The 56,118-nt window shown below is 71.8% G+C and carries 51 protein-coding genes and 1 pseudogene; 30 read left to right on the forward strand and 22 right to left on the reverse strand.

Translation table 11 applies throughout. From position 1 onward, the window contains the following. From ABZS51_RS07535 to ABZS51_RS07545, 3 genes and pseudogenes are all read right to left on the reverse strand, one after another. A pseudogene (locus tag ABZS51_RS07535) lies at positions 1 to 797 on the reverse strand (hypothetical protein); the annotation flags it as partial. Positions 798 to 917: 120 nt separating this feature from the next. Further along, positions 918 to 4,202, reverse strand: coding sequence for a discoidin domain-containing protein (locus tag ABZS51_RS07540; protein ID WP_355437449.1), 3,285 nt, complete (start codon positions 4,200 to 4,202; stop codon positions 918 to 920). A 14-nt stretch (positions 4,203 to 4,216) separates the two neighbouring features. Then, positions 4,217 to 5,626 carry a glycoside hydrolase family 43 protein gene (locus tag ABZS51_RS07545; protein WP_355437451.1) on the reverse strand — a complete coding sequence of 470 codons (1,410 nt, stop codon included), beginning with the start codon at positions 5,624 to 5,626 and terminating at the stop codon, positions 4,217 to 4,219. 452 nt (positions 5,627 to 6,078) lie between these two features. Between ABZS51_RS07545 and ABZS51_RS07550 the strand changes: the two genes are divergently transcribed. Both ABZS51_RS07550 and ABZS51_RS07555 read left to right on the forward strand, forming a co-directional pair. Beyond that, complete coding sequence (locus ABZS51_RS07550) at positions 6,079 to 6,627, forward strand: N-acetyltransferase (protein WP_355437453.1); 549 nt, start codon at positions 6,079 to 6,081, stop codon at positions 6,625 to 6,627. A 139-nt stretch (positions 6,628 to 6,766) separates the two neighbouring features. Further along, entirely contained in the window at positions 6,767 to 7,411 is a 645-nt protein-coding gene (locus ABZS51_RS07555; protein WP_355437455.1) for a helix-turn-helix domain-containing protein, read from the forward strand. A 142-nt stretch (positions 7,412 to 7,553) separates the two neighbouring features. Here the strand turns inward: ABZS51_RS07555 and ABZS51_RS07560 are convergent, their stop codons facing one another. Both ABZS51_RS07560 and ABZS51_RS07565 read right to left on the reverse strand, forming a co-directional pair. Next, a complete protein-coding gene (locus ABZS51_RS07560) occupies positions 7,554 to 8,426 on the reverse strand; it encodes an NmrA/HSCARG family protein (protein WP_355437457.1) in 873 nt (290 codons plus the stop codon). 130 nt (positions 8,427 to 8,556) lie between these two features. Further along, positions 8,557 to 9,159 (reverse strand): TetR/AcrR family transcriptional regulator, encoded by a 603-nt coding sequence (locus ABZS51_RS07565; protein WP_355437458.1) that lies wholly within the window; start codon positions 9,157 to 9,159, stop codon positions 8,557 to 8,559. Positions 9,160 to 9,246: 87 nt separating this feature from the next. Here ABZS51_RS07565 and ABZS51_RS07570 point away from each other — a divergent pair, with 87 nt between their 5' ends. Beyond that, positions 9,247 to 10,068 carry a class I SAM-dependent methyltransferase gene (locus ABZS51_RS07570; RefSeq protein WP_355437460.1) on the forward strand — a complete coding sequence of 274 codons (822 nt, stop codon included), beginning with the start codon at positions 9,247 to 9,249 and terminating at the stop codon, positions 10,066 to 10,068. Between the two features lie 250 nt (positions 10,069 to 10,318). After that, a complete protein-coding gene (locus ABZS51_RS07575) occupies positions 10,319 to 10,966 on the forward strand; it encodes a hypothetical protein (protein WP_355437462.1) in 648 nt (215 codons plus the stop codon). Positions 10,967 to 11,044: 78 nt separating this feature from the next. Here ABZS51_RS07575 and ABZS51_RS07580 read toward each other — a convergent pair whose 3' ends face one another. Then, positions 11,045 to 13,138 (reverse strand): AAA family ATPase, encoded by a 2,094-nt coding sequence (locus ABZS51_RS07580; protein ID WP_355437464.1) that lies wholly within the window; start codon positions 13,136 to 13,138, stop codon positions 11,045 to 11,047. Further along, positions 13,135 to 15,480 (reverse strand): LuxR C-terminal-related transcriptional regulator, encoded by a 2,346-nt coding sequence (locus tag ABZS51_RS07585; protein ID WP_355437466.1) that lies wholly within the window; start codon positions 15,478 to 15,480, stop codon positions 13,135 to 13,137. Before ABZS51_RS07585 ends, ABZS51_RS07580 begins: the two co-directional genes overlap by 4 nt. A gap of 221 nt (positions 15,481 to 15,701) precedes the next feature. On the opposite strand from ABZS51_RS07585, the gene ABZS51_RS07590 reads away from it, so the two are divergent. Next, on the forward strand, positions 15,702 to 16,898 hold the full coding sequence (locus ABZS51_RS07590; RefSeq protein ID WP_355437468.1) for a cytochrome P450: 1,197 nt from the start codon (positions 15,702 to 15,704) through the stop codon (positions 16,896 to 16,898). An 18-nt stretch (positions 16,899 to 16,916) separates the two neighbouring features. On the opposite strand, the gene ABZS51_RS07595 is transcribed toward ABZS51_RS07590, so the two are convergent. Continuing rightward, the gene (locus ABZS51_RS07595; protein WP_310708142.1) at positions 16,917 to 17,663 is read right to left on the reverse strand and encodes a DeoR/GlpR family DNA-binding transcription regulator; all 747 of its coding nucleotides are present in this window, start codon (positions 17,661 to 17,663) and stop codon (positions 16,917 to 16,919) included. Between the two features lie 295 nt (positions 17,664 to 17,958). On the opposite strand from ABZS51_RS07595, the gene ABZS51_RS07600 reads away from it, so the two are divergent. From ABZS51_RS07600 to ABZS51_RS07615, 4 genes are all read left to right on the forward strand, one after another. Further along, positions 17,959 to 19,260, forward strand: a complete 1,302-nt coding sequence (locus ABZS51_RS07600) for an extracellular solute-binding protein (RefSeq protein ID WP_355437470.1) — start codon at positions 17,959 to 17,961, stop codon at positions 19,258 to 19,260. Next, complete coding sequence (locus ABZS51_RS07605; RefSeq protein ID WP_355437472.1) at positions 19,257 to 20,171, forward strand: sugar ABC transporter permease; 915 nt, start codon at positions 19,257 to 19,259, stop codon at positions 20,169 to 20,171. The genes ABZS51_RS07600 and ABZS51_RS07605 overlap by 4 nt, the downstream gene beginning before the upstream one ends. Continuing rightward, a complete protein-coding gene (locus tag ABZS51_RS07610) occupies positions 20,168 to 20,980 on the forward strand; it encodes a carbohydrate ABC transporter permease (protein WP_310708139.1) in 813 nt (270 codons plus the stop codon). The genes ABZS51_RS07605 and ABZS51_RS07610 overlap by 4 nt, the downstream gene beginning before the upstream one ends. Before the next feature lie 120 nt (positions 20,981 to 21,100). Beyond that, a complete protein-coding gene (locus ABZS51_RS07615; RefSeq protein WP_355437474.1) occupies positions 21,101 to 23,452 on the forward strand; it encodes a LuxR C-terminal-related transcriptional regulator in 2,352 nt (783 codons plus the stop codon). Positions 23,453 to 23,647: 195 nt separating this feature from the next. On the opposite strand, the gene ABZS51_RS07620 is transcribed toward ABZS51_RS07615, so the two are convergent. After that, a complete protein-coding gene (locus ABZS51_RS07620; RefSeq protein ID WP_310708137.1) occupies positions 23,648 to 23,842 on the reverse strand; it encodes a DUF5999 family protein in 195 nt (64 codons plus the stop codon). A gap of 157 nt (positions 23,843 to 23,999) precedes the next feature. Next, positions 24,000 to 25,952, reverse strand: coding sequence for a beta-galactosidase (locus tag ABZS51_RS07625; protein WP_355437476.1), 1,953 nt, complete (start codon positions 25,950 to 25,952; stop codon positions 24,000 to 24,002). A 148-nt stretch (positions 25,953 to 26,100) separates the two neighbouring features. On the opposite strand from ABZS51_RS07625, the gene ABZS51_RS07630 reads away from it, so the two are divergent. From ABZS51_RS07630 to ABZS51_RS07700, 15 genes are all read left to right on the forward strand, one after another. Then, the gene (locus ABZS51_RS07630) at positions 26,101 to 26,679 is read left to right on the forward strand and encodes a TetR family transcriptional regulator (protein WP_355437478.1); all 579 of its coding nucleotides are present in this window, start codon (positions 26,101 to 26,103) and stop codon (positions 26,677 to 26,679) included. An 85-nt stretch (positions 26,680 to 26,764) separates the two neighbouring features. Further along, positions 26,765 to 28,126 carry an MFS transporter gene (locus ABZS51_RS07635; protein ID WP_355437480.1) on the forward strand — a complete coding sequence of 454 codons (1,362 nt, stop codon included), beginning with the start codon at positions 26,765 to 26,767 and terminating at the stop codon, positions 28,124 to 28,126. Continuing rightward, positions 28,110 to 28,862 carry a glucose 1-dehydrogenase gene (locus ABZS51_RS07640; RefSeq protein ID WP_355437482.1) on the forward strand — a complete coding sequence of 251 codons (753 nt, stop codon included), beginning with the start codon at positions 28,110 to 28,112 and terminating at the stop codon, positions 28,860 to 28,862. Before ABZS51_RS07635 ends, ABZS51_RS07640 begins: the two co-directional genes overlap by 17 nt. A gap of 51 nt (positions 28,863 to 28,913) precedes the next feature. Beyond that, on the forward strand, positions 28,914 to 29,777 hold the full coding sequence (locus ABZS51_RS07645) for an alpha/beta hydrolase (RefSeq protein WP_355437484.1): 864 nt from the start codon (positions 28,914 to 28,916) through the stop codon (positions 29,775 to 29,777). A gap of 279 nt (positions 29,778 to 30,056) precedes the next feature. Then, positions 30,057 to 30,689: a GPP34 family phosphoprotein gene (locus ABZS51_RS07650; protein ID WP_355437486.1), complete on the forward strand. Its 633-nt coding sequence runs from the start codon at positions 30,057 to 30,059 to the stop codon at positions 30,687 to 30,689. 31 nt (positions 30,690 to 30,720) lie between these two features. Next, the gene (locus ABZS51_RS07655) at positions 30,721 to 32,202 is read left to right on the forward strand and encodes an APC family permease (protein ID WP_355437488.1); all 1,482 of its coding nucleotides are present in this window, start codon (positions 30,721 to 30,723) and stop codon (positions 32,200 to 32,202) included. A 20-nt stretch (positions 32,203 to 32,222) separates the two neighbouring features. Continuing rightward, positions 32,223 to 32,828, forward strand: a complete 606-nt coding sequence (locus ABZS51_RS07660) for a GNAT family N-acetyltransferase (RefSeq protein ID WP_355437490.1) — start codon at positions 32,223 to 32,225, stop codon at positions 32,826 to 32,828. 115 nt (positions 32,829 to 32,943) lie between these two features. Further along, positions 32,944 to 33,837, forward strand: a complete 894-nt coding sequence (locus ABZS51_RS07665) for an ACT domain-containing protein (RefSeq protein WP_355437492.1) — start codon at positions 32,944 to 32,946, stop codon at positions 33,835 to 33,837. Between the two features lie 135 nt (positions 33,838 to 33,972). Next, positions 33,973 to 35,064, forward strand: coding sequence for a lytic polysaccharide monooxygenase (locus tag ABZS51_RS07670; RefSeq protein WP_355437494.1), 1,092 nt, complete (start codon positions 33,973 to 33,975; stop codon positions 35,062 to 35,064). Beyond that, the gene (locus ABZS51_RS07675) at positions 35,049 to 35,624 is read left to right on the forward strand and encodes a hypothetical protein (protein ID WP_355437496.1); all 576 of its coding nucleotides are present in this window, start codon (positions 35,049 to 35,051) and stop codon (positions 35,622 to 35,624) included. Before ABZS51_RS07670 ends, ABZS51_RS07675 begins: the two co-directional genes overlap by 16 nt. A 412-nt stretch (positions 35,625 to 36,036) precedes the next feature. Then, positions 36,037 to 36,612 (forward strand): hemerythrin domain-containing protein, encoded by a 576-nt coding sequence (locus ABZS51_RS07680; protein WP_355437498.1) that lies wholly within the window; start codon positions 36,037 to 36,039, stop codon positions 36,610 to 36,612. Then, the gene (locus ABZS51_RS07685; RefSeq protein WP_355437500.1) at positions 36,609 to 37,091 is read left to right on the forward strand and encodes a hypothetical protein; all 483 of its coding nucleotides are present in this window, start codon (positions 36,609 to 36,611) and stop codon (positions 37,089 to 37,091) included. The genes ABZS51_RS07680 and ABZS51_RS07685 overlap by 4 nt, the downstream gene beginning before the upstream one ends. A 102-nt stretch (positions 37,092 to 37,193) precedes the next feature. Beyond that, positions 37,194 to 37,877, forward strand: coding sequence for a sensor domain-containing protein (locus ABZS51_RS07690; RefSeq protein WP_355437502.1), 684 nt, complete (start codon positions 37,194 to 37,196; stop codon positions 37,875 to 37,877). Positions 37,878 to 38,075: 198 nt separating this feature from the next. After that, positions 38,076 to 38,966, forward strand: a complete 891-nt coding sequence (locus ABZS51_RS07695; RefSeq protein ID WP_355437504.1) for a helix-turn-helix transcriptional regulator — start codon at positions 38,076 to 38,078, stop codon at positions 38,964 to 38,966. Between the two features lie 115 nt (positions 38,967 to 39,081). Beyond that, positions 39,082 to 40,191 carry a class I SAM-dependent methyltransferase gene (locus tag ABZS51_RS07700; protein WP_355437506.1) on the forward strand — a complete coding sequence of 370 codons (1,110 nt, stop codon included), beginning with the start codon at positions 39,082 to 39,084 and terminating at the stop codon, positions 40,189 to 40,191. A gap of 75 nt (positions 40,192 to 40,266) precedes the next feature. Here ABZS51_RS07700 and ABZS51_RS07705 read toward each other — a convergent pair whose 3' ends face one another. The 4 genes from ABZS51_RS07705 to ABZS51_RS07720 all read right to left on the reverse strand — a co-directional run bounded on the left by ABZS51_RS07705 (position 40,267) and on the right by ABZS51_RS07720 (position 44,559). Then, positions 40,267 to 41,085 carry a DUF1206 domain-containing protein gene (locus ABZS51_RS07705; protein WP_355437508.1) on the reverse strand — a complete coding sequence of 273 codons (819 nt, stop codon included), beginning with the start codon at positions 41,083 to 41,085 and terminating at the stop codon, positions 40,267 to 40,269. Between the two features lie 84 nt (positions 41,086 to 41,169). Beyond that, the gene (locus tag ABZS51_RS07710) at positions 41,170 to 42,399 is read right to left on the reverse strand and encodes a hypothetical protein (RefSeq protein ID WP_355437510.1); all 1,230 of its coding nucleotides are present in this window, start codon (positions 42,397 to 42,399) and stop codon (positions 41,170 to 41,172) included. Further along, positions 42,396 to 42,905, reverse strand: a complete 510-nt coding sequence (locus ABZS51_RS07715; protein ID WP_310708116.1) for a SigE family RNA polymerase sigma factor — start codon at positions 42,903 to 42,905, stop codon at positions 42,396 to 42,398. Before ABZS51_RS07715 ends, ABZS51_RS07710 begins: the two co-directional genes overlap by 4 nt. 136 nt (positions 42,906 to 43,041) lie before the next feature. Further along, the gene (locus ABZS51_RS07720; RefSeq protein WP_355437512.1) at positions 43,042 to 44,559 is read right to left on the reverse strand and encodes a M28 family metallopeptidase; all 1,518 of its coding nucleotides are present in this window, start codon (positions 44,557 to 44,559) and stop codon (positions 43,042 to 43,044) included. Between the two features lie 181 nt (positions 44,560 to 44,740). Between ABZS51_RS07720 and ABZS51_RS07725 the strand changes: the two genes are divergently transcribed. Next, positions 44,741 to 44,923, forward strand: a complete 183-nt coding sequence (locus ABZS51_RS07725) for a hypothetical protein (protein WP_355437514.1) — start codon at positions 44,741 to 44,743, stop codon at positions 44,921 to 44,923. A 243-nt stretch (positions 44,924 to 45,166) separates the two neighbouring features. Here ABZS51_RS07725 and ABZS51_RS07730 read toward each other — a convergent pair whose 3' ends face one another. From ABZS51_RS07730 to ABZS51_RS07745, 4 genes are all read right to left on the reverse strand, one after another. Continuing rightward, positions 45,167 to 45,394 carry a hypothetical protein gene (locus ABZS51_RS07730; RefSeq protein ID WP_310708113.1) on the reverse strand — a complete coding sequence of 76 codons (228 nt, stop codon included), beginning with the start codon at positions 45,392 to 45,394 and terminating at the stop codon, positions 45,167 to 45,169. A 94-nt stretch (positions 45,395 to 45,488) separates the two neighbouring features. Then, on the reverse strand, positions 45,489 to 46,238 hold the full coding sequence (locus ABZS51_RS07735; RefSeq protein WP_355437516.1) for a metallophosphoesterase: 750 nt from the start codon (positions 46,236 to 46,238) through the stop codon (positions 45,489 to 45,491). A 99-nt stretch (positions 46,239 to 46,337) separates the two neighbouring features. Continuing rightward, positions 46,338 to 47,351 carry a CU044_5270 family protein gene (locus ABZS51_RS07740; RefSeq protein ID WP_355437518.1) on the reverse strand — a complete coding sequence of 338 codons (1,014 nt, stop codon included), beginning with the start codon at positions 47,349 to 47,351 and terminating at the stop codon, positions 46,338 to 46,340. Then, a complete protein-coding gene (locus tag ABZS51_RS07745) occupies positions 47,344 to 47,925 on the reverse strand; it encodes an RNA polymerase sigma factor (RefSeq protein WP_355437642.1) in 582 nt (193 codons plus the stop codon). The genes ABZS51_RS07740 and ABZS51_RS07745 overlap by 8 nt, the downstream gene beginning before the upstream one ends. A gap of 212 nt (positions 47,926 to 48,137) precedes the next feature. Between ABZS51_RS07745 and ABZS51_RS07750 the strand changes: the two genes are divergently transcribed. Continuing rightward, the gene (locus ABZS51_RS07750) at positions 48,138 to 49,016 is read left to right on the forward strand and encodes a sulfotransferase (protein ID WP_355437520.1); all 879 of its coding nucleotides are present in this window, start codon (positions 48,138 to 48,140) and stop codon (positions 49,014 to 49,016) included. Continuing rightward, complete coding sequence (locus ABZS51_RS07755) at positions 49,013 to 50,185, forward strand: glycosyltransferase family 4 protein (RefSeq protein WP_355437522.1); 1,173 nt, start codon at positions 49,013 to 49,015, stop codon at positions 50,183 to 50,185. Before ABZS51_RS07750 ends, ABZS51_RS07755 begins: the two co-directional genes overlap by 4 nt. A 16-nt stretch (positions 50,186 to 50,201) precedes the next feature. Here the strand turns inward: ABZS51_RS07755 and ABZS51_RS07760 are convergent, their stop codons facing one another. The 3 genes from ABZS51_RS07760 to ABZS51_RS07770 are packed head-to-tail and all read right to left on the reverse strand — an operon-like array spanning position 50,202 to position 52,636. Continuing rightward, positions 50,202 to 51,527 (reverse strand): cytochrome P450, encoded by a 1,326-nt coding sequence (locus ABZS51_RS07760; RefSeq protein WP_355437524.1) that lies wholly within the window; start codon positions 51,525 to 51,527, stop codon positions 50,202 to 50,204. Positions 51,528 to 51,570: 43 nt separating this feature from the next. Further along, positions 51,571 to 52,308: a hypothetical protein gene (locus tag ABZS51_RS07765; RefSeq protein ID WP_355437526.1), complete on the reverse strand. Its 738-nt coding sequence runs from the start codon at positions 52,306 to 52,308 to the stop codon at positions 51,571 to 51,573. Next, positions 52,250 to 52,636: a hypothetical protein gene (locus tag ABZS51_RS07770; protein WP_355437528.1), complete on the reverse strand. Its 387-nt coding sequence runs from the start codon at positions 52,634 to 52,636 to the stop codon at positions 52,250 to 52,252. The genes ABZS51_RS07765 and ABZS51_RS07770 overlap by 59 nt, the downstream gene beginning before the upstream one ends. A 205-nt stretch (positions 52,637 to 52,841) precedes the next feature. Between ABZS51_RS07770 and ABZS51_RS07775 the strand changes: the two genes are divergently transcribed. The 3 genes from ABZS51_RS07775 (at position 52,842) to ABZS51_RS07785 (ending at position 55,031) form a co-directional block, all read left to right on the forward strand. Next, entirely contained in the window at positions 52,842 to 54,155 is a 1,314-nt protein-coding gene (locus ABZS51_RS07775; protein ID WP_355437530.1) for a GAF domain-containing SpoIIE family protein phosphatase, read from the forward strand. Next, on the forward strand, positions 54,152 to 54,517 hold the full coding sequence (locus ABZS51_RS07780) for an STAS domain-containing protein (protein WP_355437532.1): 366 nt from the start codon (positions 54,152 to 54,154) through the stop codon (positions 54,515 to 54,517). The genes ABZS51_RS07775 and ABZS51_RS07780 overlap by 4 nt, the downstream gene beginning before the upstream one ends. Before the next feature lie 109 nt (positions 54,518 to 54,626). Then, positions 54,627 to 55,031 (forward strand): STAS domain-containing protein, encoded by a 405-nt coding sequence (locus ABZS51_RS07785; RefSeq protein ID WP_355437534.1) that lies wholly within the window; start codon positions 54,627 to 54,629, stop codon positions 55,029 to 55,031. A gap of 17 nt (positions 55,032 to 55,048) precedes the next feature. On the opposite strand, the gene ABZS51_RS07790 is transcribed toward ABZS51_RS07785, so the two are convergent. Next, positions 55,049 to 56,098: an NAD-dependent epimerase/dehydratase family protein gene (locus ABZS51_RS07790; RefSeq protein ID WP_355437536.1), complete on the reverse strand. Its 1,050-nt coding sequence runs from the start codon at positions 56,096 to 56,098 to the stop codon at positions 55,049 to 55,051. Positions 56,099 to 56,118: the final 20 nt, after the last annotated feature.

Genomic DNA, 56,118 nt, shown 5'->3' on the forward strand with positions numbered 1-56,118 from the left:
GGCACCGTGCCGTACGGCCAGCCGTTGTGCCCGGCCATCACGTCCATCCACTTCTTGAACTGACGGGCCAGCGCGGCATGGATCTGGTCCCGCTGCGCGGCCGTCACCGTCGCCGTGGAGTCCCAGCGGACGCAGTAGTTGATGGAGCCCTTGTTGGCCATCACCTGGTCCCAGCCGTAGTTACGGAAGCCGTACAGGTCGTTGTACGTGCTCTCCTGGTGCTGCCAGACCTCGTTGAGCGGCGTGACCAGGTTGGCCGGCGGGTTCCAGGCGCTGGGGGTGCCGCCGCCCGACGGGTCGTTGGCGTATGCCTTGACCTCCAGCAGCCCGACGGAGCCCTGACCGCTCTGCAGCACCACGCGCAGCCGGGTGGTGCTGACCTGGCCGAAGGTGACCTTGTTGTAGGCGTCCGTCCGAACGGGGTAGCCGCTCGCGTTCGGGACGTCGGCGTAGGCGCCGCCGGTCCAGTACTGGAGCTTCCAGGAGGCGGGGACGCGCACGCCGCCGCCGTCGTCGAAGAAGTAGATCTCGGCCGCCCGGAGGGTCTGCGACCCGCTCCAGGTCAGCTCGGCCCACTGGGAGCCGGTGTTGGGCCAGGTGCCCCAGCGGCGGTTGACCGTGTCGTTGGAGCGGGGCGGGTCGATGCCGTCGTTGAGCGCGGCCACGCTCTCCCAGGACGAGGTGTACGACGCGCTCGGGGTGGCGGACGTGGCGAGGTTCGTCTCCGCGTACGCGGCCTCGACCGGTAGGAGGAAGGCACTCACCAGCAGGAGCGGAAAGAGGGCCAGGCGTTTCATCGCGCCTCCAGGGTGGGGGGTTGGGTGTCGCCGGATGTGGGGCCGCCCGGCACGCGCCGCCGTGCGGGGGCGGCCCGTGCCGGGCGGGTGTCACGTGGCCAGGTCAGCCGCCGGCACGGCTCACGGTCCGAACGCCTTGACCTCAAGGAGGCCGACCGAGCTGGAGCCGTTGCCGGTGAGCAGCACCCGCAGCCTGGTGGTGCCCGTGGCGGTGAACGTGACGGTGTTGTAGCCGTTCTTGGTCAGCGTGTACGCGCTCGCGCCGGGCACGTCCGCGTACGCGCTGCCGTTCCAGTACTGCAGCTTCCACGACGCCGGCATGTCGATGCCCTCGTCGTCGTCGAAGAAGTACACCTGCGCCTTGTTCAGCGTCTTCGCCGACGACCACGTCAGGTCCACCCACTGCTGCCCGGTCTCCGGCCAGCAGCCCCAGCGGGGGTTGACGGTGTCGTTGGAGGAGGGCGGGTCCACGCCGTCGTTCACGGCGTTGACGTTCTCCCACGACGAGGTGTACGAGGCCGTCGGGGTCGCCGAGGCGGCCAGGTTGCCCGCGGGCGGCTCCTGTGTGCCGCCCCGGTTGAACACCTTGATCTCGGTCAGGCCCGTCTTCGCGCCGGAGGCGTTGGTGGCGAGCACCCGCACCCGCTGGGCGTTGACCGCGCCGAACTTCACCACGTTGTAGTTGGCCTGCGGCGTCGCCGGGCTCTTGGCCTGGCTCGGCACGCTGACCCACGCGCTGCCGTTGTAGTACTGGATGTCGTACGCCGACGGCGCCCGGTAGGTGGTGCTCGCGGGGCGGCTGTCCTTGAAGTACAGGCGCACCTCGTTGAAGGTGCGGGCCGCGCCGAAGTTCAGCTCGTACCAGTCCTGGCTGTTGGGCGAGCCGCCCGCGCCCCAGAACGGCTCGTTGATCGGGTAGCCGTCGACGGCGCCCGCGACCGTGCTGCCCGAGCCCGTGTAGGAGGCGCTCGCGGTGGCGCCGGTGGCCAGGTTGGTCAGGTCGGCCGTCAGGTCCACGCCCGCCTTGGCCAGCATGTCCACCATGCGGGCGCCGGTCTGCGTCACCTGCGCGGGCGACTGCAGACCCGCCACCGCCACGTGGTAGGCGACGGTGCCGCTGGTGGTCACGTCACCGGTGGCCGGGTCCCAGGTGAAGGGCACCAGCGAGTTGACCGTCGCGGCGCGGTTGCCGTTGACGTAGATCGAGTAGCCCTCCGGCACGCCCGGGTAGCGCACGACGCCGTCGGACGGGTCGTCCCAGACGATGGTCAGGTCGGCGTTGCGGTAGCGCAGGTTGTTGACGGTGAAGTGGGACCAGCCGATGTTGATGGGCGAGAGCTCCACCTTGGCGTCGTTGCGCGGCCGCAGGCCGGCCACGTCCTCGATCACGGTCCAGTTGCTGCTGCCGAGGATGTTGTGGTGGATCCACGACCGGTACGTGATCGCGGAGCCGTTCCAGTCGGCCCAGAACTCGTTGGCGTCCGGCCACTGGGTGTTGCCGTTGACGTACTGCGCCCAGGCGTTCCAGTAGAGCAGCTTCTTGTAGTCGTTCGCCGTCATCCACGAGTTGGGATAGTTGCGCAGCACTGACGAGTACAGCCTGAACTGCACGGTCGAGTTGATGGTGGAGAAGTTGTTCGACCCCGGCTGGCCGGCGTCGGCCGCTGCCTTCTTGTCCACCTGGTTGGCCGTGTAGAAGGGGAAGATCGGGTACTGGGCCGGGTCGTCGTACAGGCGCAGCGCCTGCCTGTACGTGGCGGTGTTGGGGATCGCGCCGACCGCGAACGGGTAGTAGTTGTTGATCTCCTTCCACGGCACCCATTCGTTGGTCGACTTCAGCCGGTGCTCGAAGAGCTGCCGGTTCGGGTTCCACAGCACGTTGACGATGGCGTTCTGGATCTGCGTGGCCAGGGTCCGCATCTCGGTCGCCTTGGCGGTGTTGCCGATCGCCTCGTACGCCTGGGCCGCGGCCAGCGCCCCGCTGTACTGGTAGGCCGACTCGGCCCGGTCCATGTTGCCGCTCTTCCAGTGGAAGGAGACGGCGTCGGCGTCGTTGCCGGTCAGGGCGCCCCAGTCGTACTCGATGAGCTTGTTGTTGTCGTGGTCGTAGTAGGCGAGCTGTCCCTTGACGTCGCCTTCGGCGTAGCGGGCCAGGTTGGCCGCGATGGCGGGCTGACCGCCGTGGATCTGGTAGCTGCGCCACGCCGCCTCGGCGATGTACTGGGTGTAGCTGTTGGACCAGTTCTCGGGGTCGCCCGGGTTGTCGACGAAGCGGCCGTTCTTCGACACCTGGCCGACGCTGAGCCAGTCGCCGTAGGAGTACTTCGGGTCGCGCAGGTACTTGAGGTCGTCGATGTGCATCGGCTGGGTGAGCGCGATCGCGTTGTTGTAGCCGAGAACGCCCTCGGTCGAGGTGGGGAACTGGAACGTCTGCCCCGGGATGTCGGCGTCGAGGTTGTTGAAGCGCATCAGCCACCAGCGGTAGTAGATGTTCTTCTTGATGGCCGGCTCCGGCACGTCGATGTAGGGCACGTTCTGCGCCCACCACCGGTTGTAGGCCCGCACGTGGGTGGCGAAGGCCGTGGCGTTCGAGTAACCGGCGTACGCGTCGTACTCGGTGCGCGACTCGGGGATCTCGTTGGTGACGAAGCCCATGACCAGCTTGGCGGTCACGGTGGCGCCGGCCGCGACGGTCACGGACCGGTTCAGGCCGCCGCTGGAGACGGTGAACCCGTCACCGGTGAGCCTGGGGTAGATCGTGGTCAGGTTGTTCTTGGCGTTGACCTGCCCGGTCAGCTCGCTGCCGCTGCCCGACGTGGCGTACGGCGAGGTGGCCCGGAGCTGGAGGGTGGCCGAGCCGGAGCCGTTGTTCGTGATCGACAGGTTGGTCACGGCGACGTTGTTCTCGGTGATGAACTTCGTCTGGTTGACCGTGATCGAGCCGCTGGTGTGGACGCTCTTCCAGTGGCTCGGCGCCTGCCAGCGGGAGTTGACCTGCTCGGTGAAGGTGCCCGGGGTGATGGCGACGGTGTAGGCGTTGTTGTCGCTGATGCTCTCCCAGTACGCGACCTGGCCGGCGAAGCCGAGCGTGCCCGGTGTGTGGGTCTTCATGAACAGGGCCCGGCCGCGCGACATCAGCCAGGTGCCGGCCGGGTCGTTGCCGGGCCGGGCGAGCAGCCGGTCCATCCAGAAGTCGGTGCCGGAGCTCTCGGCGTCGTAGATGGACTGCATCATGTTGCCCGGCGTGTACGAGACCGGCGCCGCCGGTACGGCCGGGCCGCTGAAGGTGGGGAACCCGATCGTCTGCGCCGCCCGGGCCGGGGCCCCGGCCACGAGCACGCCCGCGACGAGCAGCAGGGCGGTCAGGCCCCGCCGTACGACGCGCCTCATCACAGAGCCGTTCATCACAGGGCCATCCATCACAGGGCCATCCATTCCAGGACGCCGGTCGAGTAGCCGGACTTCGAGGTGATGCTCAGCCGCAGCCGCGTCGTCGAGACGGCGGGGAAGGACGTCACGTTGTAGGTGTTGGCGGCCGTCCCGCAGGCCGACTGTCCCGGTACGTCCACGTACGCGGTGCCGTTCCAGTACTGCACCTTGCAGGAGGCGGGCAGGTCGATGCCGAGGTCGTCGTCGAACCAGTAAGTCGCGATCTTGCTGATCGACTGCGCGCTGTTCCAGCGGTACTCCAGCCACTCGGTGCCCTGGTGGTCCCAGTTGCCGTAGGCGCCGTGGCTGTGGTCGGCCGAGCCGGTGGGCACGTACCCGTCATTGACGGCGCCGAGGGTCTCCCACGAGGAGACGTACGAGGTGGACGGCGTCGCGCTCAGGGCCAGGTTGGTGCCGGTCGGCGGGCCGCCGGGACCGCCGCCGGGGCCGGTCGTCTGGACGACCTTCTGCATGGTGCCGTCGGCGTTCCAGTAGAGCTTGTCGAGCGTCACCGAGCGGCGGAAGTTGCCGCCGCCCGGGCTGCTCGCGTTGTGGTAGACCATGTACCACTGGCCCTTGAACTCGATGATCGCCGGGTGGTTCGTGGTCGAGGTGACCTGGTCGAGCACCACCCCGCGATGGGTCCACGGGCCGAGCGGGCTGCTCGCGGTGGCGTAGCGGATGCAGGCGTAGCCGGAGGCGGCGCAGCCCGAGTCGTTGGCCGCGTAGGCGAGGTAGTAGGTGCCGTTGCGCTTGAACATCCAGGGCGCCTCCCAGAAGTTCGAGACGCCCTGCGGGGTGATGACCGAGCCGTCCAGGTTGATCATGTCGGGCTTGAGCTTGGCGGCGCGCAGGCCGTAGTAGGAGCCCCAGTAGATGTAGGACTGGCCGTCGTCGTCGGTGAAGACGGTGGGGTCGATGTTGAGCGGCGAGGAGTTGGGGGTGCTGTCGCTGATCAGCGGGCCGCCCTTGGCGTCGTGGAACGGGCCGAGGGGGCTGTCGCCGACGGCGACGCCGATGTCCATCCAGCCGGCGCCGTTGCCGTTGACGGGGGCGTACCAGTAGTACTTGCCGCCCTTCGGCTCGACCTCGCCGGCCCACGCGTCGGCGCCGGCCCAGGGGAAGTCTGAAAGTTTCAGCTTGGCGCCCTGGTCGGTCCAGGTGGTCGCGTCCCCGGAGGTGAACACGTGCCAGTCGCGCATGACGAAGTTCGTGCCGCCCGTGGGGGCCTCGTCGTGGCCGGTGTAGAGGTACATGGTGTCGCCGACCACCAGGGCGGCCGGGTCTGCGGTGTAGATGGAGGTGGTGATGGGTGCGGCGGCGGGGGCGGGTGCCGCGGATGCGACGACCAGCCCCAGCGCGGCCACCGCGCCGAGGATCGTGGTTCGCAGGCGTCTCATGCAGGGCTCCTGGGGGGTAGAACCTAGCTTTTGCTTGGTTAGCGCTAACATTTCTGAGCGGTGCATAGGGGATCTTGTGGCGATACAGGTGATCAACGCGCTGGGGCGCGGCGCCCTGAGTGTTTGCGATATCAAAAGCGCCGTCAAGACCCAAAATGATCGCCCAGCTCACAGCGCGAGAACCGGGTAGTGCGGCCGAACCGCGGGCGGGAGCACCAGCGGCGCCTGCGTCGGCGGAGAGATGTACCGCTCGAAGCCGTGCGTGGCCGGCAGGCTCGTCGGCAGGAGCCTGCCGGCTGATCTAGTGCCGCATCAGCGAACCTTCGCCCCGTCGGAGCGAGACGCTCCGTTCGGATGCTGGTCCGGTGTGCAACTGGGGGGTCCCTGGCCGCGTGTCCTCCCGGTTTTGAAACCGCGTGCGAGCCACCCGGAGGGGCCTTTACTCTCCGGACATGGATCTTCGCGAAGAACTTCCGAGCGACAGACCGGCCGTGCGGGATGTTCACCTGCGGGCGTTCGGCGACCATGGCTTTGTCGTGGCCGACCTGGTCGATACCCTGCGGGCCACCATCGCGCCCGAGGACGGTCTCTCGCTGGTCGCCGAGCACGACAGGCAGGTCGTCGGCCATGTCATGTTCACCCGCAGTCTCCTCGATGCCCCTCGGCGGCTGGTTGAAGTGCAAGTCCTCAGTCCGTTGGCCGTGATGCCTGAGCTCCAGAAGCGCGGTATCGGCTCGACCTTGGTCCGACACGGACTGGGGATCCTCGCCGAGCGGGCTGTTCCCCTCGTCTTCCTGGAGGGCGATCCGGGCTATTATTCGCGTTTCGGCTTCGTGCCCGGTGGTGGCCAGGGCTTCCGAAAGCCATCCCTGCGTATCCCGGACGGTGCCTTCCAGGCCATCAAGCTCCCAGAGTACGAGCCATGGATGACGGGGACGCTGGTCTATGCAGAGCCGTTCTGGCGGCATGACGCAGTCGGCCTGCGTGACCCCCACGCATAGTGACGCGAGCGCCGATACCCCTGTTGTGAGCGCGGTGTCGCCAGACTGTGCGGGTGGCGGAACGAGTACGTGTCCGCGAGATTGAGGACGAGAGGGCAGGCGGTTGCTGCGGATCATCCGCCGAGGCACCGGTTCGGTGGTGACGTGGCGGCGAGCGCAGATGGTGCTGCTGTCCGCACAGGGCATGCCCGTGGTAAAGATCTCCGAGGTGACATTCACCAGCCCGGACCGGGTCCGGGACGTGATCCACAACTTCAACGCCGACGGCTTCGACTCGCTCTACCCCAAGTACAAGGGCGGCCGGCCCAGCACATTCACCCTCCCGGAGCGGCGCGAGATCAAGAAGATCGCCAAGTCCAAGCCGGCCGAGCACGGCCTGCCGTTCTCGACCTGGAGCCTGGCCAAGCTGGCCGACTTCCTGGTCGCCGAGGGGGTGGTCGACGACATCAGCCACGAGGGCCTGCGGGGCCTGCTCCGCGAGGAGGGCGTCTCGTTTCAACACATAAAGACCTGGAAGACCTCCCGCGACCCCGACTACGCTGCCAAGAAGGCCCGCGTCGAGCACCTGTACGCGATCGCTGACGGCGAGGTCATACCCGAAGAGGGCGAGCCTGAAGTCGTCTCATGCCTGGACGAGTTCGGACCGCTCAACCTGATGCCCCACCCCGGACGGCAGTGGGCCGAGCGCGGCGGACGGCACAAGGATCCCGACCGCGAGCCCAGGCCTCGACGCCGGGCGACCTACACCCGTCCCCACGGGGTGAGGCACCTGTTCGCCGCCTAGTTCGCCCTCGACGGCACCGACCATGCCAGCCACAAAGAGCAGGGCAGCATGATCCGCCGCTACATCATTTGGCGGAACAAGCACGCCGCCGACGAACGCCTCCGCGAGATCGTGGACAGGGCGAACGTTGCCTGGCGCGGCACTAGCCCGCGAGGACGCGGTCCCAGTCCACCGTCTTGGCCCACTCGGCGTAGCTGTGCCAGCGCACGGCAGGGTACCTCGCGTGCAGCGCCTCGATGTCGAGGAAATCGGTGTTGTTCTCGAAGCTCTCGAACATCGTGGCCACCTCCTCGCCGGCCCACTGCCGCACCACGTCCAGCGGCAGCTGCTGGTACGGGATCTCCCGGCCGAGCACCTCGCTCAGGATCTGGGCGGCCTCCTGCCCGCTGACGCGATCGGAGGCGATGTCGATCCGCTCGCCGACCAGCTCGCCGGGATTCTCGACGGCATGTACGGCCATGCCGGCGATGTCCAGGACACTCACCTGGTCGAGCGGCTTGCCGGGAGTCAGCGGGTTGGCGAGCATGCCGGCACCGAGCCGGCTGAAGCCGAGGTTGAGCACGTTCTCCATGAAGTACACCGGGCCGAGCACCGTCGCGCGCACCGGCTGCTCGCGTAAGTACGCCTCTATGAGCTGCTTGCTGTCGGCGTGGTCGACGTTGGTGGCCACCAGCCGGTCGCCGCCCCGCACCGAGGAGTAAACCAGGTGGACGTCGAGGCGAGCGGCGGTGTCGACGAGCAGGCGTCCCTGCGCGACCTCCTCGTCCTTGCCGCCCTCGCCGAACGGCACCGACAGGCCGAAGACCGCGTCGGCGCCCGCGCAGGCGCGCTGAAGCGCGTCGGGATCGGCGAGGTCGCCGGTGGCAAGGCGCGCTCCTCGGGCTGACAGCGCCTTCGCTGCCGGCGATTCCGCCGAGCGCGCGTACGCCACCACTTCGTGACCGCGTTCCAGGAGCAGATCGGCGACAGCGCCGCCCTGCTTGCCGGTGGCCCCTATGACGACGACTTTGGTCATGACGAAGAGCTCCATGGTTGAGAGGAATCGATCGATGACATGCGGGCGCGTTCGCACCGGCCCGTTCGGCCGTGCCGCCCGCCGCCAGCAAGTCTGGGATCTCAACCACGGTTGGGGTCAAGCGGCACGCTCAGAGCAGGCGTCTCTGCACGACGTCGGCGATGACCGCGTTCACGACCTTTCCCACCGCCTCGGGGTCCGGCGGACCCTGCTCCCGGTCGGCGAACAGCATGTGCGCGCTCCCGATCAGGCAGAGCGCGAGCGCGTCCACGTCGGCGTCCGCGGCGATGCGCCCCATCTCGCACTCGTCTCTCAGGTAGGCGCCGATCACACCGGCGGCCTGCGTCAGCACCGGGACACCGGGCACGGGCCGGACCTGGCGCAACCGGGCGCGCAGTTCGTCCCGGAAGATGATGAGACTGACGACCGACACGGTGACCGGGTCGAACAGCTGGATCAGCGCCGCAGTGAGGTGGGCGGCGACGGTGCCGGTCCCGGCCGAGCCGCGCAGGTCCGTGGCCGGGCCGTCGAGCCGGGCGATGCGTTCCTGCACCAGCTCGACCAGGAAGTCGTCGAAGTCCTCGAAGTGCCGATGGAGGACGCCTTTGGCGACGCCCGCCTCCTCCGTGACGGCTCGGCTGGTCAGCCCGTTCGCCCCGTCCCGGAACAGGACGCGCTCGGCGGCGGCGAACAACTGCTGCCGCACGTCTCGGAGGGCCACTCCCGTCGGCATCGCCTGTTCTCTCCCTACATCCGACCTTCGCTCTACGCGAAACGCTATCCGGTTGTCGAGTGGGCGGTCGCCCACTATGGTGGGCGCATGCCCACTATGCCGCAGAAGCCCTCCCTGCCTTCGAAGCAGTCATCCCACCAGGCCAGGCAGATGGCCGAATCGTTCGGGACCGACACCGAACGCTACGACCGGGCCCGGCCCCCCTATCCCGACGCCCTCGTGCAACGGATCATCGCCGCCAGTCCCGGTCCCGACATCGCCGACGTCGGCTGCGGCACCGGCATCGAAGCCCGGCAGTTCCAGGCGGCCGGCTGCAAGGTGCTGGGCATCGAGCCGGACGCGCGGATGGCCGAGTTCGCCCGCCGGACCGGGGTCGAGGTCGAGGTCGCGACGTTCGAGGACTGGGATGCCGCCGGGCGCACGTTCGACGCGGTCGTCGCCGGGCAGTCCTGGCACTGGGTGGACCCGCTCGCGGGCGTGGTCAAGGCGGCTCAGGTGCTGCGCCCCGGCGGCCTGCTGGCGGTGTTCGCCCACGCGTACGACCCTCCGGCCCCGATCGCGGAGGCGTTCGCCGCCGTACTGCGGCAGGTGGTGCCCGACTCGCCGTTCAGCGCCGGCCCGCCGAGACCGGGCCAGGAGATCTACCGGCAGATGTTCGCCACGTTCGCCGACGGCATCCGGCAGGCCGTCGCGTTCGGCGAGCCGGAGCAGTGGCGATTCGACTGGGAGCGGCACTACACCCGCCACGAATGGCTCGACCTGCTGCCCACCACCGGCGGACTCACCCGGCTCCCACCGGACAAGCTGGCCGAGGTGCTGGAGGCCGTCGGAGCCGCCGTCGACGCGGCCGGAGGCGGCTTCACCATGCAGTACACGACGATGGCGGTCACCGCGTCCCGGAACGCCTGAGCTTCCCCGCCGCCGATGGGCGCTGACCTGGAAGGTGCGCAGAGCGGTGGCGGATGAGAGGAGGCTCCCGACGCGACCTCGTCGTCCGATGAGAGAAACTCCGGCGCGGCCTCGAACCAACGAACGTGCGGTGGCATCCAACAGGAGCACAGCGTCGGAAGGACTCATGTGATCATCTGGTTGGGCGACACCTCGGGGGCAGGCGACCGCATGACGCAGGACGCCTCGCAGCCGTGAGCGTCTCCCAGGCATGGTGACCCGCAAACGCGCCCCGCGCTCCACGCGGCGCATCGACGTGACCCGCCTTCCCGAAGACGTCGTGGCGCTCATCGACGCCCTCGATCCTGGCGAGGACCTGGTCCTCACGCGTGACGGGGCGTCGATCGCGACGATCTCCAGCACCATCGACGTGGTCCAGGGCGCCATCGTCGATCGCGACGCGCCGGACGAGGCCGACGACGAAGCACCGATCGACTACGAGAGTGTGACAGTCGTGGCCACCGCGATGGAGCTGTCGACCGCGGCTCGGGTCGCGCTCTCCACCCAGCTCGGGGCCGACTACGTGGTGCTCGACATGCATGCGGCTCCCGCGACGACCGATGTGCTGCTGGTACCTCCAGGCAGCCCGCAGTTGATCGCAGCGCTCCGATCGATGTTCCCGAACGCCCGCGTCATCGTCACCGAGATCGAGGACCACGAACTCGGAGTTCAGTACTACGGCCCGGTCCGACGGCTGCTCAACGCCGGCGCTGATGGTTATCTACCACCGGCGACCCTCCCGCTCCTGGCCAGGCAGCTCGACTACACCCTGAATCAGGGGCGGGAGATCGCCGGCGGGGCCGCGACACCACCGCAGATCGCACCGACCGTGGAGCCGTCGGATCCGGACGACGAATGACCCCGCGCCTCTTCGCCGGACCGTCCTGTCTCATGGGGAGGTGCGCGCCGTTCCGCACCCCCGGTCCGGACGGCATGCTCAGGCGCGGGACCGGGAGTCGATCCTGTCGAGGACGGTGTGGTCGAGGCTGTGCCGGGCGCCGTCGCGGAAGGCGGCGGTGAAGTCCCGGTCCCCGAGCGCCCGGCGGGCCTGGTCCGCGCAGCTCTCGTGCCAGACGGCGTGGTACCAGAGCCGGGTCGGCGAGGAGTCCACCGCCTGCCACAGCGCGTGCGCGGCACCCAGCACCCAGGCGGCTCGCGCGTGGTCGCCGCCCGCCCCGGCGATCCACGCCAGCACCTCCAGGCACTGGGTCAGGCACCACCGGTCGTTGATGTGCGCCGTGAACGCGGCGGACTCCCGCACCAGCGACTCGGCGCGATCCCGGTCGCCCAGGCTCCAGGCGGCGATGCCCAGGGAGAGCTGGGCGTAGCCGCGGGACACGGCCGCCCGCCGCTCCTCGCACAGCGCCAGCAGCTCCTCCCCGTGCGCGGCGGCCCGTCCCGGATCGTGGACCGAGCCGTAGGTGGCCGCGAAGTAGAGGTCGAGCGCCACTCCGGCCACGTCGTCCATGGCGCGGTGCAGGACGAGTGACTCCTCCAGCAGCTCCAGCCCGCGCCGTACGTCTCCGGCGACGTACGCGGCGAGCCCCGAGATGCGGATGACGTACGGCAGGAGCCGCTCGTCCCCGGTGCTCAGCGCGAACGCGTGGCTCTCCTCCAGCCGGGGCATGGCCCCGGCCACGTCGCCCTGCCGCAGGGCCAGCATGCCGTCGACCCACAGCGCCGTGGCGCGGGCGTGGCTGGGGGCGGGCGCGAGGTCCAGGCCGCGCTCCAGCCAGTACCGCCCCTCGGTCAGCGAGCCCGTGGGCAGGCTGAACGACCACATCGTCGAGGCCGTCTCCAGGCCCACGACGGCCGTGTCCGGCTCCCCCAGGCACAGCTCCAGGGCGGCGCGCACATTGGGCTGCTCCCGCTGGAGCAGCAGGTAGCGGTCGAGCTGCTCGGGGACGAGCTCGTCGACCCGATGGCCGCTCACCAGGTCGCGGTAGTGGCCGATGTAGCGCAGCCGCAGCGCCCGGCCCTCTTCCGGCTGGAGCCGCTCGCCACCGTGGCCCCGGATGCACTCCAGCATCCGGTACCGCGTCCCACCCTCGGAGTACTCGCTGACCAGGACGGACTTGTCCACCAGCCCCGCGATCAGGTCGAACACCTCGGCGGAGGCGATGCCGTCGCCCGCGCAGACCGCCTCGGCGGTGTCCAGGTCGACGCTTCCGGGGAACATCGACAGCCGGGCCCAGAGCCGCTGCTCCGGCGGCGAGCACAGCCGGTAGCTCCAGTCCATGGTCGCGCGGAGCGTGCGGTGGCGCGGGAGCGTGACGGCGCTCCCCGCGACGGGGACCTCCAGGAAGTCGTCCAGCTCCCGCATCAGCCCGTCGAGCCGCAGCGTGCGCAGCCGCACGGCGGCCAGCTCGATGGCCAGCGGGATGCCTTCGAGGCGCTGGGCGAGCCGCGCCACGGTGGCCGCGTTGCGCGCGTCCACGGCGAACCCCGGCTGCACGCTGGCGGCACGGTCCGTGAAGAGCCGCACCGAGTCGTGGCGGGCGATCTCCCGGGCCGGGCTGCCGGGGTCGGGCACGGGCAGCGACGGCACCGCGAGGACCTGCTCGCCGTACACGCCGAGGATCTGCCGGCTGGTCACCAGCACCCGCATGCGGGGCGCACCGCGCAGGATCCGGTCCACCAGGCCGGCGCAGTCGGGCAGCAGGTGCTCGCAGTTGTCGAGGATGAGCAGCATGCGCTTGTCCGACAGGTAGTCCACCAGCAGCGCCGTGGGGTCGGGCCCCTGGTCGCGCAGCCCCAGGGCGGCGGCGACGGTCGGCCCCAGCAGGTCGCCGGTCTCCAGGGTGCCGAGCTCGACCACCAGGACGCCGTCCTTGTACGCGGTGCGCAGGCTCTCGCAGATCCGCCGAGCCAGCCGGGTCTTGCCCACCCCGCCCGTGCCGGTCAGCGTCAGGAGCCGGGCCCTGACCAGGATCCTGCGCGCGGCGGCCAGCTCGCTCCTGCGGCCGACGAAGCTCGACACCTCCTTGACGGGGCCTGGCCGGGCATGGTCGCCGTCCGTGAACGGTCTCATGACGCACCTCCTGACCACGGCTCGTCCACGGACAGGTCCTGCCGGCCGATCCAGGCCGCGATCTGCACGCGCGAGCTGAAGCCGAGCTTGCTGAGGATCTTCTCGACGTGTCCCTCGGCCGTACGCTGGGCGATCACCAGGGAGGCCGCTATTGCCTTGTTGCTCATGCCCCGGGCGACGAGCCGGGCGATCTCCATCTCGCGCCTGGTCAGCGGCGAGGATTCGCGCGGGCGCTCGCCGGTGCTCCTGTCGGCCCGCAGCGCGTAGGCGATCACCTGGGCGGGGGTCATCGTGGCTCCCTTACGGAAGGCCGTCTCGAACCTGCGGTCGCCGATGGCCGCCCGCGCCGCCTCCTCGCACGCGTCGTGGTAGTCACACAGGTGACCGAACAGCGGCCCGCCGAACGCCCGCCGCATCTCCTCCAGCGCGCCGAGCAGCGTCGCGGCCCGCCGCCCGTCGCCCTCTCCGGCCGCCATCCAGGCCAGGGCCTCGGCGCACAGCGCGATGCCCAGAGGGTCCTTGAACGGCTCCTTGAGCCTGATGGCCTCGCGCTCCATCTCCACCGCCCGCCGCGTGTCGCCCTGCTTCCACACCTCTATCCCGTACGTCCACAGGGTGTAGGAGCGGAACCAGCGCTCCCGGCGCGTCTCGCACAGGCGCAGGCACTCCTCGAAGCTGTCCACCGCCTCGTCCGCGCGACCCAGCAGCGACCGGGCCGTCCCGAGGTAGATGAGCGAGTTGGCCACGAGCATCTGGTCACCGGTGGCCCGGCCGCATTCCAGCGCCTCACCGAGCAGGTCCAGCGCCTCGGGCAGCTCGCTCTGGAGGACCGCCGCGAGTCCCCCGACGTAGGCGGCGGCTCCCGTGATCCCGTCGTCGCCGAGCTCGCGGTTCAGCTCGCGGCATTCGGCCAGCAGGCCGACAGCCACGCCGAAGTCGCTCTGCAGCACCGCGAGCCGCGCGTCGACGCACAGCGCCCGAGCGCGCGCCCGCACCGGGGCGGCGTCGACGGCGAGCAGCCGGTCGAGCCAGCCGCGCCCCTCGCGTGGCGAGTCGGCGGCGATCCAGTAGTAGCGCAGCGCGGCGGCCAGGGTCATGCCCGCCTCGGCCTCCCCCGGCGTGGACACGCAGTAGTCCAGCGCGGAGCGGACGTTGTCGTGCTCCAGGCGCATGAGCCGGTACCAGGTCACCTGGTCGGGGCCGAACCACGCCTGGTGCATCCGCGTCGCGAGGTCGTGGTACCAGACGCGGTGCCGGTGTCGCAGCTCCCCCTCCTCGCCGGACTCGCGCAGCCGGTCACGGCCGTACTGGCGGATCGTCTCCATCAGCCGGAAGCGCACCATGGAGCCGTGCTCCTCGCGCAGCAGGATGGACTTCTCCACCAGGCCGATGACCACGTCGACGATCTCCTCGGCGGCGATGCCGTCACCGGCGCAGACGTACTCCGCGGCCTCCAGGTCGAGGCTGCCGGAGAAGACCGACAGGCGCGCCCACAGCAGCCTCTCCTGCTCGGTGCACAGGGCGTGGCTCCAGTCGATGAGCGCCCTCAGCGTCTGCTGCCGCGGCAGCCGCGCCCGCGAGCCCGTCGTGAGCAGCCCGAAGCGGTCCTCCAGCCGGGAGAGGAGCTGCTCGGCGGAGATGACGCGCAGCCGCACGGCCGCCAGCTCGATGGCCAGCGGGATTCCGTCCAGGCCCCGGCAGATGCGGGTGACGGTCTCCCGGTTCGCGTCGGTGATCTCGAAGTCGGGCACGACGGCCCGGGCACGCTCGGCGAACAGCCGCATCGCGTCGGACCGCTCGGGCGGCTCCCCGCCGGGCCGCTGCCCGTTCATCCCGGGCACCGGCAGCGCCGGGACCACCATGGTCTGCTCGCCGGGGGCGCCGAGCGCCTGTCTGCTGGTGGCGAGGATGCGCAGGCCGGGCGCGGCGCGTACGAGTGTGGCGGCGAGCACCGCGCACTCGTGCAGCAGGTGCTCGCAGTTGTCCAGGACCATGAGGATCTGACGGTCGCGCAGATGGTCGGCGAGGACGTCCATCGGCTCCCGGGAGGAGTGGTCCACGATCCGCAGGTTCTCGATCACCGCCTGGACCAGCACCCCGGAGCTCTCCAGCGCGGCCAGCTCGACCAGGCACACACCGTCGCGGAACGCGCGCCGCACCTCGGCGGCGACCCGCAGGGCCAGCCGGCTCTTGCCGACCCCGCCCACCCCGGCGAGGGTCACCAGCCTGGAGCCGGCCAGCAGGCGCTTGACCTCGGCGATGTCCTGCCGGCGGCCCACGAAGCTGGTCAACTCGGCCGGCAACCCGCCGGCGGTCCAGCCGTCCGTTCCCCGTGACGTCATGACTGCTCCACAATCCGGCGGCGGGGTCCCCTTCCTCGTCACCGGCCGACAGAACTCAGCGTACGTCCATCCCCCTACCCCATCCGGCGAGATCGTCGCGGGTCAGAGCCATCGCGAGAATCGGGTTCGCGCGTGGATCTTGCAAGTGGGCGAGGCGTTGGTACCGTCATGGTCAGGAGCGGTCAGGAGCGGTCAGGATCACCGGTCACCCGGGGGGACACATGACGGACACCTCGATGATGCCGCTGCACATGCGTCGGGACGGGTTCGACCCCATCCCCGAGCTGGGCGCGCTGCGCGACGACGAGGGCGTCAGGCGGGTCACCACGCCGTTCGGCGTCGAGGCGTGGCTGGTCACCCGCCACGCCGACGTGCGCGCCGTCCTGGGCGACGCCGAGCGCTTCCCGCTGTCCCAGCTCGGCCTGGCCCGGCTGCCCGGCGCGCCGCCGGTCAGCGACGAGGAGCTGGCCGTCCTGCGGGCGGGCAACCTGCTCGCCCACGACCCTCCGGAGCACACGCGGCTGCGGCGGCTCCTGACGCCCGAGTTCACGCTCCGCCGGATGCGCCGCCTGGAGCCACGCGTGACGAGCATCGTCGAGGAGCATCTGGACGCGATGGAGAAGGCCGGGCCGCCGGCCGACCTGGTGCAGGCGTTCGCGCTGCCGATCCCGTCACTGGTGATCTGCGAGCTGCTGGGCGTCCCCTACGCCGACCGCGAGGGCTTCCAGCACCGCACCAGCCGGATGCTGGACGTGTCGGTGCCCGTCGAGAAGCGCATCGAGCTCCAGCTGGAATCACGCGCCTACATGTCCGAGCTGGTCGCGCGGATCATGGCCGACCCCGGCGAGGAGCTGCTGGGCATGCTGGTGCGCGAGCACGGCGGCGAGGTGACGGCGGCCGAGCTGACCGGCATCGGCAGCCTGCTGCTGTTCGCCGGCCACGAGACGACCTCCAACATGCTCTCCCTCGGCACGCTGGCGCTGCTGCGCCACCCGGACCAGCTCCGCATGCTGCGGGAGGACCCCGAGCGGGCCGACGCCGCGGTGGAGGAGCTGCTGCGCTGGCTCAGCATCGTCCACTCCGGCACCAGCAAGGTGGCGGCCGTGGACACCGAGATCGCCGGCCACGCGATCCGGGCCGGGGAGATGGTGATCTGCGCGCTGCCGACCGCCAACCGCGATCCGGAGCTGCTGCCCGACCCGGACGCGCTGGACATCACGCGCGGGGCGCCCGGCCACGTGGCCTTCGGCCACGGCGTCCACCACTGCCTGGGCGCGCCGCTGGCCCGCATGGAGATGCGGATCGCGTTCCCGGCGCTGCTGCGCCGGTTCCCCGCCCTGCGCCTGGCCGAGCCGGGGCCCGCCTTCCGCTCCTTCCACGTCGTGTACGGGCTGACCTCGCTGCCCGTCGCCTGGTGACGCGGGCGCACGGGGGCGCTACGGCTCGGTGACCTCGGCGACGTCCACCCGGTGGTGCTGGTCGCGCAGCCGCTGGATCGCCTCGGCGGGGGCGCGGGAGTCGACCACGATGACGTCGAACGCCTCCAGCGGGGCCACCCGGTGCAGGGCCACCCGGTCGAGCTTGGTGTGGTCCACCGCGAGGACGCAGCGCGTGCCGGAGGCCAGCATGGCCCGCTTGACCAGCACGATCTCCTGCTCCTGGTGGAAGGCGTGCCGGTCGGACACCGCCGAGGTGGAGACCACGACCGTGTCGGTGTTCATCGCCTCGACCGCGTCGACGCATGCCACCCCGAGGAAAGAGTCGTGCGTCGGGTAGTACTCGCCGCCGAGCGCCATCAGCCGGATGCCGGGCACGGGCGCCAGCAGCCGGATGGCCTCCAGGAAGTTGGTCACCACGGTCAGCGGGGTGACCTCGCTCAGGTGCCGGGCGACGGCCAGCGCGGTCGTGGAGTCGTCGAACATGACGGAGCTGCCCGGCTCGATCAGTCCCACGACATGCCTGGCGATCGCCTCCTTCTCCGCGGTCTGGGCGGTCTTGCGGTAGGCGATGTTGCTCTCGAACACGCTGGTCGCCTGGGCGCTGGCCCCGCCCCGGAACTTGCGCACCATGCCCTGGGTCTCCAGCACGTCCAGGTCACGGTGGACGGTCATCACGCTCACCTCGAAGGTCTCGGCGAGCTCCGCCATCGAGACCGAGCCCTGGCGCATGACATGCTCGGCCATCGCCTGGCGTCTGCTGGCCCCGCTGGCCGCGCGTGGACGCGACTTCACCTGCTGCGCTCCCATGCCTCGATGCCCATGTCTGTTTGTTACGGCGACTCAATCTCTCACACCCTTGACACCTCGGGGAGTGCCTCATAGTCTCCACGCAACATCACAAGTTCACACGTTTTAGCGTTAGATTTAACGCCACCCCCCGATGCCGCCCGTAACCGCAGCGCATCAACGACCCTCCCAATTAAAACGTTCGCATGCCACCCCACCCCCCGCCGCGTGGGAGTTGTACGGAGGAGACCCCATGACCGACCTACGCGAAGCCCGCATGAGCCGCGCCCAGTTCTTCCGCATGATGGGCGGGCTCGCAGCGGCCGCCGCGGCCACCGCCTGCTCCACCAAGCCGGAGGCCACCACCGCGCAGGGCGGCCGGCCCGCCGCCACCCAGCTCAGGTTCGTCGGCGTCGCCGACCAGAAGGCGCCCATGGACGAGCTGGTCGCCGCCTACAAGCAGGCCAAGCCCAGCGTCTCCCTGTCCACCTCCTTCGCGCCGACCGACCAGGTGCAGACCTCGGTCCGTACGCAGCTCGGCGCCGGCAACGCCCCCGACCTGCACGTCGTCTACCCGGGCAACGGCAGCGCCATGTCGATGAGCCAGATCGCCAAGGCCGGCCTGCTCGCCGACCTGTCCGACCAGGCGTGGACCCAGACCATCCCGACCGGGTTCAAGCCGGCCTTCCAGATGGACGGCAAGACCTACATGTACTCGGCCGGCTCCTCGGTCATCGGCGCCGTCTACAACAAGAAGGCGTTCGAGAAGGCCGGCATCGAGGCGCCGCCCACCACGTGGACCGAGTTCCTCTCCGTGTGCGACAAGCTGAAGAAGGCCGGGATCACCCCGATCGCGCTCGGCGCCCAGACGCCGTGGGTCACCCAGCTCATCACGTACGCGCTGGTGCCCTCCACCGTGTACGCCAAGGACCCCACCTTCGACGACAAGCAGCTCGCCGGGCAGGCCAGCTTCGCCCAGTCGGGCTGGCGCGAGGCCATGGAGATGTACCTGGAGCTGCAGAAGCGCGGCTTCTTCAACGACAACCCCAACGGCACCACGTTCGAGCAGCAGACCTCGATGGTGGCCACCGGCAAGGCGGCCATGGCCATCCAGGTCTCCGCCGTGCTGCCCGACTTCCGCAAGGCCGCCGCCACGCCGGACGACCTGTCGATGTTCCCCGTGCCGGGCGCCGACTCCGCCGACCAGGTGTGGATCCCCGCCGGCGTGGTGGTCGGCCTGGGCGCCGCCGCCAAGGGCAAGAACGCGGCCGAGGCCAAGGCGTTCATCGACTTCCTCGGCAAGCAGGAGAGCATCAACCGCTGGGCCAAGGCCATCTCCGCCATCCCGCTCACCCAGGACTCCAGCTCCACCATCGACCCGGCCGTGCAGTCCTTCCTGCCGTTCACCAAGGACCGCGCGGTGCCGTTCATGGACCAGCGCTGGCCGAACGCCGAGGTGCAGCCCGTGCACTTCGCGGTCGTCCAGGAGCTGCTGGCCGGCAAGACGAAGATCGACGACGCCCTCAAGAAGATGGACGAGGCGTACGCCAAGTGACCCCGGACGTCGCCCGGAGCCTTCCCTCCACGGCCCGCCGGCCGTGGGGGAGGTTCAGCTCGCTCACCCCTTCGTGGATCTTCGCCCTGCCGGCCCTGCTCGTGTACGCCGCCGTCGTGCTGTACCCGAGCCTGGCCGGCATGTTCTACGCCTTCACCGACTGGAGCGGCATCGGCGAGGAGAAGTCCTTCGTCGGGCTGGCCAACCTGACGGCCATGTTCCACGACGACCAGGCCATGGGCTCGATCGGCAACACGCTGCTGCTGACCGTGACCATCGTCGCGGTGCAGAACGGCGTGGGGCTGCTCCTCGCGCTCGGCGTGCACGTCAAGCTGAAGAGCCGTGCCGTCCTGCGGGTGGTGTTCTTCGCCCCCGTCGTGGTCAGCCCGGTCATGGTGGCCTTCCTGTGGAAGTACATCTACAACCCGGATCCGACGGCGGGCCTCAACGGCCTGCTCGGCACCCACATCGACTGGCTCGGCAACCCGTCGCTGGCGTTGTGGTCCATCGCCGGCACCGTGGTGTGGCAGTACGCCGGCTACTCGATGGTCATCTTCCTGGCGGGGCTGGAGGGGATCCCGCCGGAGCTGCACGAGGCGGCGATGATCGACGGCGCGGGGACGTGGCAGCGCTTCCGCTACGTCACCTGGCCGCTGCTGGCGCCGTCGCTGACCATCAACCTGATGCTGTCGACGATCGGCGGGCTCAAGCTGTTCGACCAGGTCTTCGCGGCCACGAACGGCGGCCCCGGCTACGCCACCGAGACGCTCTCGACGGTCCTGTACAAGCAGGCGTTCGTCTTCGGCAAGTTCGGCTACAGCACCGCGATCGCGCTGGTGCTGGCACTGTTCGTGGCGGCCGTGTCGATGGTGCAGCTCTACTATCTCCGCAACCGTGAGGTGGCCCAGTGAAGCGGACGTTCCTCCTGGAGATCGTCATGGTCGCGGTGGCCGTGGCGTTCCTCTTCCCGGTGTACGCGCTGATCACGCTGTCGCTGAAGGACCCGGCGCAGATCTCGCACACCCCGCTGTCGCTGCCCTCGCCGCCCACCCTGGACAACTTCGGCAAGGCGTGGACCGCCGCCGCGCTCGGCCCGTCGCTGGTCAACAGCACGGTGATCACCGTGGTCAGCCTCGTCGCGCTGGTGGCGCTCGGCTCGTTCGCGGCCTACTACCTGGCCCGTGCCAAGAGCCGGATGGGCTACGGCTTGTACGTGCTGTTCCTGCTCGGCATCGTGCTGCCGTTCCAGCTCGGCATGATCCCGCTCTACCAGCTCGTGACCGACCTCGGGCTGATCGGCTCCCACACCGGGATGATCATCTTCTACACGGGGATCCAGCTCCCGTTCACCGTGTTCCTCTACACGGGCTTCATCCGGGCTCTGCCGCGCGACTACGCCCACGCCGCCCAGATCGACGGCGCCTCCCACTTCACCGCCTTCACCAAGGTGGTCTTCCCGCTGCTGCGGCCCATCACGGGCACGGTGCTGATCCTCAACGCCGTGTTCATCTGGAACGACTTCTTCACCCCGCTGCTGTACCTGGGCGGGTCGGGATTCGAGACGATCCCGGTGAGCGTCTTCGCCTTCGTCGGCCAGTACGTCTCCGACCACGGCCTGGTCTTCGCCGGCCTGGTGCTCGGGGCGCTGCCGATCGTCGTCGCGTTCCTGCTGCTCCAGCGGTACGTCATCAAGGGCTTCGCCAGCGGCCTCAAGGGATGAGAGGGCCCCCCGGGCGGGCCCTCCCCGGCTTCCCACCGGCGGTGACCAGCGCATAACCTGAAGTGAAGGCCCGGGTGATACCCGGTGGCCCGGGCCGGCGGGGCATGCATGATGCTGGCGATGAACGAGTCCAGGCGGCAGCAGTACGTCAGGCTGCCCGCCGAGGTGACCAGCTTCGTAGGGCGTCGGCACGAGGTGGCCGAGGTCAAGCGACTCCTGTCCACGTCACGGACCGTGACGCTCACCGGGGTGGGCGGTGTCGGCAAGACCCGCCTCGCCCTGCGGGTCGGGCTCGACGTGGCCCGCGACTTCCGCGGCGGCGTGTGGTTCGTGGAGCTGGGCTCCCTGGAGAACCCCGACCTGCTGGCGCAGGTCGTGGTCGAGGCGCTGGAGATCCGCCGCCAGAGCGCCGACCCTCCGCTGCGGATTCTCGCCGACCACCTGCGCGACAAGCACGCGCTGATCGTCCTGGACAACTGCGAGCACCTGGTCCGCGCGTGCGCCGTCCTCGCGGAGGAGCTGCTGCGCGCCGCGCCCCGGCTGCACATCCTGGCCACCAGCCGCGAGGCGATGGGCTTCGCGGGTGAGCGGATCATGCCGGTCCCGACGCTGTCCGTGCCGGACGCCGACGGGTCGGAGCTGTCCATCGAGTCGCTGGCACGCTCCGACGCCGTGCGCCTGTTCACCGAGCGGGCCATGGCCGTCCTGCCGTCGTTCGCCCTCACCGAGGACAACCGCGACGTCGTCCTGCAGATCTGCCACCGGCTCGACGGCCTGCCGCTCGGCATCGAGCTGGCCGCCGTCCGGCTGCGCGCCCTGTCGGTCCGGCAACTGCTCGACCGGCTGGACGACCGGTTCCGGCTGCTCACCGCCGGGTCGCCGGCCGAGGCGCCACGCCACCAGACGCTGCGCGCCCTCATCGACTGGAGCTACGCGCTGTGCTCGGAGAAGGAGCGGCTGCTGTGGGCGCGCGCGTCGGTCTTCGCGGGCGGCCTCGACCTGGAGGGCGCCGAGGCGGTCTGCTCCGGCGCCGGCATCGACCGCGAGGAGGTGCTGGACCTCGTGTGCGGGCTGGTCGCCAAGTCGATCCTGATCAGGGAGGAGAACGGCTCGCGGGTCCGCTACCGGCTGCTGGAGATCATCCGCCAGTACGGCCTCGAACGGCTCGCCGCCCAGGGAGAGGACGCCGAGCTGCAGCGACGGCACCGCGCCTACTACCGGGAGCTCGCCGCCCAGGCACGGGCGGAGCTGTTCGGGCCGTCGCAGGTCTCGTGGTTCACCCGGCTGCGCCACGAGCACGCCAACCTGCACGCCGCGCTCCAAGGCTGCCTCGACAACGCCGAGGAGGCCGGGGTCTGCCTGGAGATGGCCGCCGACCTCCTCTACCACTGGATCACCGGCTACTACCTGGGCGAGGGCCGCCGCTGGCTGGACCGCGCGCTCGCCGCCGGCGCCGGGAGCCCCGAGACGCGGGCGCGGGCACTGTGGGCCGGAAGCTGGCTGGCCATCATCCAGGCCGACGTCCCGGCCGCCGCGGCGCTGCTGAAGGAGAGCCAGACGCTGGGCGAGCGGCTGGAGCTGGAGGGCGTGCTCGCCTACGTCTCGCTGTACTCCGGGATGATCGCCATGTACGAGGGCGACACGGACACGGCCATCGAGCTCTACGAGCAGGCCCTGGCCCGGCACCAGGCCACGGGTGACCCGGTGGGCACCACGCTGGCCCTCATCCGGCTCTCCCTGGCGCACTCCTTCCGCGGCGACTCCGCCCGCGCCATCGCGATGGGCGACGAGTGCCTCGCCCTGGCCGACGCGCACGGGGAGGGCTGGCACAAGGCGTACATGATGATGGCGCTCGGCGTGGACGTGTGGCGGCAGGGCGACCCGCGGCGGGCCTTCGAGCTGGAGACGCAGAGCCTGACCTTCAACCGCGCGGTCGGCGACCCGCTCGGCGCCGGGGTGAACCTGGAGGTGCTGGCCTGGATCGCCGCCACCGAGCAGCACCACGAGCGGGCGGCGCGGCTGCTGGGCGCCCTACGGGCGGTGTGGGAGGCGATCGGCGCGCCGCTGTCCGGCTACGGTCACCTGGCCCGCTACCACGACGACTGCGAGCGCCTGGCCCGGGAGGCGCTCGGCCGGTCCGCCTTCGAGGCGGCCTTCGAGGAGGGCGCCCGGCTGTCGTACGACGACGCGCTCGACTACGCGCTCCAGAGGGACGAACGCGTCGGCGAGCCCACCGGCGGCGGCGGCGAGCGCCCCGCCTCCAAGGGAGGGTCCGCACCCCTCACCCGGAGGGAGATGGAGATCGCCCGGCTCGTCACCCGGGGCCTGACCAACAAGGAGATCGCCTCGGCTTTGGTGATCTCGCAGCGCACCGCGGAAAGTCACATCGAGCACATCATGAGCAAGCTCGGTTTCCGCTCGCGGGCCCAGGTGGCGGTCTGGATGAACGAGCACGACGGCGGCTCGGGCTGAGGCGTCCCCCACGGCGCTCGTCCGCGGGGCGGCGCGCGCCCGGTCAGTACGGCAGGCGGCGGCCGGATGGAGTCCGCAGGTCGGGGCCGGGGTCTCCGGTGCTCGGCTTCTTGGACTTGCGGATCTGGATCCTGCGCACGGGATACCTGTTCCTTTCGCGCTCCGCCGCCTGAGGCGGCCGTTCCACGCGCCGCCTCAGGCGGCCGTTCCACAGCACACGGGGCCCGTGGAGATGCTCCGGCCGTCCGGCAGCAGCTCCCCCGTGTCCTCGAAGATCACCACGCCGTTGCAGAGGAGGCCCCATCCCTGCTCGGGATGGAAGGCGACCAGGCGGGCCGCGTCGTGACTCGGGTCGTCCGCCGGTGGACACGGCGGCTGGTGCTGGCACATGGCTCGTACCTCTCTCCTTCGGTTGAGCCCATGTCTAAGCACTCAGCTTGCCCGGCGCACGGCAACAGAGCCACGGGATAAATCCCTATTTCGGTACCTAGACGCCAGTACCTACGTAGTCAGGTCAGGAAACGGTCGAGCGGGAGGCACCGCACGGTCAGGCGGGCGGAGCCTCGCGGACGACGCGCACCTCACCCGCGGGGACCGTGAGCGCGCCGTCCACCGGCAGGCCGCCGGGGACCGTGACGCCGGTGGCCGGCACCGTCGCGCCGGCCTCCGTGTGGTTGATGGCGAACAGGTACGACCGGCCGTCCGGGTGCGCCCGCCGTACGAGCTCGACACCAGGATGGGACGTGGTGCCCACCCCGGCGTCCGCGCAGACCTCGGCCACCACGCGGCCCAGCAGGTCGCCGTCGGGCAGCGTGGTCAGGTAGTGAGCCGTGCCGTCGCCCCACGCGTTGCGGGTCCAGGCGGGCTCCCCGCTGGTGTAGACGTCGAGGACCTTCGCGGTGGTGGCGTGCGCGAGCTCGCTCCACACCGTGCCGGCGCCTCCGCCCGCGAGCGTCACCGACTCGCCGGCGGCGAGCGGGAAGAACTCCTCGACCGTCACCCCGAGCAGGTCGCGGAACGCCCCCGGATAGCCGCCCAGCCGCACCCGGTCGTGCTCGTCCACGATCCCGCTGTACGGGCCGACGAGGACGGTGCCGCCGGCCGCCGCGAACCGCTCGACGTTGGCCGCGCCCCGGTCGCTGATCAGGTAGAGGGCGGGCACGACGAGCAGTTTGTACGCGGACAGGTCGCCCTCCGGGTGGGCGACGTCGCAGGTGACGCCGGCCTTCCAGAGTGCGCCGTACCACTGGCGGATCACCTCGACCGGGTCGTGGTCGGCGGTCGGCTGGGCCGGGTGGTCCTCCGCCCAGACGCTGGCGTAGTCGAGCAGGACGGCGGCATCGGCGGTGACCGTGCTGCCCTCCACCTCGGCCAGGTCCTTGAGCAGCGCGCCGAGGGCGGTCACCTCGCGCCAGATCTTCGTGTCGGTGCCCGTGTGCGGGACCATCCCCGAGTGCCACTTCTCGGCGCCGGCCCGGGAGGCCCGCCACTGGAAGAACATGATCGCGTCCGCTCCCCTGGCGAGGTGCTGGACGGAGTTGCGCAGCATCTCGCCGGGCCGCTTGGCGCGGTTGTATCCCTGCCAGTTGACGCCGCTGGTGGAGTGCTCCATGAGCAGCCACGGGCGGCCGCCGCTCAGCGAGCGGGCGAAGTCGGCGGAGAACGCGAGGTGGATGTGGGGGTCCTCGCCGATGAGGTAGTGGTCCGTGGCGACGGGGTCCACCTCGGGGGCGAACGACCAGTAGTCCATCTCCCAGTGCATCCCGGCCATGAGGTTGGTGGTGGCGGGGACGCCGGGGGTGATGCCGGCGAGCAGGTCGCGCTCGGCCCGGAAGAGGTCGAGCAGCGCGTCGGAGCTGAACCGGCGGAAGTCGAGCTGCTGGCCCGGGTTGGTGAACGTGGGGGTCGCCCGGGGCGGCAGGATCTGCTCCCAGTCGCTGTAGCGCTGCGACCAGAAGGCGGTGCCCCAGGCGTCGTTGAGCGCGTCGAGGGTGCCGTAGCGCCCGCGCAGCCAGACGCGGAAGGCGGCGGCGGAGGCGTCGCAGTGGCAGCGGGCGTTGTGGCAGCCGTACTCGTTGTGGATGTGCCACATGGCCAGCGCCGGGTGGTCGCGGTAGCGCCGGGCCACCTGCTCGGCGATGCGCAGCGCCCGCTCCTTGTAGATCGGCGAGCTGGGGCAGAAGCCCTGCCTGCTGCCGTGGTGCAGCCTGCGGCCGTCGGCGTCGACGGGCAGCGCCTCGGGATAGGTGTGGCCGAACCACGGGGGCGGGGCGGCCGTCGGGGTGGCCAGGCACGCCTGCACGCCGTTGGCGTGGAGCAGGTCCATGACCTTGTCGAGCAGGCCGAAGTCGAACCTGCCCTCCTCCGGCTCCAGGAACGCCCACGAGAAGATGCCGACGCTGACCCGGTTCACCCCGGCCTCGCGCATGAGGGCGACGTCCTCGGCCCAGGTCTCCTCGGGCCACTGCTCGGGGTTCCAGTCGCCGCCGTAGACGATCACAGGGGGGCTCCTCGCGGGGACGGCGTTCGGGGACGCGTGGCCGCGCCAGGGTGTATTAAAACGTTCTTCTTCGTCCGGGACAAGGGCGGTCCGCGGGTTGGCATGGTTTGAATTGACCGATCGTTCCAGTAACGGCTAGGGTTCGAGCATGGCCAGGAGCAAGGAGTTCGACCCCAGCGCGGCGCTCGACGCGGCACTGGAGCTGTTCTGGGAGCGGGGCTACGAGAGCACCTCGATGGCCGACCTGGTCGAGCGGCTGGGCATCGGCCGGGCCAGCCTGTACGCGACGTTCGGCGGCAAGCACGAGCTCTACATGAAGGCGCTCCAGCGCTACCTGGACGCGCAGAGCCCGTCGCCCGTCGAGATGCTGTCCCAGCCCGGCCCGGCGCTGCCGGCCGTCCGGCAGCTGGTCGAGATGTACGCCCGGCAGTCGTCCAGCGACGAGGGCAAACGCGGCTGCATGATCGTCAACGCGGCGGCCGAGCTGATGCCGCGTGACGAGGAGGTGTCCCGGTTCGTCGACCGCAACTGGGAGGGCCTGGAGACGGCCCTGACCTCGGCGCTCATCCGGGCCAGGGCGCAGGGCGAGCTCGCCCCGGACCGGGACCCGCGGGCGCTGGCCAGGTTCCTCATGGTGCTGCTGCAGGGGATGCGCGTCATGGGCAAGGCGTCGGCCGATCCGGCGCGGATGCGCGACGCGGCGGCCCACGCCCTCAGCCTGCTCTGAAGCCTCCCCTCTGGAAGACGAGGAAGACCTTGCCATGCCTTTTATCTGGAACGAACGGTCTAGTTCGGTTGGTCCGGCGTTCATCGTGCTCGCCGGCTCTCAAGTCGTCCTCATCGCGTCGATCACGCTCCTCGTCGTCCCGCTCCCGTCCATCCAGCGTGAGCTCGGCCTGGATCCGGCCGACCTGGCGCTGCTCAGCTCGGCCTACGGGCTGTCGTTCAGCGGCCTGCTCCTGCTCGGGGGAAGGCTTGGCGACCTGTACGGGCACCGCCGCGCGTTCCTGACCGGCGTGGCCCTGTTCGGGGTCGCCTCGGCCGCGGCCGCGCTGGCGCCCGGGCACCTGGTGCTGCTCCTGGCGCGGTTCGCCCAGGGGGTGGGAGCCGCGATCACGGCTCCGGCGGCCATGGCGCTGGTCCGGCAGGTGGTGCCGGAGGAGCGCCGGCCACGGGCGATGGCCGTGTGGGGGACGCTGTCGGTGACCGGCGCGACGGCGGGCAGCCTGCTGTCCGGTGTGATCGCCGCCCTGGCGTCATGGCGATGGGCGTTCGCCATCCCGATCGCGGCCTCGGCCGCCGTCGTGGCCGCCGCCCGGCTGCTCCCGGACCGGCCTGCCGGCGGGACCTCCGGCCGGGCGCCGCGGCTCGACGTGCCCGGAGCGGTCCTGGCGACCGCGGGCATGGTGACGCTGAGCTTCGGACTGCTGTACGCCGCGCCGATCGTGGCGGGCGCCGGCGGGCTGCTGCTGGCGGCGTTCACCGCCGTGGAGCTCCGCGCGGCCGAACCGCTGCTCCCCCTGGGCTTCCTGGCCTCGCCCCGCCGGTCCGCGGCGCTGGTCGCCGTCCTCGTCACGGCCGCCGCCAGCGCGACCACCACGTTCTTCCTGACGCTCTGGCTCCAGCAGGTACGCGGCCTGACACCGCTGCAGACCAGCGCCGCGTTCGCCCCGTACCTGCTGGTGCTCGCCATGGGGCCGGTGTCGGGACGGCTCATCGGGCGCCTCGGCGCCCGCGCGGTGACCGTGTGCGGGCTGGGACTCGGGGCGCTCTCCATGGGGCTGCTCAGCCTGATCGAGCCGGGCACCCCGTACGCCGGAGTGGTGCTCGCCGGGCTGCTGCTCTTCCCGGTCGCCTCCGGGCTGGCGCTGTCGGGGGCGACCGTGACGGCGCTCGACGGCGTACCCGCCCGCCAGGACGGGCTCGGGGCCGGGCTGGTCAACACCGCGATGGAGGTGGGGCCGACCGTCGGGCTGGCGGCGCTGGCGGCCCTCGCCGCGGCACGCACCGGCCCGCATCGGGATCCGGCCGCCGTCACCCACGGATACGGCTTCGCGCTGGCCGCCACCGCACTGCTCTTCATCCTGACCGCGGCGCTGACCGGCTTCGCCGGCCGCAACCCGCGCGACGAGAACACCCACAACCGAGAGGATCGTCATGAGGTTCGCAGATAAGGTCGCGCTCGTCACCGGCGGCGGCTCCGGCATCGGCCGGGCCACCGCGCTCGCCTTCGCCCGCGAGGGAGCACGCGTCGTGGTCGCCGGGCGGAGCAGGGAGCCGCTGGAGCAGACCGTGAAGCTGGCCGAGGAGGCCGGCGGCCGGGCCGCCGCGATCACGGCCGACGTGACCCGCGCCGCGGACGTGCAGCGGCTGGTGGCCGGGACCGTCGCGACGTACGGGTCGCTGGACGTCGCCGTCAACAACGCCGGGGTCTTCACGGCGGGGCAGGCAGCCGAGATCGACGAGGACGACTGGGCCTTCACCTTCGCGGTCAACACCACGGGCGTCATGCTGTCCATGAAGTACGAGATCGCCCACATGCTCACGGCCGGCGGCGGGGTCATCGTCAACATCGCCTCGCAGATCGGCGCCCACCAGCGCCTCCCCGGCCTGGGGGCGTACGGGGCGAGCAAGGCGGCCGTGGCCGCGCTGACGCGCACGGCGGCCCTGGAGTACATCCGGCAGGGAATCCGGATCAACGTCGTCAGCCCGGGGGCGCACGACACGACGATGTCGATGCGCCCGGGTGAGACGGAGGCGGACCGCGCGGAGCGGGTGCGCGACTCGCTCCCCGCCGGACGGGTCGGCACTCTGGAGGAGGCGGCGGGCGCGATCCTCTGGATCGCCTCGCCGGAGGCCGGCTTCGCGGTCGGCCACGACCTGGTGGTGGACGGCGGCGCCGCCCTCTGACGCGGCCGTGGGGGCGGGTTTGGCCGGTGGAGCGGCGGACAGGTGCCGCGGATGATCGAAGGATTCCGTGACGACGAGGTGCGGCTCGACGGCGAGGTGTCCGTCTTCTTCCGGCACGCGGGCCACGGGCCACCCGCGGTGCTGCTGCACGGCCATCCCCGCACCTCCGCCACGTGGCACCGCGTCGCCCCTCGCCTGGTCGGGGCGGGGTTCACGGTCGTCTGCCCCGACCTGCGCGGCTACGGCCGCTCCCTCGGCCCCGCCCCCACGCCCGACCATGCCGGCCACTCCAAGCGCGCCATGGCCGGCGACGTGGTCGCCCTGATGCGGCACCTGGGCCACGAACGGTTCGCGGTGGCGGGGCACGACCGGGGCGGCTGCGTCGCCTTCCGGCTCGCCCTCGACCACCCCGCGGCGGTCACGCGCGTGGCGCTACTCGACTGCGTACCGATCACCGAGCACCTGTCCCGCATGACGGCGAGGTTCGCCGCCCTCTACTGGCACTGGTTCTTCCTCGCCCAGCCCGGCATCCCCGAACGCGTCATCAACGCCGACCCCGACGCCTGGTACGACGGCGACCCCGATGCCATGGGACACGCCAACCACGCGGAGTTCCGCCGGGCCACCCGCGACCCCCGCGTCGTGCGGGGCATGCTGGAGGACTACCGCGCCGGCCTGACCGTCGACCGACGTCAAGAGGAGGCCGACCGGGCCGCCGGCGCCCGGCTGCGCTGCCCCGCCCTGGTCCTGTGGTCCGTCCGCGACGACCTGGAGGACCTCTACGGCGACCCGCTCGCCCTGTGGCGTGACTGGGCGGGCGACCTGCGCGGCCACGGCGTCGACTCCGGCCACCACATGGCCGAGGAGGCCCCCGCCGAGCTGGCCGCCGCACTCACCGCGTTCCTCAAGGACTGAGCCCGGGGCTCGTGGGACGCGAGAGGCCAAGGTGACGATCTTGATTAAGGCGGATAAATCGTCATATAGAGCATTAATGCATCCGCTAAGCGGGTGTGTCGGTTAGCGGGGCCTAGCCGCGGAGATGGCGTTCTTGATAAACATTTCCGCGCCACCCGCGGGCGCTTTCCTGAACCGGCCATCCATTAAGGGCGATAGTGAGCGAACCGATCCAGCCGTCCCTCCTGGGAACGCACTCTGTTCGCTCCCCGTCAATGCTCTCCCGGCGGGAGAACCCGGTTGCTGGCCGATGATTTCTTCCTCATCGTGTGGGACACGACGGGCACCGGCAAGCCGCGCCTCTACCTCCAGGGGCTGACATTGGGCCTGGCCGGAGCCCTGCTCGGGGAGCTGGTGCTGGAGAACCGGGTCACGGTGCGCGGCGCGCGGCTCCAGCTTCTCGACCGGCTGCCGCTCCGCGAACGCGTCGCCGACGGCATCCTCGCCGATATCGCGAATTCGCCCCAGCACACCGATGTGCGTACCTGGCTGGCGTACCTCGCGCAGCGTTCCCTCCCCGACGTGACCGGCCGGCTGCTGGGTATCGGGCTGCTGGAATGCGTGACTCCTAAATTGTTGAAACACAAACAGAATCGGTATTTCGCCACGGAGTTCGGGCCGGCCGTCTGGCCGTCCACCCGGCTGCGCCTCTCACTGGTCCGCCGCCGGCCGCTGAATCCGTACGACATGCTGCTGGCCGCACTCGTGGACGCCTGCGGCATGACCGACACCGTCGTCGAGGACACCGGCCACCGTCCCGAAGCGCACCGCCACATGACCGCCGTCCTCGCGGCCATGCCGCAGCCCCTGAGCGACCTCAGCCGCCACGTCAGCGCGGCCGTCGGCGACGCCGTCCTCACCTACCGCACCTGACCCCCCGCTGAACCCCCCAGAGAGGTATCGGATGCCCGTCGCCCCCTCGACCACCCGCCCGGACCCCATCGCCGGCGCCCTGGCCGCCGACCGGCTCGGCGCCCCGTCCGTCGTGTACTTCGTGCTGTCGGCCGCCGCTCCGCTGACCGTGGTCGCCGGCGTGGTCACCACCGCCTACGCCGTCACCGGCATCACCGGCCTGCCCGTCGCCTTCCTCGCCGTGGGCGCCGTGCTCGCCGTCTTCGCCGTCGGGTACGTCGCCATGGCCCGGCACATGGCCAACGCCGGAGCCTTCTACACCTACATCAGCCGGGGCCTCGGCCGTCCGGCCGGCATCGCCGCGGCCTGGGTCGCGCTGATCGCCTACAACGCGCTCCAGGTGGGCCTGTACGGGGCGTTCGGCGCGGCGGCCACCCCCCTCGTCGAGCGGTGGACGGGCGTCTCGCCGCCCTGGTGGGTGCTGTCGCTGGTGGCGTGGGCGCTGGTCGCGGTCCTCGGGGTGATGCGGATCGACATCAACGGCCGGCTGCTCGCCGTCCTGCTCACCGCCGAGGTCGCGGTGATCCTGCTGTTCGACGTGGCCGACCTCGCCCGGCCGGCCCCGGCCGGGCTCTCGCTGGAGACCCTGTCGCCGGGCGCGCTGTTCGTGCCCGGCGTGGGCGCGCTGCTGATCACGGCCACGCTGGGCTTCGTCGGGTTCGAGTCGGCCGTGGTCTTCTCCGAGGAGAGCCGCGATCCCCGCCGGACGGTGCCGACCGCCACGTACACCTCGGTCGCCGTCATCGCCGGCATCTACGCCCTGTCCGCCTGGGCGATGACGGTCGCCACCGGCCCCTCCGTCATCGTCGCGGTCGCCCGCCGCGACGGCGCCGAGACGATCTTCACCATCGCCGCGACGCACCTCGGCGCCACCGTGGTGGACCTCGCCCGGGTGCTCTTCGTCACCAGCCTGTTCGCGGCGATGATCTCCTTCCACAACACCACGGCCCGTTACTTCTTCGCCCTCGGCCGCGAGCGCGTGCTGCCCGCCGTGTTCGGCCGCACCCGGCCGCGCACCGGGGCGCCCAAGGCCGGCTCGATCGCGCAGAGCGCGCTGGGCTTCCTCGTGATCGTCGGGTACGCGGCACTGGGCCTGGACCCGCTGGTCCAGCTCTTCTTCTACGGCGGCTCCTTCGGCGGCTTCGGGGTGCTCCTCCTGGTCTTCGCCACCTCCGTCGCCGTCATCACCTTCTCCCGGCAGCCGAGCGGCGAGGACGTCTGGCGCCGGCTGGTCGCGCCGGTCCCGGCCGCCGCGGCGCTGGCCGTCATGGTGTGCCTGGCGGTCACCAACTTCTCGACGGTCCTCGGCGTGCCGGACGGCGACCCGCTGGCCTGGATCCTGCCCGGCGTGTACGCGGGCGCGGCCGTGGTGGGCCTGCTGTGGGCCCTGGTGCTGCGCAGCGGACAGCCGGCCGTCTACTCCCGGGTCGGGCTGGGAGCCAAGGCCGCGACCCTCCACGACATCGCCCGCTGATCCGCGAGGAGACCCCTGCCATGCCCGCACGACCCTGGTCCCGCGTCATCCGCCGCGCCGGCGCCGCCGACGTGCCGCGCGTCGCCGAGCTGATCGCGACGGCGTTCGCCCCTCTCGACGCCGTGGCGTACCTCGTGCCCGAGTCCGCCGGCCGGCACGAGATCATGACCGCCGACTTCCTGATCCTCGTCGAGCACGCCGCCCGGCACGGCCGGATCGACGTGATCGACGACGCGCCGGCCGTCGCCGTCTGGTTCCCGCGCACGGGCCCGGTGCCCGAGCCGCCCGGGTACGAGCGCCGGCTGGCGGAGGCCACCGGGCCGTGGCTGCCCCGGTTCCGGCTGCTGGACTCGCTGTTCGACAAGCACCACCCGGACGAGCCGCACCACCACCTGGCGTTCCTGGCGGTCCATCCGTCGCGGCAGGGCCAGGGGCTCGGCACCGCCCTGCTGCGCCACCACCACGCCGAGCTCGGCGGGCTGCCCGCGTACCTGGAGGCGAGCAGCCCGCGCAGCCGCGCCCTGTACCTGCGGCACGGGTACCGGCCACGCGATCCGTTCGCGCTGCCGGACGGCTCGACGTTCTGGCCGATGTGGCGCCCCGGCGACCCGCCGGCGGCGGCCTGACGGACGCGCGGGGAACGCGAGCCGTCACACGGGGGACACCTCGTGCGCCCGGTTTAATGCCGCCGCAATGCCACGGATCGTGGCCGCGTAACAGCCGGTGGTGAGACTGGCGGCCATGAGCGATGCACCGAAGGCGATCCACCCGCGTCCCGAACCCGGCCGCCGGCACCACGCGCGCTCCTGGCGGCGGGAGGCCGTCGAGGTCGCCGTGCTGTTCCTGGCGGTCGGCCTGGCCCACCTGCTCGCCACGCTCCTGGGACACACCGACCCCGGGCCGGTCGTGCTGGTCGGGCTCGGCGCCGCGCTGGTCCTCGGCTCGGCCATCCACAGGAGACTCCACGGCGGCCCGCCCTCCGGAGGCGGGCGCCCGGGGACCGGCGGAAGGGGCGGAGGCCGGCCCGGCGGCGGAGGGCGGCCTGTCACACCGCCTCCGGGCGGCGCCGGGACGACCATGACGCTGTGGCGGGTCCGGATGCGCGTGGTCGAGCGGCCCGGCCGCCTCGCGGAGGTCGCGGGCGCGTTCGGCCGCCTGGGCTGCAACATCCTTTCCCTGCACATCGCCCCCACGGGCAGCAGCGCCATCACGCCGGCGGGCTGCGACGCCCTGGACGAGTTCGTCGTCGAGGCGCCCACGGGCCTGGAGCCGGACGCCGTGCGCGCCGCGCTGTCGGAGGCCGGCGGCCTGGACGTGCTGGTCGTGCCCGCCCAGGTCAAGGACCTGACCGACCCGGGCATCCAGGGCCTGCTGCTGGCCCGCCGCGTCCACGACGACCCCGAGCAGCTCCCCCAGGCGATGGGCGAGCTGCTGCGCGCGCCCGACGTCGAGTGGCGCCGTCCGGGCGAGACCGTGGACGAGGACGGCGAGCTGAACAGCACGATGGTGGTCTCCGTCCACCCGGAGCGCGCCCTGCTGCTGCGGCGTCCCGGCCTGCCGTTCACGCCGACGGAGGCGGCCCGCGCCGCCGCGCTGGCCGCCGCCGCCCGCGACGCCCGTTACAGCCGCGCATGAGGCGCCGAGCCGGCTGAAAGTTTCATCGCGCGTTGCCGGGCTCCGGGCGCCGTGTTTCAATGCCTGCACACGGGTGCTGCCGGGCGGGGCGGGTCGTGGACGGATTCCCCTTTCGCTCGAACAAGGGACTCCTCCATGAGACCGATCCGGTCGGCGGCCCTGGTGGCCGCGATGGCCGTGGCCCTGGTGACGAGCCTGCTGGTGGCGTTGTCGCCGCAGCAGGCACAGGCCCACGGCGTCACGATGTTCCCCGGCGCGCGCACGTTCCTGTGCTGGCAGGACGGCCTGCGCGACAACGGGCAGATCATCCCCTACAACCCGGCCTGCGCGGCGGCGGTCGCGCAGAGCGGCTCGACCCCGCTCTACAACTGGTTCGCGGTGCTGCGCTCCGACGGCGCCGGCCGCACGACGGGGTTCATCCCCGACGGCCAGCTCTGCAGCGGCGGCACGGGCGGCCCGTACGACTTCACCGCCTACAACGCGGTCCGCTCCGACTGGCCCGTCACCCACCTGACCTCGGGCGCGACCATCCAGATCCGGCACAGCAACTGGGCGGCGCACCCCGGCTCGTTCGTCTACTACATCACCAAGAACGGCTGGAACCCCGACGGGCCGCTCAAGTGGTCCGATCTGGAGTCGTTCGGCAGCGCCGCCAACCCGCCGCAGTCCGGCGGGACGGGCGCGCTCAACTACTACTACTGGAACGTCCAGCTCCCGTCGGGCAAGAGCGGCCGGCACATCCTGTACATCCACTGGATCCGCTCCGACAGCCAGGAGAACTTCTACAGCTGCTCCGACGTGGTCTTCGACGGCGGCAAGGGCGAGGTCACCGGCGTCGGCCCGAACGGCCAGTCGCCCGGCACGACCCCGACCGTCACCTCCACGGCCACCCCGACCGTGACCCCGACCTCCTCCGGAAGCTGCTCCGCCACCTGGCGCACCATCGCCACGCCCGGCTGGGCGGGCCACTTCCAGGGCGAGGTGACCGTGCGCAACCCGGGCTCCACGCCGCTGAACGGCTGGACGGTCCGGTGGGCGTACAGCGGAGGCCAGGGCTTCGACGGATCACCGTGGAACGGCGTGCTCTCCTCGCAGCCGCCCAACGTGGCGGTCAAGAACGCGCCCCACAACGCGCAGCTCGCGGCGAACGCCAGCACCACGTTCGGGTTCAACGCGACCGGCACCGCCCCCGACCCGGCTCCCGCGCTGACGTGCACGAGCCCCTAGGCGACGGCCGGACCGGGGCGGGGACCATGACCCTGTCCCGGCGGAAGGGGGTCGTGGCGGCGATCGCCGCGGCCCTCCTCCTGCTGGCCGGGGTGGCCGTGGTCCTGGGCGTGCAGCAGGCTGACCGGCACGACCTGGAGCGGCGGCTCGCGGCCCGGGTCACGGCCCTGCTCGAACAGGCGACACCCGCCGAGCACCACGAGCACGGCCACGACTTCGGTGAGAACGCCGGTCGGGTGGTGTGCGCGGTGGAGCCGTTCGGCTTCGACCCGCCGGCCGCCCGGACGGTGACCGAGGTGCGGTGGGTCTACGCCCGGCACATGTGCGCGATCACCGGTGCGGGCACGAACTGGGCCATGTCGGTCCGCGCCTCGGGCCCGATCGCGGTACGGCTGGGTGACGCGCCATGGGTCAGGGTCCCCGAGCCGGGCCCGGGCTATCCGGACCGGGTCAGGGAGATCGTCCCGGAGCGCTGGCACGAGGAGGCGTTCGAGGCGTTCGCGGACGAGGGGGTGATCGACGCGGCGCGCGATCGGTTCGAGCGGGAGACCGCTCGCTGACCACGGGCCGGCTGACCACGGGCTCGCTGACCACGGGGCGGGTCATGACGGGGAGAACGCGGCCGGCGGAGAGGGGGGAGGTCTCAAGGCCGGCCGCGTCCCTGCCATCCGGGCGGGATGGTGTCATGGAACGGTCACACGGTTCAGCGGGACGGCCTCACCTCCTGGCCTCGACGGGAGCGCGGTAGGGGAGCCGGATATGGAGCCCGATGTGGGAGCGCTCCCAAGCAGGATTGTGGGAGCCGGCGGCCAGATGTCAACGAAAAGCGGTCACGAACGGCGAGACTTCCCGCCCCACCTGGATCTGTCCGTGAAACTTTCACGGAGGTCGGCGAAGCTCCCGGAATGGGTCATGACGCGCGTGACGCACGCCGCCCGGGGTAGGCGGCGGCGTAGTCGAGAGGAGACCGTCATGACCGACAGCTCGCACCGGCCGGAGACGATGGAGGAGACGGACGTCATCGATCTGCTGCAGGCCCAGCACGCCATGATCAGGGACATGTTCGACGAGGTCGAGACGGCGGGCCCGCAGGAGCGGGGCGAGGCCTTCACCCGCCTGGTGCGCCTCCTCGCCGTGCACGAGACGGCCGAGGAGGAGATCGTCCACCCGTACGCCCGCAAGGTCATCGACGGGGGCGAGGGCGTCGTCGACGAGCGGCTGGCCGAGGAGCGCGAGGCCAAGGAGCTGCTCCAGCAGATGGACAAGGACGGGCCCGACGCCCCCGACTTCCTGGAGAGGCTCGCGGTGCTGCGCGCCGCCGTCACCGCGCACGCCCGCAGCGAGGAGCGCTACGAGTTCGCCAAGCTGCGGGCCGAGACCAGCCCCGCCGAGCGCCGCGCGATGTCCGCCGGGGTCAAGGCCGCCGAGGCGATGGCGCCCACCCATCCGCATCCGGGCGTCGAGTCGGCCACCAAGAACATCCTGGTCGGGACGCCCACCGCGATGATGGACCGCATCCGCGACGTCATCCGGCAGGCGAAGAAATGACCTTCCCGCCCGGTACGCGTGCCCCGGCCCGCGGTGAGGCGCCCGGGGCGAGCGGGCCCGCCCTCGGGGCCGAGACCGGGCCCGTGGTACTCGGGGCCGCCGCCGTCCCCGACCGGGGCACGGCGGCGCTGGCCCGGGCGCACGGGCTGTTCAACGTGGTGGGCGGGCTCTGGCCGCTGCTGCACATGCCGAGCTTCGAGCGGGTCTTCGGCCCGAAGACCGACCGCTGGCTGGTCCGTACGGTGGCCGGGCTGCTGGTCGGCGTCGGCTGGACCCAGCTCCGAGGCGCCTCGACCGTGGCGGGGGCCGAGCAGGCGCGCCGCGTCGGCCGGGCCACGGCTGCCACGCTGCTGGCCGTCGACCTGGTGTACGTGCCGAAGGGCCGCATTTCGCCCATGTACCTGCTGGACGCGGCCGCGGAGGGCTTCTGGCTCCTCGCCTGGCTGCGCCGCCCGCGGGCACGCGCCGAACGGAGGTGAGGCGGGCGCGCCGTCCGAGCGGCGACGGTAGGGCTGTCCCTACCCCGGACCGGCCTGCGGGCGGCATCGTCCCGGGCCGTCCGCGTCCGTAGCGTTCTCCTCATGACGACCCTCCGGCATCGCATCGCCTCCGACACCCGCTACACGCTCCTGGGACTGCCGACCGCTCTCGCCTCGTTCGCCCTGGTCGTGACCGGTGTCGCTGCCGGGCTGGGCAGCGCGGTCGCCGTCGTCGGCCTGCTGGTGCTCGCCGCCACCGCCCTCCTGGCGCGCAACGTCGCCGACAGCGAGCGCGCGGCCCTCGCCGACGTCCTGCGCCGGCCCGTCACCCGTCCCGTGTACGCCCGGCCGCCGGTGGGGGCCGGCTGGTGGCGGCGGACGCTGAACCCGTTGACGAGCGCCCAGACCTGGATGGACCTGCTGTACGGCATCCTGGCGCTGCCGTTCGCCATCGTCTCGTTCGTCGTCACCACCGTCTGGTGGGCGGTGGCGATCGCCGGTCTGACGTTCCCGCTCTACGGGTGGATCATCGCGGGAATCCCCGGCGTCGACGGCGGGCTGCCGCAGTTCCTCGGCCTGGGCAGCGGCACGACGACGTTCGTGCTGTTCAACACCGCGGTGGGCGCGCTGTTCGCGCTGACGCTCGCGCCCGCGCTGCGGGGGGCCGCGCTGTTCAGGGCGGTGCCCGCGCAGATCCTGCTGGGCCGCCCCGTCGCGGACGGCCCGTACGAGGCGGCCGCGTACGGGCCCTCGCACCCGGCCTTCCGCGCCACCGCCCACCTGTGAGACCGAGCGGCCGCGAACCGGGGCAAGGCAGAACGAAAGGGGCCGGCCGCCACAGAATCCCTCCCGGTCAGCGGCGGCCGGCCCCCTCCCCCCTCCATGTCAAAGCTTGACGGTTACCGCGCTGACCAGGAAGGATGCGGCGTTCCGAGGAACGGTTTTCCCCGGTGAAAGCTCCGTATAGATGCCATAATCCCGGTGATGCAAGCACCGGACGCGAGCCCGAGAGGGCAGCTGGGCGACTTCCTGAGCACGCGGCGATCCCTGATCACCGCGGCGGACGTGGGCCTGCCGGCGACCGGCCACCCGCGACGCGTGCCGGGTCTGCGCCGGGAAGAGGTGGCCCAGCTCGCCGGCATCAGCATCGACTACTACACGCGCCTGGAGCAGGGCCGCGTGCGCACCGCCTCCCGCCCGGTGCTGCACGCCATCGGCCGCGCCCTGCTGCTCAACGACGACCAGCAGCGCCACCTCATCCAGCTCGCGCACCCCGACGACGCCGTCGAGCGGCGCGGCGGCCCGACGGCCCGGGTGAGCCCCCAGGTGGAGCGCCTGCTCGCCAACCTCGCCGACACCCCGGCCCTGGTCATGGGCCGCTACTTCGACATCCTCGCCTGGAACCGGCTGGCCGCCGCGCTGCTCGGCGACCTGGCCGCCATGGAGCCCCGGCACCGCAACTACGTGCGGATGACGTTCCTCGACCCCCACGTCCGGGCGATGCTCGTCGACTGGCGCGAACGCGCCCAGGAGGCCGTGTCCGCGCTGCGGCTGGCGGCGGGGGTGGCCTGCGACGCGCCCCGGCTGCGGGAGCTGGTGGGCGAGCTGTCCCTGCGCGACCAGGACTTCCGCACCTGGTGGACCCAGCACCTGGTGACCACGCGCACCTCGGGGAGCAGCCGGCTGGACCACCCGGTGGCCGGCCGGTTCAGCGTGGACTGGCAGGTCCTCACCTGCGTGGACGACGGCGCCCAGGCGATCGTGCTCATGAGCGCCCCCGCCGGCGGCCCCGACCACGCCGCCATCAGGACGCTCGACGCCTGGGCCGAGCGACAGGGCCTCGCCCACGGCGCCACCTCCCTTCCATCGGCCTGAGAGCCCCGCGCAGCGCCCGCGGCCGTCGGGGCGCCCTCTTGACCAGCGCGAGGGAATAGCCGCTCACAGACAGGGGCAAATCCCCGGCATTCCGCTCTTTATCAGAGGTGTTGCCATGGTTTCCGCGCGTCGGCTGATCAGCCGGATGGTCTACGGTTCCCGCTACGATCGCGTGCCCTTGCCCCAGCGTGCCTACGTCCGTCCCGGCGAACGCCTGGTGCGCGAGGCCCGATGGCAGTGGCGGCTGCGACGCGCCCCGGTGGTGCCGCTCGCGGACTACGCGGCGGGCATGCCGCTCGGCGACATCGAGGAGTTCGTCACCTGCACGATGTGCGGAGAATCGCGCCAGCAGCCGCTGTTCGAGCCGGCCAACGGCGACGGGTGGAGCTACCACGTGGTCCGCTGCCCCTCGTGCGGCTTCCTCTACCGCAACCCGAACATCCGCCCCGAGCACCTGGGCGACCTGTACGCCACCGGCTACAGCGGCTTCCTGAGCGGCGCGTACGCGGCCAACCGGCAGCGCCGCTACCGGCTGACCATGGACGCGTTCGCCCCGGTGTTCAGCGACGGGCGCGGCCGGCGGCTGCTCGACTTCGGCTGCGGCGCCGGGCTGTTCCTCGAACTGGCCGAGCAGCGCGGCTTCGAGGCGTACGGCGTGGACCTGTCGCCCGACTCGGTGGAGCAGGCGAACGCGCGGCTGACCCGGGCGCGGGCGTACTTCGGTGCGCCGCGGGACGTGCCGGAGGTCGCGGAGGGCGGCTTCGACGTGATCACACTCTGGTCGGTGCTCGCGCACCTGCCGAGGCCGTTGTCGGACTTCACGGAGTTCAGGCGGCTGCTGGCGCCGGGGGGCGTGCTGCTCGTGCTGACGGTCAACGCCCGGTCGCTGCTGCTGAAGACGCACGGCCCGGCGTGGAGCGGCTTCACCAAGAACCACCTGATGTTCTACGCGCCCGAGACGCTGCGGACGCTGCTCAGCCGTACCGGCTTCGGGGGCGTGTCCTACGCGCCGCACTACGGCGACCCGGTCGAGGCGGGCACCGACCGGCTGACGGCGCCGCAGCGGCGGCGGTTGCGGCGCACGATACTGACCTCCTACGCCGGCAACATGATGCGCGCGCTGGCCTTCGCCGACGAGGAGGCGATCAACCGCTGGGGCGGCGACCGGCGGATCCACCGGCTGACAGGGAGCGCGGCGACGCGGCCCGTCCCGGCCGTCGATTGACCGTTTCACCCGGAGAGATCCGTGTACGGCCGGGACCCCCGGCCCGGCCGGGGGTCCCGAACGGCGGACGGCGCCTCAGGTGCGGCGCCAGCGCGACTCGCCGAAGCAGTAGCCCGCGAACAGCAGCAGCCCGACGGCCACCACCATCAGCAGCCACGGCCCCACCGGCGTGTCGGCGAAGGCCCGCAGGGTGGCGTCGATGCCGCCGGCCTTGTCGGGGTCGTAGGTGATGGCCGCCTGCACCACGAAGACGCCCGCGAGGGCGGCGATGGCGCCGCGCGCCAGGTAGCCGGCGGTGCCGAGCCGGTCCATCGCCTTGCGAGCCGTGGGTGACATGCGGCTCTGGTCCAGCTCCTTGCGGAACTTCTTCTTCCATCCCTGGTACATCCAGTAGACGCCGAGCCCGATGATGCCGAGCCCGATCAGCCCCACGATGAACTGCCCGCCCGGCAGGTCGAGCAGCTTGCCGGTCACGTCCTGCGACTTCTTGTCGTCCGACGAGGCCCGCCCGGCCAGCAGCAGGGTCAGCAGGGAGCCGACGATCAGCACGTACACGCCGGTGCGGAACGCCGCCTCGACGCGGTCCTTCGCCTTGAGCCCGCCGAACAGCGCCTCCGACGCCTGCCACAGGGCCAGTCCGGCGAAGCCGACGACCATCACCCACAGCAGCACCGCGCCGAACGGCAGGCTCGCGATCGTGGTCATCGCGCCGCCCTTGTCGGCCTGCTTGCCTCCATGGCCGAGGGCGATCTGCACCGCCAGCACTCCGATCAGGGCGTACAGGATGCCGCGGCAGGCCAGGCCGATCCTGGCGAGCCGGTCGAGCATCGGATGGTCGGCCGCCCGCCGCGCCATCGCCTGGGCCTGACGCCCGGCGTTCTCCACAGTGGTCACCGGATCCTCCTCACATCGCCCGAAGACGACCTTCCGAGTGCCCTGGAACGCGGCGTCCAAGCCTGTGGAGAACGTGTGGCCAGGTCAGCGGGGTGTGAGAACCCAGCGCCAGGAGCCCGCGCCCTCGCTCTTGCCGGTGGCGGCGAGCTGCGTGGTCCTGTCGCCGTCCACGCTGACGAGCACGAGCCCGTTGTCGAACTCGTCGTCGCACTTCCCGGCGCAGCCCAGCGCGATCACGTTGTCGTCATCGGCCCAGGCGAGAAGCTGGAGCACCTTCTGCCGGCCGGCGACCTGTCCCGACCGCGCGTCCGTGATCTCCGTGGGCAGCCCGGACTGCCGGGGACCGATGACCAGCTTGCCGTTGGGGGACAGGGCGGTGCGGCCGGTGTAGGGGATGTACCGGTCGGCGGGCGGGTCGTGGCGCTCGCCGTCCGGGGTGTAGAACAGGCGGTCCGGCCTGGTATTGGTGGGCCCCCAGATCAGCGAGCCGTCCAGGCTCCAGCCGAGGTCCTGGCGGGAATTGCTGTTGCCGGGGTCGCCGCCCTGGGAAGTCTGGTCGTTCAGGGACGGCAGCTCGTGGTACTCCTTCTCGCCCGTGGTCACGTCGATGACGTAGTAGCCCGTACGGGTGCCGATCTTCGTGTTCGCGTCGTACGTGATCATGTTGTTCTTCATGGGTGGCTGCTCGTCGGGATAGCCGGAGTACGTCGTGACGAGCAGCCTGGTGCCGTCCGGGGACCAGACGACCGAGCCGGCGTCGTGGTCCAGGGCGATGACCGACCGGACCTCGCGCGTCGCCATGTCCACGATCGCGATCCGCCTGCCCAGCAGGTCGCCCTGGATCGCGGCGGCGGTCTGGAGCCCCGGGGCGACGTCCACCCAGGCCCAGTCGGTCTTCTCGTAGCCGTCGTTCCTCGGGTCGTACAGCCACCACGTCCGCCTGAATCGCTCCAGCTTCTCGGACACCTTCTCCGTGGCGGTGGTCCAGTAGGCGGAGACCGCGACGTTACCGGCCGCGATGAGCGTGCGCGGCGGCCGGCCCTCGGTGTACGTCCGCACGTCCGTGGGCGCGGGCGACGGCCGGGCGGGGAGCGTGACGCCCGTCGCCGGCCGTACCGTGGCCTGCCGGTGGTCCACGCCCGGCCCGGACACGGTGACGGCGACGGCGACCGCCACCCCCGCGGCCAGGACGCCCACGCCGGCCGGGAGCGCCCACCGCCTGCGCCGGCCTCCGAGCGCCCGGTCGGCCAGGTCGTGCGGCACCCGGGCCTCGCCGGCCCAGTCCTCCAGGGTGTCGCGCAGCAGTCGGGTCATCGGACGGCCTCCAGTTCCTCGGCGAGCTCGGGGGCGATCTCGCGCAGCCGGGCGAGGGATCGGTGGGCGGTGCTGCGGACCGTGCCGACGGAGCAGCCGAGCTCCCGGGCGACCTGGTGGTCGGGCAGGTCCTCGAAGTAGCGGAGCACGAGCACGGTGCGTTGCCGCGCGGTCAGCCGGGCCAGCGCGCCGCGCAGCACCATGCGCAGCTCGCTCTGGTGGGTGCGGTCCTCGCCGGGCAGCTCGGGCGGCACGGCCTGGACGACTTCGCCGCGGCGGGCCGTCGTGCGCCACCAGCTGATGTGCTGGCGATACATGATCTGCCTGACGTACGCCTCGGGCGCCTCGACCCGCCGCCACCGGGACGCCAGCTTCGCCAGCGCGCTCTGCACCAGGTCCTCGGCCGCGTACTGGTCACCGCCGGTGATCAGGTAGCCGAGGCGCATGAGCGCGGGCGAGCGGGCGGAAACGAACTCGCGGAAACCTCGCTCGTCTGCGGGGTCCACGGTCACCTCCAAGAGATGTGGATGTCACCCTCTCAGACGCCACGTCCCCCGCCCCGCTATGCGTGGCATCCCCGCTTGCACGCGAAGGGCGGCCGCCCTCCCGGCGACCGCCCTCCGCCCATCGTGGGGAGGCCCGCTATCGGTTCGTTGTGCGCGCGGCGAGGCGGGACGCCCCCGCGGTGTCGCCGCGCTCCGGGATCGAGCTCAGGTTGAAGGCGTACCTGATGGTCGAGTCGGCGATCGCGTCGGCGTTGACGTCGAGCGCGGTCGCGTCGATGTTGGCCGTGCTGTCGCACGCCTGGTGGTAGCAGGCGTCGTAGGCGACCCCGGCCGTGCCGCCGAACACGGCGGCCTCCTCGGCCGTCTTGATGTCCTCGGCCCCCGTGAAGATCCCGCCGGACGGGATACCCGCCGCGATGAACGGCCCGTAGTCGGAGCGGCCGTCGAAGTCGGTGCCCACGTGACCGAGGTCCCGGGCGTCGTAGAAGGCTTCGAGCTGCCGCTCGATCTGCGCCGAGCCGGGCGGGCCCGCCGGCGAGCCCTCGGCGTCGGAGTCGTCGCCGTCGTACAGCTTGTAGGCGTAGTTGGGCGAGGCGACCATGTCGAAGTTCAGGTACAGCCGGATCCGGTCGCGCTGCTCGTCCGTCAGTCCCTCCACGTACTGCTCGGAGCCGAGCAGGCCGATCTCCTCGGCCGCCCAGAACCCGAAGCGCACCCTGTTGCGGACCGGGTAGTGGGCCATCCGCAGGGCGGTCTCCAGGATGGCCGCGCTGCCGGAGCCGTTGTCGTTGATGCCCGGCCCGGCCGTCACGCTGTCGAGGTGGGCGCCGGCCATGACGACGTTCCGCGGGTCGCCGAGGCGCGTCTCCGCGATCACGTTGTGGTCGGTGCCGAGCTTGAGCGTGGCGTCCACCTTGAGGTGGACGGTCGCGCCGGGAGCGGCGGCCAGCGCCTGGCCGACCGCGAAGTCGGCGAAGACCATGGGCACGCCGGCCCGCCACTCGCCGATGTCCAGCGGGAACGCGTCGGTGCGGCCCGGCTGGCCCTCGTTGAAGACGATGACGCCGGACGCCCCGGCGGACCCGGCGTTGCGGATCTTGGTGGCGAACGCGCACGTGCCGCGCTGGATGAGCGCGATCCGGCCGGCCACGAACCCGTCGAAGTCGGAGGTCTCGCAGCCGCTCGTGGAGGTGGGCGCGGGCGTCGGCGGCAGCGTCAGGTCCACCCCCTGGACCTGCGCGGTGACCTCGCCGGCGGGTGACGGCTGGAAGGTGAAGAAGTCCTCGTCCGGGGTGTACGTCTGCGGGTCGGGAGCGGTCAGCTCCAGGGTCGGCGGGCCGTTCTGGGTCCAGCTCTCGACGAAGTGGACGGGGTCGAGCGTGACCCGGTAGCCGGCCTTGCGCAGCTTGCCCGCCACGTAGTCGCGGGAGGCGGCGTAGCCGGGCGTGCCCGCGGCCCGGGTCCCGCCGTTGGCGTCGGCGATGGCCTGGAGCGCGTCCAGGTGCTTGCGCACGTTCGCCCCCGTGACCTGCCTGGTCAGCAGTCCGGCGAAGGAGTCGTCCAGCCCCTTGGCCTGCGCCGGGCCGGTCGCGGCCACGGGCAGGGCGAGGGCCGCGACGACGGCGGTGACTCTGGTGATGATGGATACGCGCATATGGCTCCCCCACAGCGAGATGAATGACCGGATTCACGAACGAGGAAGGGCCGTAACCGGCCGTCCCGTGTGGCTTCCGGCTCGTTCGCCGACATGAGCGCGCCCATCGCGGGCAGGGGCCCGATGTCCGCCGCCCGCCGGCACCCGGCCACGGGTGGTCCATCCGATAGCAGGAGGAGCCATGTCGCAGCCCGACGAGCGGCCGCTCGCCGACCGGCGGGAGAATCCCGAGGTGTACGACGACGCGGACTTCGCCGAGGAGTTCGACCCGTCCCCCACCGACCCGGCCAACCAGCCGGAGCAGGACCCGCACCGCAAGGTCCACGGCGGGTCCGAAGGCTACGAACGGCCCACCGAGGCCTGAGCCTCGCCGGACGCCGAGGTCCCATGGGCTTTCCCCTCGCTCCCGCGAACACGCACCGAATCGACCGGTGAGATCATGAGAACGGGAAAGGCGAGGAAAGTCCACTCGCACACGCGCGCCATGATGAGCTGCTGAACCACGGCTGGACCAGGGGTTGGATCACGGGCCTCGGGAGAAGGGCCGGTCCCGGCCGGGCCCCGCCGCCCAGCCGGAACCGGCACGCCTGGTGACTCCGGTCGTGACTCAGTGGCCCTGGTGCCCGGCGTGCTGACGGGGCTTGGCCTCCACCCACTCCCTGGCCGTGTCGGCGCGGTCGCGCAGCGCCGTCAGCAGCGTGGCGAGGTTGGCGTGGTCCATGTAGGCGGTCTCCTGGATGGCCGTGGAGTGCGCGGCCAGCTGGTCGGCCAGTGCGCGGATCTCGCTCAGGGACTCCAGGACGTCACGGCTTTCCCGTGGGTTTAGATCGCACATGACTCGAACGTAGGGGCGCCGTCGCGCACCGTACATACACGTGATCGCGCCAAAGACCTACCTGTAAGGACAGGGCCCGTCAGGACCGGACGAGTCAGGCGAGGGCGCGGTAGTGGGTGGTGAGCACCCCGTCGTCGTCGAGCACGTGGAAGGCCAGCGACACGGGGGCCTCGTAGTCGACGCAGGTCGCCATGGCGTCCGCGCCCTCCTCCCACGGCAGCACGAGGGCGGAGACGACGCCCGGCGCGGCCCGCAGGGGGCGACCCGCGAAGGTGGAGGCGACCGCCATGTGGCAGTGCCCGCACAGCACGGCCGCGACCCTGGGATGCCGGGACACCAGGGCGGCCAGCCGGTCCGGCTCGGCCAGACCCATGGTGTCGGCCACGGCGTGGCGCAGCGGGATCGGCTGGTGGTGGAAGGCGACGAACACCGGCGCGTCCGCCTCGTCGAGCACGCCTTCGAGCCAGTCGAGCGTCTCTCCGGCCAGCAGGCCGCCGTCCTCGCCGGGGACGGTCGAGTCGCACAGCGCGTAGACGGCCCCCGCGGTCCGGTGCACCTGGTTCACGGGGCCGGCCGTGGGCGGCTCGCCGAGCAGCACCCGGCGGAACTCGGCCCGGTCGTCGTGGTTGCCCGGGCAGAGGAACGTGGGGTGACGCAGGTCCAGCAGCTTGCGCGCCTCCTCGTACTCCTCCGCCCGCCCGTGGTCGGCGATGTCGCCGGTGACCAGCACCGCGTCCAGCTCGTACGGCAGGCGGTCCACGAACTCGGCGACCTTGCGGGTGCGCTCGGCGGCACGCGGCGTCCCGTCGAGATGGGTGTCACTGAGATGGGCGATCACGATCACGACCGGTTTCCTTTCACAGGGATGCACAGGACGCTACCGGCAGGCCGTGACCGTCCTGTAGATCCAGTCACGGTCCGAACCCGAAAGCCAGTTCCGCGTCTACGGACGCTCACCCGGGCGGTCCACGATGCCGGACACCAGCTCGGCCCAGGCGTCCGACTGCCCGGCGGAGCGGATCAGGTCTCCTCCCGCCCGCTCGTCCCGCAGCCACAGCATCCGGTCGCCCAGGTACCGGTACGTGCCGGGCTGCAGGATCAGGTACTGCCGGGCGGCCCAGTGCGGGTCGTCCCGGAAGACGCCGAGCCCCTTGCGCCCGGCGCCGTCCAGGACGTCCGTCTGCACCCCGACGCCGGGGATCAGGGCCAGCGCCCGGTACATCGCGGCCTCCAGCTTCGGCGGCATGAACGCCTGTTGCTGCAGGTAGAGCGACAGCACCCGGAACGCCCGCGCGTCCGGGTCCTCCTGCCCCGCCTCCTCCGTGGGCAGCCGCTGCCAGTGCTCGTCACCCCGGACCCGGGCCAGCAGCTCGGCCGGGTCGGTCGGGAGCGCGCGCAGCTTGCGGTGGTACTCCTGCGGCGTCAGGTCGTCGTCGCCGGGATCGGGCTCCTGGTTCTCGACGCGCAGCCGTCCCCACGGGTCGAAGCCCGCCGTCTGGGTCCCGTCGTAGCGGGTCCAGCTCTCCAGGACCGTGCCCTTGCCGGGCTCCTCGCCGTGGCCGGTGGACATGGTCCTGCGGTACTGCCACTGGTCGGGCCGCGGCAACGAGCCGGTGGAGCGGGTGGAGCGGGCCGAGGCGACGAGCGCCGCCTGTTCGAGCACCACCGACGGGCTCTCGTACCTGGGCGGCTCCGCCGGGCGGGAGGGTCCCTGGCGTTGCACGACGACGACGGCCACGGCCGCCACCATGCACGCGACCGCGGCGACCAGCATGGGCCGCACCCTCGGCACGAACCGTGATCGCAAGCCCAGCCGTGGCCGGAAGGCCCGGCGGGACGCGGACTCCGGCTCGCCGCGCGCCTCAGCGAGCAGGCGGGCGCGGGCCGGCGCGAGACGTCCCGCGTCTCCCGCCGGGGCGTCGGAGCGCAGCTCGCGCAGTGTGTCCAGGTCATCCACGGTCCAGCTCCTCCTCGATGGCGGTGGGGTCGCCGCCGAGGGCGGCCCGCGTCCTCTTCCTGGCCCGGTGCAGCCGCGAGCGCACCGTCCCCACGGGGACGCCGAGCGCGGCGGCGGTCTCGTCGTAGCTGAGGTCGGCCCAGGCGACCAGCAGCAGCACGTCCCGCTCGGCCGCCGGCAGCGCCGCGAGCGCCCCCGCCAGCTCGCGCTGCGCGGCCGAGGCCGCGACCCGGGCCTCCACCCGGTCGGCGTACGACTCGGCGACCTCGTCCACGCCCGACCGGGCCAGCGCCCGGTAGAACCTGACCTCGCTACGGCGGTGCTTGCCGATGAGGTTGGCCGCGATGCCGTACAGCCAGGGCCGGGCGTCCAGGCGGGTCAGGTCGTAGCGGGCCCGCTGCCGGAAGGCGTCCAGGAACGTGTCGGCGACGATGTCGTCGGCCAGGGCGTCGCCCAACCGGCGCACGACGTAGCGGTGCAGCTCCGGCGCGTGGCGGTCGAACAGCGCCGCGAACGCCTCCGGATCGTCGCGGGAGCGCCGGACGAGCTCCGCGTCGTCGAGATGGTCGGCCATCTGGCGGCTCTCCGTGTCGGGGGTCAAACGTGGCTCCGCTCGGTTCAAGCCTCGCCTGTGCAAGGTGAGGCCCTTGCACGGTGAGGGTCGTCATCCCTACTCACCCGAACCGGCCCGCCGGGTTCTCCCCATGCCTTCCGCCACCGCCATCATGCCGTTGACTAGGGGCGTTGCCAGGGAATTGCCAGGAACGCTGGGTAGCCTTCAACGGCATGACATGGCAGCGAAGGCTCAACGAGGCGCTCAGGAGGTATGCCGGCGTCCGGTTCGAACGCGTCAGTGCCGCACGACCGGACGGCCCGTCGGACGGCCCGTCCGACGGTGCGGCGGAGACGTCCCCGGAGACTCCCCGGCCCCCCGCAGACCCCGCGCACGACCGGTTGCTGACGGCGCCCGTGTTCATCCTGTCCCCCGTCAGGTCGGGCTCCACCCTGCTGCGCGCGATGCTCGACGCGCACCCCCTGCTGCACGCGCCGCACGAGCTGCACGTGCGGCGGCTGAGCGTCGGCTACGGCACCTCGCTGGCGCGCAGGGCGATGGAGGAGCTCGGCCACAACCAGGCCGACCTGGAGCACCTGCTGTGGGACCGCGTGCTGCACCGGGAGCTGGCTCGCAGCGGCAAGCGGTACATCGTGGACAAGACTCCCGCCAACGCCTTCGCCTACCAGCGGATCGCCACCTGCTGGCCGGACGCGCGCTTCGTCTTCCTGCTGCGTCACCCCGCCTCCATCGCCTCCTCCTGGTACGAGGCGGGCGCCGGGAAACGCACCCCGGAGGAGGCCGCGGCCGACGCGCTGCGCTACATGAAGGCGGTCCGCCGGGCCCGCAAGGGGCTCACCGGCCTGACCGTCCGTTACGAGGACCTGACCGCCGACCCGGAGCGGGAGACCAGGGCGATCTGCGCGTTCCTGGACGTGCCGTGGGCGCCCGAGATGCTCTCGTACGGCACGCCCGGCGTGATCCGCAAGGGCCTGGGCGACTGGCAGGACAAGATCCGCTCGGGCACCGTCCAGCCGGGCCGCAACCTGCCCGCCCCCGAGGACGTCCCCGAGCCGTTGAGACCCATGTGCCGCGACTGGGGATACCTGTGAAGATCCGCTACGTGCTGCTGCACGCCTACGGGGTGGGCGGGACCATCCGGACGGTGTTCAACCAGGCCGGCGCGATGGCCGCCCTCGGTCACGAGGTGGAGATCGTCAGCGTGGTGCGCCGCCGCGACAACCCCCAGTTCGCCCTCGACCCCCGGGTCCGGCTGGTCCCGCTGGTGGACCAGCGCGCGGAGGTGCCGACCGACTCGCTGGGCCGCAAGGTGTGGCGGCGGCTGCGCGGCAAGCTGGTGCCGCGCGGCGAGTTCGCCGCCGAGTACTTCACGGAGCGGGTGGAGAAGGCGGTCATCGACCACGTCTCCGGGCTCGACGACGGCATCCTCGTCACCACGCGTCCCGCGTTGAACCTCATCGCCGCCCGCCGCGCGCCCAAGGGCGTCGTCCTCGTGGCGCAGGACCACATGAACCTCCGCGCCTACCCGGAGCCGGTGCGCGCCGACATCGCCCGTTACTACGACCGTTTCGACGCCGTGGTGGTGCTGACCCGGAGCAACCAGCTCGCCTACCGGGAGCTGCTGCCGCGCACGCCGATCGTCCGCATCCCCAACGCGGTCCACCCGGCGGGCCGGACGTCGTCGCAGAAGCACCCTGTCGTGGTCGCGGCCGGCCGGCTGGTCCGGCAGAAGGGGTTCGACCTGCTCATCCCCGCGTTCGGGCAGGCGGCGCGACGGCACCCGGAGTGGCGGCTGCGGATCTTCGGCTCCGGGCCGAAGAAGGAGCGGCTCGCGCAGCTCATCGAGAGCGAGGGCCTGTCCGGGCGGGTCAAGCTCATGGGCCGCACCAGCCGGATGGACGAGGAGCTGGCCGACGCCTCGATCTACGCGCTGTCCTCCCGCTTCGAGGGGCTGCCGATGGTGATGATCGAGGCCATGGGGCACGCGCTGCCGGTCGCGGCGTTCGACTGCCCGACCGGTCCGGGCGACGTGGTCACGCCCGGCGTGGACGGGCTGCTCGTGCCACCGGAGGACACCGGCGCGCTGGCCGCGGCGCTCGACCGCCTCATGGGCGACCGTGAGCTGCGGCTGCGGATCGGCGAGCGCGCGGCCCGCACCGCCCGCGGCTACGCGCCCGAGGCGGTCATGCCGCTGTGGGAGGACCTGTTCAGCGAGCTGATGGCGCACGAGCCCATCAACGACACCTACTGGACCCGCTGACCCGGCTCGCCGGGTATCACTCGGCCGGCTCCCCAGGTATCACGCGGTCGATGACGAAGCCGCTGACGGGCAGCGCGGGCGCGCGCCAGCGCGGGATGCTCAGGTCCTGCTCCGGCACGACGCCGTACGACATGCGGCGGGTGAGCGCGGTCACCGCCACCTTCATCAGGTCGATGGTGATCCACTCGCCGGGGCAGCGGTGGCCTCCGTACGGGTCGCCGCCGCCCTGCGGCACGAAGTCGAAGGCGCCGCCGTCCCACTCGGCGAACCGCTCGGGATGGAACTCATCCGGCCGGTCCCACAGCCGCGGGTCGTGGTCGATGCCGTGCAGGTCGAGCAGGACGCGCCGGCCCTTCGGGAAGCGGTGGCCGCGCCACTCGAACGGCTCGGCCACCTTCGCGGCGACCATCGGGAAGAACGGGTAGAACCTGCGCACCTCCTGGACGAAGTACTCCAGGTAGGCGTCGTCGCCGGACCGCAGCCGTTCCCGGCAGTCCGGGTTGGCGTGCAGGGCCAGGGCGGCGAACGTGACGAACCGGCCGACGGCCACGATCGGCCGCAGCAGGTTCAGCACTTCCACGGCGGCGACACGCGGGTCGAGCAGCGCGCCGTCCGGGTCGCGGTGCAGCGCGACCGTCTCCAGCGCGGTGCCCGCGAACCGCTCAGGCCGCTCGCGCACCCGCTTGACCAGCTCGGCGATGGCCTTCTCGGCCCTGATCCGGGCCGTGCGGCCCCGCAGGTAACGGGGGCCCGCGGCGGCGGGCGCGTCGATCATCGCGAGGAGCCGCGCGGTCGCGTGCGGGATGCTCCGGCGGTCGAGCCGGACACCCGTCCACGCGCACGCCACCTCGCACAACAGCTCGCTGACCTCGTCGAACAGCGTGACGCTCGGCCTGCGCGCCCAACGCTCGATCCGCTCGCCCCAGGCCGCCTCGGCCAGCCCGCGCAGCCGCTCCCGGGCCTCCGGCGTCATGAGCGACATGAACATCGCCTTGCGCGAGCGGTGCGCCCCGCCGTCCAGCGACTGCACCCCGCCCCGGCCGAACAGCGTCAGCAGCAGCCGCCGCGGCGCCGCACCGTGCCGGACGAAGCGCCGCTCGTCGTAGAAGACCTTCGCCGCCTCGGCTCCGGTCATGCATGTGGTCGGCCGCAGCAGCAGCCGCGTGTCGAAGACGTCGGTGCCGAGCTCCCCGGCCCGCTCGGCGATGAACGTGTACGGGTTGAGCCGGAGTGCCGGGGTGTCGTCCACACCCAGGACAGGCGACGCCGACACCTCGGCGCCTGTCCGGGGGCACCGCGTCGGCGGCTCCTGCTCGCGCGAAGGCGACTCCAGAGTGCTCATGGCCAGGCAACTATCCCGGGCCCGGCCCCGGAAACCTCCCTCGTCAGCCCTTGGCGGCGGGCAGGTCGGGGCGCTCGCCGGTCCAGCCGAGGTTCCGGTACGCGGTTCGCTGCCGGAGCACGGTCGGATCGCCGTCCGCAGGGGCGTCAGGCGTCCAGTCCCTCCCCAGGGGGAGGCCGGTCCTCGTGTCCACCACCAGCCGCTCCTCCCCTGCCCCCAAGCGGTGGACGACCGCCTGGCCCCTGCGCCCCAGCACATCCGTGACCTCCCCCTCGGCCCGCAGCCCCGGCATGGACGCGAGCAGCCGGTAGGCCGACGCGCGCACCTCGGGCGACGTCGCCACCCGGGCGCACACGATCCGCACGACGGCGTCGCGCAGCCGATCGCCCGACTCGGTGGGCGAGGCCGTCCGCTCGCGGATGCCCGTCTCCAGGTACTCACGCAGCTTCGCCGGTCCGGCGGGGATCGCGGCCAGCTCCTCCCAGGTCATGAGGCCTTTCACCAGGTCGCCGCCCGACCCCTTCCACTTGCCGCGCAGCTCGGAGACGTGCGGTTGTCCGGGAGCCGCCTCGACCGCCTCACCGGTCGTGGCGCGCCACGAGCCGGGTGATCCCGCCGCGCGCCAGGCGGCCTCGTCGGCCGGGGTGACCGGTTTGGCGCCGAGATACCGGCTGACCTTCCAGCTCTTGTCGCCCGGGCGCAGCGCGAGCCACTGGTCCTCCTCAAGGCCCAGTTCGAAGACGTGGCCCCTCGTCTTGTCGGACAGCTGCCACCGGGTCACCGTCGTCGTCCGCCAGTAGGTCGGGCAGCCGCCCCAGCTCCGCCGCGAGCCGCCCCAGCTTCGCCGCGAGCCGCCCCCGCGAGCCCGCCGCGAGGAGGCGCGCGGCCACCCGGTCCTCGTGTCCGCCGTCCGCTCCGCCCTCGACCGGCACCCGCTGCAACCGCCCCGGGTCGTACGAACGGCGCTTGCCGTAGGCCACGAGGAAGGTCTCGCCGACCCGCCCGGCGACGTACCGGTAGACATCGCCGAAGTAGCGGTCGTAGAGCACCGCGAAGGCGTCGGGGCGCCGCCGCGACTGCTCGATGAGCGCGGCGTCGTCGATCCTCACGGGCACTCCGGAGGGAGCGGTCATCCGGCTGGTGTCCCTTCATCGGGGTTACACCGGTACTCCGTCGAAACGGCGATCCGTCTTCACGCCCGATCTTTTGGGGAGCGTGACTCCTTGGGAGGTTTGTTATCGATAGGGCGGAAGTAGCGCAGGTTGACAAGTAAACTTCGTGCGTCCTCGAAAGAGAAAACGGTGACGCGAGTACATGACGGCAACGTTGACCGACCCCGATGTCGAGACCACGCGGCTCGAAGCTCTGCGCCGCTGCCAGATTCTCGACACGCAGCCTGAGGGGGCGTTCGACCGTGTCGTCGCGCTCGCGGCCCGCGTCCTGGACACACCGATCGCCTCGGTGACGTTCGTGGACACGGACCGCGTCTGGGTCAAGGCCCAGACCGGCCTGCCGGACGGCCTCCACGAGCTGGGGCGCGATCCCGGCCTGTGCGCGTCGGCGATCCTGCGCTCGGACCCGTACGTGCTGAGCGACACTCTCGACGACCCGCTCGCGGGCGACCACCCGCTGGTACGGGGCGAGCCGGGCGTGCGGTTCTACGCCGCCGCGCCGATCGTGACGACCGACGGCCACCGCCTGGGTACCGTCAACGTGATGGACGTCAAGCCGCGCGAGGTCACCGAGACCGGACTGAGCACCCTGGCCGACCTGGCCGCCCTGGTGGCGAGCCAGCTGGAGACGCGACTGTCCGCCCGCTCCGCGGTCACGCTCGAACGCCGGCTGCGCCAGCAGGCCGAGGCGGAGCGCGGGCGGCTGGAGCTGCTGACCTCCACGCTGCGCAAGGTGCTGCTCCCGCCCTCCCCTCCGAAGGTGCCGGGGCTGGACATCGCCACGCACTACCACGTGGCCTCCGCCGACCAGGTGGGCGGCGACTTCTTCGACGTCTTCCGCCTGGACGAGGACAACTGGGCGTTCTTCCTCGGCGACGTGTGCGGCAAGGGCGCCGACGCCGCCGTGGTCACCGCCCTGGCCCGACATACCCTGCGCGCCGCCGCCGTCTACGCGGGCGACCCGGAGGCGGTGCTGGCCAACCTCAACATGGTGCTGATGGACGAGTTCCTGGGCGCCGACCCGTGCTACTGCACGGTCCTGTACGGGGTGCTCACTCCCACCGGCGAGGGCGTGACCGTCAACGTCGCGGGGGGCGGCCATCCCCCGGCGCTGGTCGTCCGCGCCGACGGCTCCGTGGAGGTTCTGCACACCCACGGCGGCATGCTCGTCGGGCTGCTGCCGGAGGCCCGCTTCGCCGTGGCCGGCACCGCCCTCGGTCCCGGCGACGGCCTGCTCCTCTACACCGACGGCCTCACCGAGGCCCGCACACCGGCGGGGCACATGTACGGTGAGGACCGCCTGCGAAACCTGGCCGCGACCCTGGCCGGACAGCCCGCCCAGGCCGTGGTGACGCGGCTGGAGGAGACTCTGTCCGCGTTCGGGCCCGGCCTGACCGACGACACGGCCATCCTGTCCATGACCGTTCCTCCGAGCGTGAAAAGGCACTCACGGTGACCACACCCGTTCAGTTGACGCAGATCTCGGCCGACCCCACCACGGGCACGTGCGTCCTGGCTCTGGTCGGTGAGCTCGACTACATCAGCGCGGCTCAGCTACGGGCCGACATGGAGAGCACCCTCCGGCCCGAGGACCGCCACCTCGTGCTCGACCTGAGCGGGCTGGACTTCTGCGACTCGACCGGCATCCGCCTCTTCCTGGTCTTCCGCAAGCTCACCCTGGAGCGCGGCGGGTCGATCGCGCTGGCCGGGCTGACCAGCCGGCTCGAACGCGTCTTCCACATGACCGGGCTGTCGCAGGCCTTCCACCTCTACCCCGACGCCGAGCAGGCCAAGGCCGCCATCACGGCCGGCGCCTGACACGCTCCGACCGGGAGGCCGGAGCGCGGGCATCTCGGAGCGGGCGGAGGGGATATCGTTCACTCATGGTGACCTCCCTCGGACGGCCCTCCGGCCGGCGGATTCCCTGATGTCCCGGCTCGACCTCGCCTGCGAGCACCTTCCCGGCGCCACCGTCATCTCGGTGGGCGGTGAGATCGACTCCACCAACGCCGCCCGCCTGGAGTCGTTCATCGCCGCCTCGCGCCGGGGGCCCGGCGAGCATCTCGTGTTCGACCTGGCCGAGGTGCGCTTCATGGACAGCGCGGGCCTGCGCACCCTGCTGAACGCCTACCTGTACGCGGAGGACCACGGCGGCGGCGTCCGCCTGGCGGCGTTGCAGTCCATGCCGGCCCGGCTGGTCGCGATCACCCGCGTCGGCGACCATCTGCCCGTCCACGCGACGGTCGAGGACGCGCTGACCGCCGTCCTCGCCCCGACCGAGCCCCCGTACCGTCCGGTCGGCGGGGACGGCACGAGCACCGGCGCGGCCTGAGCCGTCCGCCTGCCCGGCTAGGGGCGTCCGCCGACCCCGGTCGTGGTCTCCTTGAGCCGCCCGGCCGGTCCCTCGTCCGGCGCCAGGGGCGCGGTGTCCATCCCGGCGCCCTCGCGCATGCCCTCGACGACCTCCCGCACCGCCTCGGCCGACGAGCGCGCGGGCGTCCAGCCGAGCACCTCCCGCGCCCGGGTCACGTCCATGAGCGGGATCTGCAGCAGCATCTCGAACAGTCCCGGCGCGGCCGGCAGCAGCCGCAGGTGCCAGCCCGCCGCCATCGCCGTCCGGGCCAGCCACGGCGCGACCGTCATCGTCCGGGTGCCGAGCAGCCGGGCCAGGTCCTCCGGGTCGAGCACCGGCTCGGCGGCCAGGTTGAACGGGCCGCTGACCTCCCGGGTGACGGCCAGCCGGTACGCCTGCGCGGCGTCGTCCGCGTGCAGGGCCTGCAGCCGCAGCCCCGGCATGTCGGGCACGAACGGGATCAGCCCCGGCCGTACCAGCCGACGCGGCACGAACGGCCCGCCGAACAGGCGGCGCTGCTCCGTGGCGGACTCCCGCTTGAAGATGAAGCCGGGCCGCATCCGCACCACGCGGATGTCGGGATGGTCGTGCTCGAAGACGTCCAGCACCCGCTCGACGTACGCCTTCTCCCGCCCGTACGCGGCGCCCGGCCAGCCGTGCGTGGGCCAGCTCTCGTCCACCGGCCGGTCCTTGGGCCCCGGCGAGTAGGCGCCCACCGAGGAGGCGTAGACCAGGGCGGGGACCCCCGCCTCGGCCACGGCGCGGAAGATCCGCATGCTGCCCAGCACGTTGGCCCGCCACGTCACGGTGGCATCCCTGGTCGGCTGGAACAGCCACTCCAGGTGGACGACCGCGTCGGCGCCCTCGAAGACCGGCGCCAGGTCGTCGGTCACCACGTCGGCCCGCCGCCACTCGACACCCTCGGGACGCCACCCGGGCGCCCTGCGGGCCACGCCCACGATCGACCTCACCCGGTCGTCGGCCCGCAGCGCCTCCACCACGCTGGTGCCCACATTGCCGGTCGCCCCTACAACCACCACTCTCATGCCGCTCCGGCTGCCCCCCG

The sequence above is a fragment of the Nonomuraea sp. NPDC005501 genome, assembly GCF_040605905.1.
Lineage (GTDB): Bacteria > Actinomycetota > Actinomycetes > Streptosporangiales > Streptosporangiaceae > Nonomuraea.

Excerpts from the sequence above, each read along its gene's own strand:
- ABZS51_RS07540 (WP_355437449.1), bottom strand. The coding sequence starts at position 4,202 with ATGAACGGCTCTGTGATGAGGCGCGTCGTACGGCGGGGCCTGACCGCC.
- ABZS51_RS07545 (WP_355437451.1), bottom strand. The coding sequence starts at position 5,626 with ATGAGACGCCTGCGAACCACGATCCTCGGCGCGGTGGCCGCGCTGGGG.
- ABZS51_RS07550 (WP_355437453.1), top strand. The coding sequence starts at position 6,079 with ATGGATCTTCGCGAAGAACTTCCGAGCGACAGACCGGCCGTGCGGGAT.
- ABZS51_RS07560 (WP_355437457.1), bottom strand. The coding sequence starts at position 8,426 with ATGACCAAAGTCGTCGTCATAGGGGCCACCGGCAAGCAGGGCGGCGCT.
- ABZS51_RS07565 (WP_355437458.1), bottom strand. The coding sequence starts at position 9,159 with ATGCCGACGGGAGTGGCCCTCCGAGACGTGCGGCAGCAGTTGTTCGCC.
- ABZS51_RS07570 (WP_355437460.1), top strand. The coding sequence starts at position 9,247 with ATGCCCACTATGCCGCAGAAGCCCTCCCTGCCTTCGAAGCAGTCATCC.
- ABZS51_RS07575 (WP_355437462.1), top strand. The coding sequence starts at position 10,319 with ATGGTGACCCGCAAACGCGCCCCGCGCTCCACGCGGCGCATCGACGTG.
- ABZS51_RS07580 (WP_355437464.1), bottom strand. The coding sequence starts at position 13,138 with ATGAGACCGTTCACGGACGGCGACCATGCCCGGCCAGGCCCCGTCAAG.
- ABZS51_RS07585 (WP_355437466.1), bottom strand. The coding sequence starts at position 15,480 with ATGACGTCACGGGGAACGGACGGCTGGACCGCCGGCGGGTTGCCGGCC.
- ABZS51_RS07590 (WP_355437468.1), top strand. The coding sequence starts at position 15,702 with ATGACGGACACCTCGATGATGCCGCTGCACATGCGTCGGGACGGGTTC.
- ABZS51_RS07595 (WP_310708142.1), bottom strand. The coding sequence starts at position 17,663 with ATGGCCGAGCATGTCATGCGCCAGGGCTCGGTCTCGATGGCGGAGCTC.
- ABZS51_RS07600 (WP_355437470.1), top strand. The coding sequence starts at position 17,959 with ATGACCGACCTACGCGAAGCCCGCATGAGCCGCGCCCAGTTCTTCCGC.
- ABZS51_RS07615 (WP_355437474.1), top strand. The coding sequence starts at position 21,101 with ATGAACGAGTCCAGGCGGCAGCAGTACGTCAGGCTGCCCGCCGAGGTG.
- ABZS51_RS07620 (WP_310708137.1), bottom strand. The coding sequence starts at position 23,842 with ATGTGCCAGCACCAGCCGCCGTGTCCACCGGCGGACGACCCGAGTCAC.
- ABZS51_RS07630 (WP_355437478.1), top strand. The coding sequence starts at position 26,101 with ATGGCCAGGAGCAAGGAGTTCGACCCCAGCGCGGCGCTCGACGCGGCA.
- ABZS51_RS07640 (WP_355437482.1), top strand. The coding sequence starts at position 28,110 with ATGAGGTTCGCAGATAAGGTCGCGCTCGTCACCGGCGGCGGCTCCGGC.
- ABZS51_RS07645 (WP_355437484.1), top strand. The coding sequence starts at position 28,914 with ATGATCGAAGGATTCCGTGACGACGAGGTGCGGCTCGACGGCGAGGTG.
- ABZS51_RS07655 (WP_355437488.1), top strand. The coding sequence starts at position 30,721 with ATGCCCGTCGCCCCCTCGACCACCCGCCCGGACCCCATCGCCGGCGCC.
- ABZS51_RS07660 (WP_355437490.1), top strand. The coding sequence starts at position 32,223 with ATGCCCGCACGACCCTGGTCCCGCGTCATCCGCCGCGCCGGCGCCGCC.
- ABZS51_RS07665 (WP_355437492.1), top strand. The coding sequence starts at position 32,944 with ATGAGCGATGCACCGAAGGCGATCCACCCGCGTCCCGAACCCGGCCGC.
- ABZS51_RS07670 (WP_355437494.1), top strand. The coding sequence starts at position 33,973 with ATGAGACCGATCCGGTCGGCGGCCCTGGTGGCCGCGATGGCCGTGGCC.
- ABZS51_RS07680 (WP_355437498.1), top strand. The coding sequence starts at position 36,037 with ATGACCGACAGCTCGCACCGGCCGGAGACGATGGAGGAGACGGACGTC.
- ABZS51_RS07685 (WP_355437500.1), top strand. The coding sequence starts at position 36,609 with ATGACCTTCCCGCCCGGTACGCGTGCCCCGGCCCGCGGTGAGGCGCCC.
- ABZS51_RS07690 (WP_355437502.1), top strand. The coding sequence starts at position 37,194 with ATGACGACCCTCCGGCATCGCATCGCCTCCGACACCCGCTACACGCTC.
- ABZS51_RS07695 (WP_355437504.1), top strand. The coding sequence starts at position 38,076 with ATGCAAGCACCGGACGCGAGCCCGAGAGGGCAGCTGGGCGACTTCCTG.
- ABZS51_RS07700 (WP_355437506.1), top strand. The coding sequence starts at position 39,082 with ATGGTTTCCGCGCGTCGGCTGATCAGCCGGATGGTCTACGGTTCCCGC.
- ABZS51_RS07710 (WP_355437510.1), bottom strand. The coding sequence starts at position 42,399 with ATGACCCGACTGCTGCGCGACACCCTGGAGGACTGGGCCGGCGAGGCC.
- ABZS51_RS07720 (WP_355437512.1), bottom strand. The coding sequence starts at position 44,559 with ATGCGCGTATCCATCATCACCAGAGTCACCGCCGTCGTCGCGGCCCTC.
- ABZS51_RS07725 (WP_355437514.1), top strand. The coding sequence starts at position 44,741 with ATGTCGCAGCCCGACGAGCGGCCGCTCGCCGACCGGCGGGAGAATCCC.
- ABZS51_RS07730 (WP_310708113.1), bottom strand. The coding sequence starts at position 45,394 with ATGTGCGATCTAAACCCACGGGAAAGCCGTGACGTCCTGGAGTCCCTG.
- ABZS51_RS07745 (WP_355437642.1), bottom strand. The coding sequence starts at position 47,925 with ATGGCCGACCATCTCGACGACGCGGAGCTCGTCCGGCGCTCCCGCGAC.
- ABZS51_RS07750 (WP_355437520.1), top strand. The coding sequence starts at position 48,138 with ATGACATGGCAGCGAAGGCTCAACGAGGCGCTCAGGAGGTATGCCGGC.
- ABZS51_RS07760 (WP_355437524.1), bottom strand. The coding sequence starts at position 51,527 with ATGAGCACTCTGGAGTCGCCTTCGCGCGAGCAGGAGCCGCCGACGCGG.
- ABZS51_RS07775 (WP_355437530.1), top strand. The coding sequence starts at position 52,842 with ATGACGGCAACGTTGACCGACCCCGATGTCGAGACCACGCGGCTCGAA.
- ABZS51_RS07785 (WP_355437534.1), top strand. The coding sequence starts at position 54,627 with ATGTCCCGGCTCGACCTCGCCTGCGAGCACCTTCCCGGCGCCACCGTC.
- ABZS51_RS07790 (WP_355437536.1), bottom strand. The coding sequence starts at position 56,098 with ATGAGAGTGGTGGTTGTAGGGGCGACCGGCAATGTGGGCACCAGCGTG.